The following is a 57,671-nucleotide window of genomic DNA, read 5'->3' as shown; positions in this document are numbered from 1 at the left end:
CACCTCGCGGGTCCGGTTGGAGGTGACCACGACCACGGGCGGCTCGGCGGCCTTGACGGTGCCGAGCTCGGGGATGGAGATCGTGAAGTCCGACAGCACCTCGAGCAGGAACGCCTCGAACTCGTCGTCGGCCCGGTCGATCTCATCCACCAGCAGCACGCTCGGCTGGGTCTCGATCGCCTTCAGCAGCGGGCGGGCGATGAGGAAGCGCCGGTCGTAGATCTCGCCTTCCAGCCTGTTCACGTCGGTGATGCCGGCGGCCTCGGCGGCCTTGAGGTGGAGCAGCTGACGGGCGAAGTCCCAGTCGTAGAGCGCCTGGGCGGCGTCGAGCCCCTCGTAGCACTGCAACCGGATCAGCGGCGCCTCGAGCAGCTCGGCCAGCGTCTTGGCCAGCTCGGTCTTGCCGACGCCCGCCTCGCCCTCCAGGAACAGCGGCCTGCCCATGCGCATCGCCAGGAACGCGGCCGTGGCCAGCCCCGGATCGGCAAGGTAGGCGTGCCGGTCGAGCAGCTCGATCAGCTTCTCCGGGGACTCGATGTCCGTTGCCTTGAATGTCCGCCGCAGCACGCTTTCAGGCTACGCGTGAAATTCACCCCGGGCATGGATCAAAGCCGCCAGTTCGGCCGTGGCCTTCCTGGCACGTGCCTTCTCCGAGCCCTGGATACCCATGGCGCCGATCGTCCTGCCGTCCGAGAAGTCGATCTTCGGCCACGGCTCGCCCTCGATGAGCGTCACGTCGATCACCTCGGGCCACGTGTAGCGGTGGGTGCGCAGGGCGTTGACCACCGTGATGCCCTCCGCGTCGGCCTCGACCCGCACCCGCCCAAGCAGGTGCAGGACGAAGGCCACCAGCAGCCCGAACACCACCAGCCCCACCCGGTCGGGCAGGCGGAACGGCTCGTCGATCAAGATCGCCATGACGATCGCGCCGATCACGATGACGGCGGCGAAGCCGTACGGGACGATCCTGCCCCGGCTCGGTCGCCAGGTGACGGGCAGGTCGGGAGGGCTCACAGACACGATCAATCAACCTATCGCAGGCTCCTGAGCAGCAGCGCCGTCTCCATCGCCGCCACGGCGGACTCGTAGCCCTTGTCCTCCTTGCTGCCCGGCAATCCCGAGCGGTCAAGCGCCTGATCCAGCGTGTCGCAGGTGAGCACGCCGTTGCCGACCGGGGTCTCCTCGTCCAGCGAGATCCTGGTCAGCCCCGATGTCACCGAGTCGCAGACGTAGTCGAAGTGGGCGGTCTCGCCGCGGATGACCGCGCCGAGCGCCACGACCGCGTCGCATCTGCGGGCCAGCGCCTGCGCCACCACCGGGATCTCCAGCGACCCGGCGACCCTGACCACGGTCGCCGCCGCCCCGCTGTCGTCGCAGGCCTGTACGGCTCGCGCCGTCAGCTGGTCGGTGATCTTGGCGTGCCAGCTGGCCGCCACGATCCCGACCGTGAGACCCGCGCCCTCCAGGGGCGCGGCGACCGGCCGGCCCTCTCCGCTCATGACGCCTCCGAGATGTGGTGACCGAGCCGGTCCCGCTTGGCCTGCAGATACCGCTCGTTGTGGGGGTTGACGGCGACGGGCATGGGCTCGCGGCCGAGCACCTTGATGCCGTAGCCGTCCATGCCGCGCAGCTTGGCCGGGTTGTTGGTGAGCACCCGCACCGACTTCACGCCCAGGTCTGCCAGCATCTGGGCGGCGTTGGAGAACTCGCGGGCGTCCACCGGCAGGCCCAGCTCCAGGTTGGCGTCGACGGTGTCGTGGCCGTTGTCCTGCAGGCTGTAGGCCTTCAGCTTGGCCAGCAGGCCGATGCCTCTGCCCTCGTGGCCGCGCAGGTAGACCACCACGCCGCGGCCCTCCTCCGCGATGGCGGCCATCGCGTTGTCCAGCTGGACGCCGCAGTCGCAGCGCAGCGAGCCGAACACGTCTCCCGTCAGGCACTCGGAGTGGGCGCGCACCAGCACGCCCTCGCCGTCGCCGATGTCGCCGAGCACCAGCGCGATGTGCTCGCCGCCGTCCAGCGCGCTGGCGAACCCGTAGGCGCGCCACTGGCCGTGGGCGTTGGGCACGCGGGTCTCGGCCACGCGGGTGACCATGGACTCCGTCCTGCGGCGGTGCTCGACCAGCTGCTCGATCGAGATCAGGGCCAGGCCGTGCTCGTCGGCGAAGTCGCGCAGCTGCGGCAGGCGGGCCATCGAGCCGTCCTCGTTGACCACCTCGGCCAGCACGCCCGCCGGGGTGAGCCCGGCCAGGCGGGCCAGGTCCACCGCCGCCTCGGTGTGGCCGCGCCGTGCGAGGACACCTCCCTCGTGGTAGCGCAGCGGGAAGATGTGGCCCGGCCGTACCAGCTCGTTGGGCTCGGTGGCGGAGTCGGCCAGCGCGCGGATGGTCTTGGCCCGGTCGGCGGCCGAGATGCCCGTGGTGACGCCGTCGCGGGCGTCGACGCTGATCGTGTAGGCGGTGCGCATGCGCTCGCGGTTCTGGGTGACCATGAGCGGCAGGCCCAGGCGGTCGAGCTCCTTGCCCTCCATGGGCACGCAGATCACGCCGCTGGTGTACCTGATCGTGAACGTGAGCAGCTCGGGGGTCGCCTTCGAGGCGGCGAAGATGATGTCGCCCTCGTTCTCCCTGTTCTCGTCGTCGACGACCACGACAGGCTTGCCGTTCTTGATGTCGCTTACGGCCCGCTCGATGGGGTCAAACATGGACCACCTCCGGACGTCGGGACTGCTTGAGCCAGTTGGCGAAGCCGACCAGTGCCAGGACGAAGAAGACGACGTAGACCGAGCCGTTGAAGTAGATGCCGCCGCGGAACGCGACCGGCACGCCGACCAGGTCCACGAGGATCCAGATGATCCAGAACTCCACCAGCGCCTTGCTCATCGCCCAGGTCGCCACCGCGCCGCCGACGAAGATGTAGGCGTCGGCCGCGATCAGGAAGTACTTCTCAGGAGGCTGCGAGTACTCGCCCCACGACCAGCCCGTCACGTAGAACAAGACCCAGAAGACAGCGGTGCCCGCGACGATGGCGGCCAGCATTCCGAGCCGCTCGCGGGTGGTCCCCCGGCGGACGACCAGCCCGCCCTCGTCGCGGATGCCGCGCTGCCACTTCCAGAAGCCGTAGACCGCCAGGAGCGCCATCATCGCGTTCTTCAGCACGCTGCCCGTGGCCGGGATCGTGGCATACGCCAACATCAGGAGCACGGCGGCGATGAACTGGATCGGCCAGTTCCAGATCGACTTGCGCATGGCCAGCACCACCGGGATCAGGGCGGCGATGCTCCCCACCAGGTCGGTCCAGAGCACATGCACGCCGAAGACGTTGAATCCGGCCTCTGCCCAGTTCATGCCTGTACCACCAGTCTCTCGACATACTTCGCGATCACGTCTACCTCGATGTTCACCCGGTCGCCGACCCGGCGTTCGGCCATCGTGGTCAGCTTCAGCGTGGTGGGGATGAGGCTCACGCCGAAGCTTTCATCGTCAACCGTCGTCACCGTGAGACTGATTCCGTCGATCGCGATCGATCCCTTCTCCGCCACGTACCTGCTCAGCTCGGGGCTCAGGGAGAAGCGGAGGTCGTCCCAGTTCTCGCCCGGGTCCCTGGACAGCAGTACGGCGGTGCCGTCCACGTGGCCCTGGACGATGTGACCGTCCAGGCGCTGGTTCACCCTGACCGAGCGCTCCAGGTTGACCCGCGAGCCCTCCTCGAGGTCGCCCAGGGAGCTGCGGTCGAGGCTCTCCTTGATGACGTCGACGGTGAACACGTCGCCGTCCACCTCGACCACGGTGAGACAGACGCCGTTGACCGCGATCGAGTCGCCGTGCTTGGCGTCCTCGGTGACGATCGGGCCTCTCAGTCTCAGGAGCGCCGCGCCGCCTTTGGGCTCGATGGAGACCACCTCGCCGCGTTCCTCGATGATTCCCGTGAACATCACTGCTCCCTGCTGGGTGTTGGGGGTGCCGCGGGCCTGGCCGTCAGCCGCAGGTCCGGGCCGATCTGTGAGATGTCGTCAAAAGTCAGGCGGTGCAGGTGCGCGATCGTGCGCACGCCCGCGTCGCCGAGCGCCGCTGCGCCGCCGCCGAGCAGTGCCGGGGCCAGGTAGGCCACGACCCGGTCGACCAGGCCCGCGGCCAGGAACGCTCCCGCCAGCGTGGGGCCGCCCTCCAGGAACACGCTCACCACGTCGCGCCTGGCCAGTTCCTTGAGTACGGCGTGCGGGTCGTGGCGCGGCAGCCGTACGACGTCGGCCTCCAGGTCCGTGACGGCGTCATCCGCGACGACCACCAGCGTCGGGGCCGCGCCGTCAAGCACCCGCGCCCCCCGCGGCGTCCTACCATCGGAATCCACCACCACCCGCAACGGAACCCTCCGCCTGGGCACGCCGCCCCGCTGCGCGGCTCGCGACTCCGTTCCTGGCTGCGGACCCGTTCCCTCAGGGGCATCCGTGGGGGTTGATGGGATGCGGGCGGTCAGGTGGGGGTCGTCGGCGAGGATCGTGCCGATGCCGGCCATGATCGCGTCGGACGCGGCCCGCAGGCGGTGGACGTCCGCCCTGGCCTCCGGGGAGGTGATCCACTTGCTGGTGCCGTCCTCGGCGGCGGACCTGCCGTCAAGCGTGGCGGCGAACTTCCAGGTCACGTGGGGTCTTCCGAGGCGGACGTAGGTCAGCCACTCGACGTTGACCCGCTCGGCCTCCTCGGCCAGCAGCCCCGTCTCCACGGTCACGCCGTGCGCCCGCAGCCGGGCGCCTCCCCCGGCGGCCGCCGGGTTGGGGTCGGCCACGGCCACCACGACCCGGGTCACACCGGCCTCGAGAAGCGCGCGGCTGCACGGGCCCGTCCTGCCGGTGTGGTCGCAGGGTTCAAGCGTCACGTACGCGGTGCCGCCACGGGCCCGCTCTCCCGCCTGGGCCAGCGCCACGATCTCGGCGTGCGGACCCCCGGCGTAGGCATGGAAGCCCTCGCCGGCCAGGGCGCCTTGCTTGTCGGTGATCACGCAGCCCACGACGGGGTTCGGGCTGGTGGTGCCGCATCCGCGGGCGGCCAGCTCCACGGCGCGGCGCATGTGCGCGACGTCGTCGCCGGGCTGGGTCGGGTACTCCACCCCGGACCTCCTACTCGCCAGTAGCTCATAGCCACGGCGGGCCCCGGGGGGACGTGATGCGTCATGCACCACAATGGCGCCCGGCTTTGGACACCGGACGCCCGCGCGCTGCCTCCCATCCGGACTTTAACCGTCGGTCCCGGAATTTCACCGGGTCAACCGGCCGATGGCATCGGCCGGGTCGCGGACTGTAACCGCCGGTTCGGACTTTCACCGACCCCGGAGCACGCTAGCTCTTTTCTACCTACAGTCTGCCATGCCCGTTTCGCAAGGCGCGACCACCCCCCACGCTACCAACCAAGCGCTCGCTCAACAATCCCCTTCCCCCAGGCCACCCCATCCAAGGGGGACGGCGAAGCCTGGCGCCAACGTGCCGCGCACGGTCAAGACCGCGACACCGCGACCCCAGCGCCGCGTCGGCGGGAAGGGGGATAGCGAAGCCCGCGCCCCGGTGCAGCGGGGAGTCACGACCACGGCCCTGCGGCCCGGGCGCCGGGTCGGCGAGGAGACGTATGGCGGACGTCGGCGCCCCCGTGCGGCGGGGAGCGGTGGGCGCGGTATCCGGGTGACGGGCGGCGTTGCGGCGGGCACTGTCACCGACTCGCCAGAAGCGCCGGTCACGGGCCCTCAGCCGAAGTACGGCGAGCGGCCGGTGGCGACGGCCTGCCGTACAAGAAGTGCGGGCGGCCGATACCCGCGGCCGGCCGTACAGAAGAGCAGGCGACCGATATCCACGGCCGATCGTACGAGAAGTGTGAGCAGCCGGCTCGCGCGAGCCGCCATGCGAGAAGCCCGAGAGGTCTGCACACGCGGCCTGACATAGGAGAAGGGCGGGCGGCGACTCTCATGGCCGGCCGGGTGAGAAGGGCGGGGAGGTGAGGGTCCCCGCCCTTGGGTCAGGAGGTGCACAGGGCGTAGGCGACGACCTGGATGGGGGATTTGGAGGGGTTTTCGGCGAAGACGATCCAGCCCTGGAAGGGGCCGCCGTTGCGGTCGGAGTTGTCCAGGCCGGGGAAGGAGGCGCGGACCGACCCGTTGACGGCGGCGCCGAAGCCGCCTCCGGTGGCCGTCTCGCCGGACTCGCACTTGACTCTGATGGTGTTGGCGTCGTTGGGCTGGAGGGTCGAGTCGACCTTGCGCATCACGACCTTGCCCCCACCCCCCGAGCCCGCGGGCCCGGCAGGACCCTGCGCGCCGCGAGGGCCGCGCTCGCCCTGCGGACCACGCGCGCCCTCGGCGCCCTGGGAGCCTTGGGGACCACGCGCGCCCTCGGCGCCCTGAGGACCTTGGGGACCTTCACGGTTCCAGTCGAGGCGGCGCTCGCCCTTCTTGCACTTGGTCGAGGCGGAGACCACGCGCACGCTACCGCCGGACGACACGCACGCGGTGATCACCCCGGAGGAGGACCCGGCCGCGTACGCCACCGCCCCGGTAGCCGACAGCACGACAACGGCACCGCCCACGGCGAGCAGTCGCTTGGTGACGATCATTCTCATGCCGCCGATGCTCACCCACGATGATCGCCCCCACATGAGTACGCCCTACTCAACTTCCCCGCCCCAACACCACGCGCCCGGGGAACCGTGACGCTCGGGTCACGCAGTACCGGGGCTGCGAGCACCTGTACGCCGCGCCGGGGTCGGCGAGGTGGGGTGCGGTGGTTGGCCGGCGCTGTGTACGGCGGGCAAGGGGGGCCGTGGTGCCCGGGTAACGGGTGTCGTGGCGGTGGGGAAGGGGGCTCGACTCGCCGGGAGCGCCGGTCACAGGTCCTGAGCCGAAGTACGGCGGGCGGCCGGTGGCGGCGGCTCGCCGTACAGAAGAGGCCGCGGCGGCGGCTCGCCGTACAGAAGAAGCCGCGGCGGCGGCTCGCCGTACGGAAGGGGGTTAGGCGGCGCGGTGGCGGATGTTGAGGACTTTGGGGGCGTAGCGGACGGGGGCGAGGCCTGTGTGGAGGGCGCGGAGGGTGGCGGTGGCCCAGAGGTCGCCGACCGGGGTGGCGGGCAGGCCGTAGAGGCGGCGCGCCCAGCGCGGCAGGGACGCGAAGGCCAGCAGCGCGATGGCCGGGACGACCGGTTTGAGGGGTATGAGGTAGAGCGGCAGGGGCACGTTGAGCGACTGCCGCAGCGGGTGCGCGGCCTCGGGGACGAAGCGCAGGCCGGGGCGTTGCGCCTCGATGTAGTCGCGCAGCTCGGCCACGCTGCCGGGAACGTCGGAGGCCCGCAGCCCGACGACTTCGGCCGCGCGCCGCCATTCCAGGACGAACTGGTCGGCCTCCGAGTCGGATAGCCGCAACCCGGCCCGCCGGGCGACCGAAAGGTAGGAGTCCACCTCCCCCACGTGGACCCAGCGCAGCGCGTCGGGATCGTCGAGGCGGAAGGTCTCGCCGGTGTCGGGGTCGTACCCGGTCAGCATCGAGTGGATCTTACGGACCCGGCGCCCCGCGCGTTCGACCTCCGCCCGCGTGCCGTAGGTGCGGACCCGGACGAACTCCGTGGTGCGCATGAAGCGGGCCCAGGCCTCGTTGGGGTCCATGAGCGCGGAGTTCTGCAGCACGCCGCGCATCGCGCGTGGGTGCAGCCCCTGCATGAGGAGGGCTCGAAATCCGCCGATGAGGAGGATCGGCTCGCCCATCACCCGCCAGGTCACCGATTCGGGGCCGAAGAGGCCATCGTCCCTCATAAGTGATCGGTTACCCCGTTTGCCGGGTGTTCATGTCACGAGGCCGTCTCGTTTATGCCCCGATTCCGTGATTTACCCGGTCATACCCGACGGCATAGTGACACCGCCCGGTAGATCGGGTCAACGCATGTGAAGGCACAGGCGGATCGATATTGCACAACGAATTAGTGAAAGCACCCCAGACCATTGCTTCAGACAGGAGCAAACTGCGAATGTGCCATCAGGATTTGCGCTCGCTGCTTGGGGGCCCCGTTAGATGACGACACCGACGTCCACAGCACCCGCGATCGACGCGACGTCCGTGACCGAAACCCCGGAAGCGGTCGGCCGCTCCCCGGGACAGCTCATGTGGCTGCGGTTCCGCCGCGACCGTACGGGCGTCCTCTCGGCCATCGTCGTGATCTTCTTCTTCCTGGTCGCGATCTTCGCGCCCGTTATTTCCGCTATATACGGAAAGAACCCATATGCCCTTTATGGACAGGACAATCCTGGTCTCTTGAACGACGCCGGGAACCCGATCCTACCGAACGGCGGGATCAGCTCGGAGTTCTGGTTCGGCATCGAACCCGGCCTGGGCCGCGACGTATTCACGCAGCTCGTCTATGGTATCCGGACCTCGCTGGCGATCTCCGTGGCGGCCACGATCCTCACCACCGCCATCGGCATCGTGATCGGCATCGTGGCAGGCTACGCGGGTGGCAGGACCGACTACCTGGTCGGCCGGATCATCGACCTGACGCTGGCGTTCCCCCAGGTGATCTTCATCATCGCGTTCACCCCGGTCCTGACCAGCTTGTTCGTCAGTCCGGACGAGAACGCCCCGGTGCTGTTCCAGGCGGTCACGCTCACCATCATGCTGACCGTCTTCGGCTGGGCCGGGCTGGCCAGGCTCCTGCGCGGCCAGGTGCTGTCCATGCGGGAACGCGAGTTCGTCGAGGCCGCCAGGGTCACCGGCGCCTCCCCCGCGCGGATCGTGTTCAAGGAACTGCTGCCCAACCTGTGGACGCCGATCATCATCCAGTCGAGCCTGCTGCTGCCGGCGCTGGTGACGACCGAGACCGCGCTGTCGTTCCTGGGCGTGGGGATGGGCGAGGAGATCCCGGACTGGGGACGCATGTTCCTTCGGGCGACAGAGATCTACCGGGACGACATCACCTACCTGATCTTCCCGGGCGTCGCCCTGCTGGTGTTCGTGATCGCCTTCAACCTGCTCGGCGACTCGATCCGCGATGCCTTCGACCCCAAGATCAAGCGCTAGAGGAGAGAAATGAGACACCGCAAACGGTCGGCATTCGCGGTTCTGGCCGCGGCCTCGCTGGCGTTGGTGGGCGCCTGCGCGCCGGGTAACCAGGGTGCCCAACCGACTGGCCAGGCCAGCACGGGTGCCTCGGCCAAGCCGTCAGCCCAGGCGTACACCCCGCCGAAGATCACGCTTGGCACGGCCGACGACTCCAAGGGCCCCGCCATTCCGCCCGACGGCGTGCAGAAGGGCGGCACGGTCACGATGATCGATCGTGACGACTTCGCGCACCTCGACCCGGCCCAGGTCTACGTCAACACCGAGGCCAACTTCGGCCTGCTGATCAACCGCGGCCTGACCGGCTACAAGCGGGTCGCCAAGGGCGACTACAAGCTGGTCGGCGACCTGGCCACGGACCCGGGCACGGTGAGCGACGGCGGCAAGACCTGGAAGTTCACCCTGAAGGACGGGGTGAAGTGGCAGGACGGCTCCCCGATCACCTCCGCCGACGTCAAGTGGACGATGGAGCGGATGTTCGCCCCGTTCATCACCTTCGGCCCCAGCTACGTCCAGCAGTGGCTCACCAACGAGAACTACCGCAAGGCGTACCCCGGCCCGTACGGCGGCAAGGAACTCAGCAACATCGAGACCCCCGACGACAAGACCATCGTCTTCAAGTTCAACACCGCGCACGCCGACGCCAACTACGCCTTCGCCATGGCGGGCTACAGCATCGTGCCCAAGGCCAAGGACACCAAGGAGAAGTACGACAAGGAGCCGGTGGCGTCCGGGCCGTACATCATCAAGTCGCACGTGGTGGACAAGTCGATCGAGCTGGCGCGCAACCCGCAGTGGGACCCCGCGACCGACCCGATCCGCGGCGCCTACCCCGACACGTGGAAGATGGAGTTCGGCCAGGAGGCCCTCCAGATCACCGACCGGCTCATCGCCGACGCGGGCCCCGACCAGACGGCGTTCTCCTTCTACGCCAGGACGCCTCCGGAGCGCCTGCAGCAGGTGATCACCGACGACAGCCTGACCGACCGCAGGATGCAGAGCCCGTCGCCGTACGGTGACTACTACTACTTCAACCTCGACCGGGTGAAGGACCAGAAGGTTCGCCAGGCGATCAACTACGCGTGGCCGTCGAAGCAGATCCAGCAGACCCTGGGCGGCCCGCAGGCCGTATCGCTTCCGACGACGATCCTCAACGAGAACACCACCGTGGGCTACCAGTCCTACGACCTGTTCGAGAAGGCGTCCAAGCCCGACGGCGACATCGACAAGGCCAAGCAGCTGCTGGCCCAGTCGAGCAACCCGACGCCGACCATCGTCTACGCCTACAACCAGACGCCGACCCAGGAGAAGGTCACCCTGGTGATCAAGAACGCCCTGGAGAAGACCGGCATCAAGGTCGTGACGAAGCCGCTGGACAGGAAGACGTACTACGACTCGATCAGCCAGACGAAGAACCAGTTCGACCTGTACTGGGGCGGCTGGGGCGCCGACTGGCCGTCGGGCTCGACGGTCATGCCGGTCATCTTCGGCCCGATCTCCGACGGCGGGCAGAACATGTCCCACCTCAATGACCCGGGCGTCAAGACGGAGATGCAGAAGATCACCGAGATGTCGGACATCGACGCGGCCAACGCGGCCTGGATGGAGCTGGACAAGAAGATCCAGGAGACCATCACTCCGCTGGTCGTCGCCGAGAACGACATCATGACCCTCCTGCACGGCTCCAAGGTGGGCGGTGCGGAGATCGACCCGCAGCAGTGGATCGTCTCCCCCAACACCATCTTCGTCAAGCAGTAGCACGCCGCTCCGGGCGCCTGACCGGCGCCCGGAGCATCCCATGGAGACCTCGTGCTTCGATTCCTCACCCGCCGCACACTCGGCGCGCTGGTCACCCTGGTGGTCGTCGCCGCGGTGACCTTCTTCCTGTTCTTCGCCATCCCCGCCGACCCCGCCCGGCTGGCCTGCGGCAAGGTCTGCCCGCCTGAGACGCTGGCGCTGGCCCGTCACAACCTGGGCCTCGACCAGCCGCTCATGACGCAGTTCGTCTCGTGGCTGGCCGGCATCGTCGTCGGCCGCGACTATCCCGGCCTGGGGCACTGCCCGGCCCCCTGCCTCGGATACTCCTTCGTCAACCGGGCGCCGGTGTTCGACACGATCCTCGACCGGATGCCCGCCACGATCTCGCTCACCATCGGCGCGGCGGTGATCTTCCTGATCTTCGGCGTGGGAACCGGCATCATCGCCGCCCTGCGGCAGGGCAAGCCCCTGGACAAGATCGCCAGCGTGTCCTCGCTGGTCGGCGCCTCGGTGCAGATCTTCTTCGTCGGCACCCTGGCCCTGTACTTCTTCGTTTACCAGAACCACATCTTCGCCCAGCCGAAGTACGTGCCGATCACCGATGATCCCGTCGGCTGGTTCGCCGGACTGCTGCTGCCCTGGATCGTGCTGGCGATCATCTTCACCGCGAACTACACCAGGATGACCCGCTCCACCATGGTCGAGAACCTCAGCGAGGACTACGTCCGCACCGCCAGGGCCAAGGGCATGCCGGCGCGCACCGTCATCCTGCGCTTCGCGCTGCGCGGCACCCTCACGCCGATCATCACCATCTTCGGCGTCGACCTGGGAACGCTGATCGGCGGCGCCATCATCACCGAGACGACGTTCGGCATCCAGGGCATCGGACGCCTGTCGGTGCGCGCGGTCACCTACTCCGACCTGCCGATGCTGATGGCCACCGTGGTCCTGGCGGCGGCCGCGATCGTGGTGATGAACGTCATCGTCGACGCCCTGTACGCCGTCATCGACCCACGCGTGAGGCTGAGCTGATGTTCCTCGAGGTCAACGATCTCACCGTCGACTTCCACACCGAGGACGGCGTCGTCCACGCGGTGGACGGCCTGTCGTTCGAGGTCGAGCGGGGAACCACGCTCGGCATCGTGGGCGAGTCCGGCTCGGGCAAGTCGGTAACGAACCTGGCCATCCTCGGCCTGCACAACAGGGAGACCGCGCAGATCTCCGGCAGCATCAGGCACGACGGCCAGGAGCTCCTCGGCGCGCCGCGCACCACGATGGAGCGGCTGCGCGGCAACCAGATCGCGATGATCTTCCAGGACCCGCTGACCTCGCTGTCGCCGTACCACACCGTGGGCGCGCAGATCGCCGAGGTCTACCGCAAGCACAAGGGCGTGTCGAAGTCGACCGCCCGCGACAGGGCCATCGAGATGCTGGACCGGGTCGGCATCCCGCAGCCGAAGATCCGCGTGGACGACTACCCGCACCAGTTCTCCGGCGGCATGCGGCAGCGCGCGATGATCGCGATGGCGCTGGTGTGCGACCCGGGCCTGCTGATCGCCGACGAGCCCACCACGGCCCTGGACGTCACCGTGCAGGCGCAGATCCTCGACCTGCTACGCGACCTGCAGGAGCAGACGGGCACGGCGATCATCCTGATCACGCACGACCTGGGCGTGGTGGCCAACACCGCGCACAACGTGCTGGTCATGTACGCGGGACGGGCGGTGGAACGCGGCACGATGCGCGAGGTGCTGCGCGAGCCCCGCCACCCCTACACCTGGGGGCTGCTCGCCTCGATGCCGAGCCTGCGCCGCACGGTCGACCTGCCGCTCGAGCCGGTCCGCGGGACACCGCCCAGCCTGATCAACGTCCCGCCCGGCTGCCCGTTCCACCCGCGCTGCGACTACATGCACCTGGCGGGGCCCGAGCTGTGCAAGGGTGAGCGGCCAGAGCTCTCCCCGCACCGCGGCCACGGCGACGCGTGCTACCTGTCGCTGAAGCAGAAGACGGACAGCCGCCCAGGAAAGGAAGGCAAGTGACGGAGAAGCTGCTCGAGCTGTCCGGCCTGGTGAAGCACTTCCCGGTCAGAGGTGGCTTCCTGTTCAAGCACCAGGTCGGCGCGGTCCACGCGGTGGACGGCATCGACCTGACCGTGCACGAGGGCGAGACGCTCGGCCTGGTGGGCGAGTCGGGCTGCGGCAAGTCGACCACGGGCCGGGTGGCCGCCCGCCTGCTCGAGCCGACCGGCGGCAAGGTCCTCTACCAGGGCCGGGACATCAGCCACGCGAGCCGCCGCGATCTCAAGCCGATCAGGCCCGAGATCCAGATGGTCTTCCAGGACCCGTACTCCTCGCTCAACCCGCGGCAGACGGTCGGCTCGATCATCCGCGGCCCGATGGACATCAACGACATCAACCCGCCCGGCGGCCGCGAGGCCCGCGCCAGGGAGCTGCTGGAGATCGTCGGGCTCAACCCGGAGCACTACAACCGCTTCCCGCACGAGTTCTCCGGCGGCCAGCGCCAGCGCATCGGCGTCGCCCGCGCCCTGGCACTGCAGCCCAAGCTGATCGTCGCGGACGAGCCGGTCTCGGCGCTCGACGTCTCCATCCAGGCGCAGGTCATCAACCTGCTGCAGCAACTGCAGCGGGACATGGGCATCGCGTTCCTGTTCATCGCCCACGACCTGGCGGTGGTGCGGCACTTCTCGCAGCGCGTCGCCGTCATGTACCTCGGCAAGATCGTCGAGATCGGCGACAGGGACTCTCTGTACGAGCGGCCGCGCCACCCCTACACGCACGCGCTGCTGTCGGCCGTGCCGGACGCCGACATCGAAGCCCCGGCCCGCGAGCGCATCCGCCTGGCGGGCGACGTGCCCTCACCGATCAACCCGCCCTCGGGCTGCCGCTTCCGCACGCGCTGCTGGAAGGCCCAGGACAAGTGCGCCACGGAGGAACCGCCCCTCATCCAGCTCACGGGCAACCACGACGGCCACCTCACCGCCTGCCACTTCCCCGAAGACCCCACCACCCAAGGCACCGACGTGGTCCTCGACCCGGCCCTCCAGGCCTGACCAGCACTTTCCCTCGTACGGCGAGCACCGGTGGTGGCGGCTTGCCGTACAGGACAGGACAAGCCGCTCGACGACGTGAAGAAGAGGGCTACCGGGTGGCTTTGGCGCGGAGGTTGTCGATGGCGGCGGCCGGGTCGGGGGTGTCGTAGACGGCGCTGCCGGCGACGAAGACGTCGGCGCCCGCGTCGGCGCAGCGTTCGATCGTTTCGGCGGTGACGCCGCCGTCGACCTGGAGCCAGATGTCGCCGCCGTGGCGGTCGACGAGGTGCCGGGCGCGGCGGATCTTGGGCAGGACGAGGTCGAGGAACTTCTGCCCGCCGAAGCCCGGCTCGACCGTCATGAGCAGCAGCATGTCCACCTCGCTCAGCAGCCCCTCGTAGGGCTCGATGGCCGTGCCGGGGTTGAGGGCGAGGCCGGCGCGGGCGCCGAGCGAGCGGAGCTGGCGCAGCGTCCTGATCGGGGCTTTGGCGGCTTCGGCGTGGATGGTCACGCTGCCGGCGCCGGCCTCGGCGTAGGCGGGCGCCCACCGGTCGGGATCCTCGATCATGAGGTGGCAGTCGAGCGGCGTCGAGGTCGCCTTGCGCAGGGACTCGACGACGGGCAGCCCGAGGGTGAGGTTGGGGACGAAGTGGTTGTCCATGACATCCACGTGCAGCCAGTCGGCGTTCGGCACGGCGGCGGCCTCATCGGCGAGCCGGGCGAAGTCGGCGGACAGGATGCTGGGCGAGATCTGTACGGCCATGATGCAGCGAGTCTATTGAACGGCCCGGCGAGGCATGAGACCGAGCCTGATGAACGCCACGGGGGCGCCCGCCTGCACCCACAGTGCGATCACCGCATACCTGGCGAACAGCAGCAGGTCACTGGTGATATGCCGCGTGACGTACCACAGCAGCCCCGCCACGGCCGATCCGACCAGCCAGCGCGCCACACGCAGCCGCACCGGCCCGCCCGCGTCGAACCAGCCGAGCCGGTTCATCAGCGACGCCCCGGCCAGCGTCCCGAAGAGCCCGCCGGCCATCGCCACCACGGTCGCCGAGCCATGGAACAACGCCGCCAGGCCGATCAACGCCCCCGGCAGGACGGCCGACGCCACGAGCTGCGCCCACAACGGCCGCCGCAGCCACCACGCCGTCGCGGGCTCCTCCAGCTTGACCACCAGCAGCAGTACGGCCAGCCCGCATGCGAACCCGGCGACCACGTCCGACACGAAGTGCACGCCCAGATACACCCGCGACAGCCCGACGAGGAACGTCAGCACCCCGAACGCCCACCACGCCCCCCGCCGGCTCGCGATGCGCGCGACCTGGCCCCACGAGGCGGCGGCCACCTGAGCGTGGCCTGACGGCAGGCCGTACGTGTTCTCCAGCGCCAGCGGCCGGACCCCCGGGTCGATCCAGTACGGCCGAGGCTGGTGGAAGGCCAGCTTGAGTATCGCGTTCGTGCCGGCGGCGGCCAGCACGGTCAGCCCAAGCCTGAGCCCGAGCCGCGGGCTGACGCACCAGTACACGGCGGGCAGCACCAGCAGGAAGAACGAGTCGGTGCCGAAGGCCGACAGGGCCTGCATCACGGGCAGGAACACGCCGGGCAGCCCCTGGAGCCACCGGATGGGGCCGAGCTCGGCCTGGTGCAGGCCCTCCAGTAAGTCCACCCGGCCATCGTGCCCTATCCGGGCCCGCCAACCAAGCTAGCGCTTGCGCAGGAGAGCGAGGAACATGGCGTCGGTGCCGTGCCTGTGCGGCCAGAACTGGGCGTGCGGGCCCTCGCCGAGGTCGTCGACCTCGGGCAGGTACTCGCGGGCGTCCAGTTGCTCCACGTCTCCCCGGTGCCGCAGCGCGTCGCCGACCACGACCTGGGTCTCCGCCAGGTGCGGCGAGCACGTGACGTAGGCCGCCACCCCGCCGGGGCGCAGCGCGTCCAGCGCGGTGCCCAGCAGGCGGCGCTGCAGCACGCCCAGCTCGGCCACGCTCGCGGGATCCCTGCGCCAGCGCGCCTCGGGCCTGCGCCGCAGCGCCCCCAGCCCGGTGCAGGGCGCGTCGAGCATGACCCGCTCGAACGTGCCCGGCCGCCAGGCGGGCTCGGTGCCGTCGGCGGTGATCACCACGGCCTCGCGGGTGGTCTCCCAGACCAGGCGCGCCCGGTGGTACTGCACGTCGGAGGCGAGCAGCTGGTCGCCGCCAGGGAAGCCCTGTTCGGGGTCGCCGTAAGCGGCGATGGCGTCCAGCAGCCCGGCCTTGCCGCCGGGGCCCGCGCACATGTCGAGCCAGGGCGCGCCCGACCCCTTGATCGGGACCCTGGCCAGCGCGAGCGTGACGAGCTGGCTGGCCTCGTCCTGCACCGCGGCCCGGTAGTCGGCCACGGCCCTGATCTGGCCGGGGTCGCCCTCGGGCAGGTAGGCGGCGTAGGGCGAGTACCGTCCCCGTTCTGCGCCCGCGTCCTCCAGCTCCTCGACGGTGCTGCGGCCAGGCCGGGCGACCAGCGTCACCAGCGGGCGGGTGTTGTCGGCGTCGAGCAGCTCGGCGGTCTCCTCCTCGTCGCCGCCCAGCGCGTCGCGGAAAGCGTCCACGATCCAGCGCGGATGGCTGTGGGCGATCGAGAGGCGGCCGGTCGGGTCGCTGGGCGCCACGATCGGGATCCACTCGTCCAGCGAGCGGGCCGCGATCTTGCGCAGCACGGCGTTGACGAACTTGGCCGCTCCGTGCCCGATGCGCAGCCGTACCAGGTCGACGGTGGTGCCGACGGCGGCGTGCGGCGGGACGCGCATCCGCAGCAGCTGGTGCGCGCCGAGCCGCAGCGCGTCGCGCACGTCGGGGTCGGGCGCCCGGTCGGTGCAGACTTCGATGATCGCGTCGTATGTGCCGAGCCCGCGCAGCGTCCCGTAGGCCAGCTCGGTGGCCAGCGCCGCGTCGCGCCCGCGCAGCCGCCGGTCGCGCAGCAGCCGCGGCATCAGCAGGTTGGCGAAGGCGTCCCGCTCGTCGACGGCCCGGACCACGTCGTAGGCGGCGTTCCGCGCCTCGTCACGCCGCGGCCCCGGCCGCCCGGAACGACCGCCACCGCCCTGACCGCCGGTACGGCCGCCACCGCCACCGGCCTGACCGCCGGAACGGCCTCGCCTCTCGCCCGCGCCACGACCACTGTCGCCGGTACGGCTCACGCCGTCATGTCCCTGGCTCACGCGAACCGATCTTCGTCGCCGGGGCGCACCCCGCGTGCCCACTCCACGGCGCTCATCAGCCGCTTGCCCTGCGGCTGCACGTCGCTCAGCTCGACCGGCCCGGTGGCGGTGCCCACGAGCACGGACGTCTTGGTGGCCGCGATCTGCCCCGGACGCAGCGACGCGTCGGAGGCCGACCGTACGGGGCCGAGCTTGAGCCGCTGACCGCGGAACTCGGTCCACGCGCCCGGGTTGGGGGTGCAGGCGCGCACGAGGCGGTCGACGCGCATCGCGGGCGCGCTCCAGTCGACCCTGGCGTCCTCCACGGTGATCTTGGGCGCGATGGTGACGCCGTCGCCCGGCTGGGGCCGGGCCTCGAGCGTGCCGTCCTCGATGCCGTCGAGCGTGGCCGCGAGCAGCTCGGCGCCCGACACCGACAGGCGTTCGAGCAGCGTGCCGCTGGTGTCGCCGGGCTTGATCTGCTCGGTGACGACCCCGTAGACGGGGCCCGCGTCGAGCTCCTTGACGATCTGGAACGTGGACGCGCCGGTGATCTCGTCGCCGTGCAGGATGGCGTGCTGGACGGGCGCGGCGCCGCGCCAGGCGGGCAGGATCGAGAAGTGCAGGTTGACCCAGCCCACGCGCGGCACGTCGAGCGCCGACTGCGGCAGCAACGCGCCGTAGGCCACCACCGGGCAGACGTCGGGCTCCAGCTCCCGCAGCCGGTCGAGGAACGCGAGATCGCCCACCTTGGCCGGGCGCAGGATCTCGATGCCCGACTCCTCGGCCAGCTCGGCGACCGGCGAGGGGTGGACCTTGCGCCCGCGGCCCGACTGCGCGTCGGGGCGGGTGACGACGGCGACCACGTCGTGGCGCGGCGAGTCGATGAGCGTGCGCAGCGACGGCAGCGCGGTGTCGGGCGTGCCCGCGAAGACCAGGCGCATGGCTAGAGCGCCTTCCCGCCGGTGACGTGCGGGGAGTACTTGACGGTGGGGGCGGCCAGGCCGCTCCACTCCGCCTCGCGGATGGCCTTCATGGCCAGCTTGCGCTGCTTGGGATCCATCCGGTCGATGAACAGGATGCCGTCGAGGTGGTCGGTCTCGTGCTGGAAGCAGCGCGCCATCAGGTCGGTGCCCTCGAGCACGACCGGCTCACCGTGCATGTTGAAACCCTTGGCCACCGCCCCGATCGAGCGCGGCGTGGGGAACGACAGGCCGGGGAAGGACAGGCAGCCCTCCTCGCCCTCCTCGTCCAGGTCGCTGGACAGGTCGAGGTCGGGGTTGATCACGTGGCCGAGCTGGTCGTCGACGTAGTAGGTGAACACGCGCAGGCCGACGCCGATCTGCGGGGCCGCCAGGCCCGCGCCGGGCGCGTCCATCATCGTGTCGGTCAGGTCTTTGACCAGCTTGCGGAGCTCCTTGTCGAAGTCGACGACGGGGGCCGCCGGGGTGCGCAGCACCGGGTCTCCGAACAGCCGGATCGGCTGGATGGCCAAGGGTCACTCCGTTCGTACGGGCATGGGGATCACCTCAGTTTAGTGGAGCCCCGGGCCTCGTCCGGGCCTGGCGCGAGGTGGGCCAGCGAGCGGGCCTTCATCGCGGCCTTGCGCGCCGCCTTGACCACGGCCTCGTCGTCGTGCGCGGTGGCCAGCATGTCGAGCACGGCGATCGTGTCGGGGTGGCCGACGCCCGGCATCTCGGCCACCAGCTTGATCAGGTCCTCGCCGGGCTCGTGCGGGTCCATCCTGGCCGCGCCCTGGCCGGACATGTGCAGCAGCGCCGCCAGGGAGTCGACCGCGATCCAGGTGTGGTCGTCGGGGCTGAGCGCGGGCGCCTGCAGGTCGCGGATGTGCAGCCAGGAGGCGGCGTAGCGGCGCATCAGCGGCAGGTCCAGCGCCTGGCGCAGGGGTGACTCCGCCTCGGGGCCCAGCTCCTCCAGGACGGCGCCCACGGCGCCGCGCTGGCCCGCCGTACCGGAAGCGGCGATCTGGATGAGGTCGGCGGCTGCCTGCTCGGGCGGGCGGCGCTCCAGCCAGCCCGCGACGGCGCTCTGCGTGGCGGTGCCCTTGACCAGCTCCTCCACCAGCTGCTCGGCGGTCAGGTCGGCGAAGACCTCCACCTCGGCCGCGGTCGGCGCGTCGTGGCCCTCGCGCAGCAGGTCGCGCCGGACGGCCCAGACACCCAGCGGGGTGAGCGCGGTACGGCCGGCGGCGGTCTGCGCGACCAGGCCGCAGTACGTCAGCAGGGACAGCGCCTCGAGCAGCTCGGAGGGGAGCGTGGCGGCCAGGCGGCGCATCGTGGCCTGGCCCGGGTTGCAGGCCACCTCGTGCGACTGAAGCAGGCCGCGCGCCAGGTTGGCGATGGCGACACCGGAACGCACCGAGTAGACCGTGGCCAGCATCTCGGCAAGATGGCCGTCGACCACGGCGGAGCCCGTCAGGCCGGTGTCGGCGCGGTCGAGCACGTCCATGACGACGCCGTCCCAGAACTCCAGCGTGGCCTCGACGGTGAGCTGGGGGGACAGCGGGCCGCGCGAGGCGGTGCCGCGCTGGATGCGCAGCAGCCCGGTGTTGACGGCGACGATCCAGACCAGGCGCAGCCGGGACGGGATCACGCCGAGCTCCTTGGCCGCCGCGGCGGCGTCGGGCTCGGGCAGGAATCCCTCGCTCGTCACGGCGCGGGATCCGGTCCACGTGGCGAGCCGGATCGCGTCGGCCACCAGGGGCACCGCGGGCACCTGGCGGGCCAGCTCGGCGTCGGGGGCGAGGAGCACGGGGGGGAACGTCAGCGCCTCCCGGTCCACCGGGACCCGGACGGGCACCTCGGCCTGCTCATCGATCAGCTTGCGCAGCTCGGCGAGGTCGAAGACGTTGTTGGCCACCCACGAAAACTTACTGCACACCAGTCACAGGAATGTACTCATCCGATGGCACGGGAGCGTGCTTTGAACGCCGCCTTGCGGGCCGCCTTGGCTACCGTACCGTCAGGAACGGAGCGTCCGAGCAGCTCGAGAACCTCGACCACGTCGGGATGGTCGACCCGCCACATCTCCTCGATCAGGTGGGCGGGCGGGCCGGAGGCGGATATGTTCTCGGCGAACACCTCCGGGTCCTCCTCGGCCCCCGGCATGGCCAGCGCGAGCATGTCCACGCTGACCCACAGCAGCTCCTCCTGGGTCAGCTGCGGGGCGCGCAGGCCCCTGGCGGTGAGCCAGTGGATGGCGTGCGGGCGCAGCTCCTGGTCCTCCAGGCCGGCGCGGACCTGGTCCTCCGCCTCGGAGCCGAGCCGGTCGACGATGGTGATCGCGATGCCGCGCGCCACGGCCGGCGCGCCAGAGGCGGCCGCCAGCAGCTCGGCCGCCGCCGCGCCGGGGTCGCGAATGGCCAGCCAGCGGCCGATGTCGTCCTCGGCCACCTCGGTGGGCACGCCCTCGAGCAGCCCCTCGATGAGCCCGGTGGCGTCGGCCTCGGCCAGGTCGCCCGCCTCGGGCGCCTCCAGGCCGAGCGCCAGGTAGTGCTCGCGCATGCCCCACACGCCCAGCGGGGTCAGCCCGACCGTGTCCTCGTCGAGGTCGACCAGGCCGCACCAGGCCAGCCTGCCGGCGACGACTTCGCCGTCCACCTCGTCCTCGGCCAGCTGGTCCAGGTAGTCGCCGACGACCGACACGGGGACGCGCACCTGGAGCCGGTAGAGCATGTCGAGGACGTCGTAGAGCTCGTCGTCCAGCTCCGGCGAGCCGGTGATCGCGCCGTCCGTGTCGTGCTCGACCAGGAAGCTCACCGTGCGGGCCCACCTGTCGAGCGGGTCGCCGCCCTCGGGCAGGCCGCTGAGCGCCCCCGGTTCCGCCAGGAGCGGAACGATCCCGAGCGCCGCCACCAGCTCCTCGCGCGGCGCCAGCCGTACGGCGGGCAAAGGCGTGCAGCCGGGGCAGTCGCACGGCGCCTCGCCCAGGTCGGGCACCTCGCCCGAGGGGATGGCGACCGACTGCTCGAGCGACTCCGGCCCGATGGAGCTGAACAGGCTCTTGGCCATGCCGAAGTTCGCCTCGTCGGCCAGCGCGGCGGGCATCCGCACCTCGATGTCGGCCAGCCGCTCGCGCATCGCCGCCGCGGTCGCCTCGTCCACGCTCCCGGTCTCCTGCAGGAAATCGACCAGGGTGCGGGCCGCGGCGACGGTCTCGGGCGCGCTCTCCGGCGGCGCGATCACCTTGCGCGGATAGATGGACAGCAGCAGCTCGTCGAAGGTCTCCGGAGTGAAGTCGCCCAGCTCGTCGACGTTGAGGTAGTCGCTGGCGTAGTCGCAGAGCAGGCGGACTTCGTCCGCGTCGACCTCGACGTCCCGCGCCCTCCCCCAAGCGCGCAGGTCGTCGATGGCCCGGTTCACCCATTCGATCGACACAGGGAGACGCTAACGGCTGACCACCAGATGAGCGAATCGGGGATAACGTCTAAATCAGGTCGAGAGGGTCCACACTGACCCTCACGACATCTGGCGTCTTTCTGGCCGCACGCACCCCGGTGGCCCCTTTGAGTGCGGACGCCAGCGCCGCCCCGCCGCCGCGCGCCACGCGGATCATGGCACGTTCCTGGCCGGACTCGTCGACGGGCACCGGGCCGAGCACCTGCGCTGCCGGGGGCAGGCGCAGCTCGTCCAGCATCTGCCTGACCGCGCTCGCGGCGCCGGTCAGCGTCGCCATTCTGACGGCGGGCGGGAACCCCAGCTCGGCGCGGTCGGCCAGCTCGCGTTCCGCGTGGGTGATCGGGTCCCAGCGCAGCAGGGCCTGCACCGCCGGGAGCGTCGCATCGGCCAGCACCACCAGCTCGGCGGCCGGCCTGAGCAGGGCCGCCGCGTTCATCCAGCGCCGCACGGCCTCCTCGGCCGCGCGCAGGTCGGCCCTGCCGAGCAGCGCCCACCCGTCGAGCAGTACGGCCGCCGCGTAGCCTCCCTCGGCCACCGGCTCGGCCCCCGGCGTGGCCACCACGAGCGCCTTGGCGTCGCTCACCGCGGCCAGCACGCCGTCGCGGCCCGACGTGCGGACGTTCACCGACGGGAATGCCCTGCCCAGTTCCTCGGCCGTACGGCGGGCCCCCACGACCACGGCCCGCAGCCTGGGGCTGCCGCAGTTCTCGCAGCGCCAGTACGCCGCGATCCTGCCGCACCACCGGCAGTACGGCACGGCGTGCCCGCTCCGCAGCGCCAGCGGCCCGTGGCACATCCCCGCGTTTTCCTCCAGGCGCAGCGCGCCTCCCGTCTGCTGCGCCGTACGGGTCGGCGGCTGGATGCAGCGGGCGGGGGCGCGGCAGTGCTGGCAGGCCAGCGCGGGCAGGTAGCCGCGCCGCGGCACCTGGACGAGCACCGGCCCCTTCTCGAGCCCGAGCCGCAGCGCCCGCCAGGCGATGCTGGGCAGCCGGGCGGCGCGGGCGGCCTGGTCCTTGGCCAGCTCGGCGTCCTCCCCCGCGGGCTTGACGCGCGGCGCGGCGGCCCTGATCGCCTGCCTGGCGGCCACCAGGGGCCTGGCCCAGCCGGAGGCGATGAGCTGGGTGGCCTCCGCGGTCCTGGCGTAGCCGCCGACGAGCATGCCGGCGCCGGTCAGGTGGGCCCGCAGCGCCAGCACCTCGCGGGCGTGCGGGTAGGGGGCCAGCCGCTCGGCGTGCAGGTCGTCACCGTCGTCCCAGATGGCCGCCAGCCCGAGCTCCGCGACCGGGGCGAACGCGGCCGCCCGCGTGCCGACCACGGCCCTGACCTGCCCTCTGAGCACCCGCAACCACCGCCGGTACCGCTCCGCGGGTCCCAGATCGGCGGTGAGCGCCACATGCCTGCCCGGCCCCAGCACCCGGGCGAACTCGGCATCGGCCAGCGCCACGTCCTTCCCGTCGGGCACCACGACCACGGCCCCCCGCCCACCGTCCAACGTGGCCCGCACGGCCTCCGCCACCGGCCTGGCCCACCCGCGCGCCCCCGGCAACGCCGACCACACAGCCCGAGGCTGCCGCCCTTCCTCCAACGCCTCCAAAAACGACCCCCCATTGGGATACTCCCCCCAAGCCACCCCCACAGGCCCACGCTCCACACCACCCCCCCTCAAGGACTCGCCAATCCCCCCAGCCGGGGCGCCAGAACCACTGCCCATCCCCGCCTCGCGAGCGCCTGCCCCCTGCCCACCCGCGCCCGAGCCCTGCCCCACAGCGCCCGCACCCTGACCAGCCGCCTCCACGACCTGCCCCACAGCACCCGGACCTTGCCCAGCCACGTCCACGACCTGACCCGCAGCGCCCCTCCCCGGCCCGTCGGCGTCCACGATCTGCCCGGCGCTGTCCCCGGTCTCCTCCGCGCCCACACTGCCCGCCCCGGCGACGCCCCCAGCGGGCACACCAGGGACCACAACGGGCCCCACAGACTCCGAAGCAGAGGCGTCCAACTCCACACCACCCGAGCCCTGCCCGGCGGTGCCCGTGGTCTCCTCGGTGCCAGTGCTTACGACCCCGGCGGCGTGAGGTGCGTTCGGGATGGGGGTGGTGGGTTCGGCTTCGGTTTTGGCGTGGCGGGGTGGGATGGCCAGCCGTAGGACGTCGGCGAACGTGCCGGCGTAGCGATCGGCCACCGCGCGGACGAGCGCGGCGATCTCCGGCGTCAGGACCCGCTCGGGCGAGACCACCCGCTCGAGCGCCGCCAGCCGCCCCGCGTGCTCGCTCTCCTCGACGCGCTCCAGCAGGAACCCGTCCACGAGCTTCCCCGCGAAGCGCACCCTGACCCGCACCCCCGGCTGCGCGGCCGCGTCCATCGAGGCGGGCACCAGGTAGTCGAAGGCCCGATCGAGGTGCGGAAGCGGATTGTCGACCGCGACCCTGGCCACGGGACGCTCCTCCGCGGGCACCGGAGCCCCCTTCCCCACCGGCTCCCCAGAAGCGGGCCGCACAGCGGAAAGCGGAAGAAGCGCATCGTCGGACTCGGGCACGCCATAGGTCTACCAGACCCGGCCCCCACGAACGCCCGCGCTGCGCCGTACACCCACACCCCCCGAACACCGCAGGTGAGCCCCCTCCACCGAACACCTGTCAACCCAAGACCCCGCAGACGACCTCCTCGAAACCCTCGCCGCGCAGCACCCTCCGCGACCCGAGACCCACAGATGAACTCTCGAAAGCCCTCACCGCGCGCTACGCCCCGCTGCCTCATCGAAAAGCTCCCCTCCGAGCCGTACACCCCGCAACCTGAGACCCCACAGGTGACCCTCCTCGAAAGCTCCCGCCGCGCCGTACGCCCAGCAATCGGGGACGCTCTTACCGACCCATCACGGCGCAGGGGATCCGATGAAGTCCCCGGGGCGAGAAGTTCCTAGGCGTGGTCGCGTGCCAAGGCGGGACGGGTCGAGAGGGCGAACTCGCGCACGCTTCGCGGCATCCGGAAGACGGTACGGCCGGCCTCGTACTCCCGTGCGACCAGGAAACGCCGGACCAGCCCGGCGAGCACCGAGCCGACACCCGCCCCGGGCAGATCGTGCCCGGAGCAGATCTGCTCGGCATCGTCCAACTCGAAAGCGCCGGGAAGGACTGCCAGCCGCCCCCAGACCAGCCGCTCCTCGTGCGAGCACATCTCAAGACTCCACCCGATCGCGTCCCACACCGTGGACCGTCGCCCCGCCAGGCCCGCACTCCTGTCCTTCTGACCGCCCGGCCCCTGCCCCTCCAGGCTCCTGCCCCACTGCCCGCCCAGCCCGTCCCCCTGCCGGCCATCACTCGCACCCCGGTGACCGCCCGCGCCGTGCCCCTCCAAGCCCCCACGCGGAGTCGCCTGACCGCCCAAGCCGTGGCCCCGACCCCTGGCGACCGTACCGCCCGGCTCATCCCTCTCCTGGCTCCCACGCATGGTCGTCTGACCGCCCGCGCCGTACCCCTCCAGGCCCCGGCGCATGTCAGTAGGACCTCCCAGACCGGCTCCCTCCGGACCCCCACGCGGGGCCATCTGGCCTCCCAGACCCGCCTCCTCCGGACCTCCACGCGGAGCCGTCTGGCCGCCCAGGCCGTGGCCCTCAAGGCGGCCTCTCCGGGCCGGAGGACTGCCTGGCGCTTGTCCAGGAGTCCGGGGAGGGTGGCCGGGCAGGTGGTGGCGGGACAGGGTGCGCAGGAGGTGCTCTACGGGGTGGTCGGGGAGCCGGGCTGCGGCCAGTTCGAGGGCCAGGGGGATGCCTTCGAGGCGGCGGCAGAGGTCGGCGATCGCGGGTGCGTTGGCGTCGGTGAGGGTGAAGGCGGTGGCGGTCCGGTCGAGCAGGAGGGCGACCGACTCGACGGTGGCCATCTCCCTGGGGCCGCAGCCGGTGTGCGGGACCGCGAGGGGTCTGATGACGACCGTGTGCTCGCCGGGCACGCGCAGGGTCTGCCTGCCGGTCGCCAGGACGTGCAGGCCTGGCGCGGCGGGCAGCAGTCGCCGTAGCAGCTGTGAGCAGGGTTCGGCGGTGTGGTCGCAGTCGTCCATGACGAGCAGGGCGCGCCGGTCGGCCAGGTACTCGGTCAGGTCGCCGTGGCAGCCGACGGCCCGGGCGACGGCCTGCTCCAGCGATACGAAGCCGGTCACGCAGGAAAGGTCCACGACGTGGACGCCGTCGGCGAAGGCGCGCCGCATGAGCTGGGCGGAGCGTACGGCGACCCGTGTCTTGCCACAGCCCGCCAGGCCCGTGACGGTGACCAGGCGGCTGCGCTGGAGCATCCGGCGGACGTCACCGACCTCCTGGCGGCGACCCACGAAGCTGGTCGACCACCGCATGTTTCCCGCCTTCTCCGACATTCTCGGAGGACACGCTATAGGGATCTTGCTCAGAAATACACGAATGCCGCACTCCACGCATGGAATGCAGCATCGACCACCCAAGGTCCGTACGCCAAAGCCTCAAACCGCAGGGCGTGGCGTCCCGACGGGCACGACCGAGGTGACGCAGAAGCGACACGCCGACGCCGCAGGGGCATGGCGTCCCGACAGGCACGACGGGGTGACTGGAAAGCCGCAGGCGGGCATCCCAACGCGTACGGCGGAAAAGGGCACGCGGACGCCGCGGGTGCGGCGTCCGCGTGGTGGGTTGCTAGAGGCCGGCGGCGGTGCGGAGGGCCTCGGCGCGGTCGGTCGACTCCCAGGAGAAGCCCTCGCGGCCGAAGTGGCCGTAGGCGGCGGTCTCGGAGTAGATCGGGCGCAGCAGGTCGAGGTCGCGGATGATCGCGGCCGGGCGCAGGTCGAAGACCTGGAGTACGGCCTGCTGGATCTTCTCGACCTCGACCTTCTCGGTGCCGAAGCACTCGACGAACAGGCCGACCGGCTGGGCCTTGCCGATGGCGTAGGCGACCTGGACCTCGCAGCGGTCGGCCAGGCCGGCGGCCACGACGTTCTTGGCCACCCAACGCATGGCGTAGGCCGCCGAGCGGTCCACCTTGGACGGGTCCTTGCCGGAGAAGGCACCGCCACCGTGGCGGGCCATACCGCCGTAGGTGTCGATGATGATCTTGCGGCCGGTCAGGCCGGCGTCGCCCATCGGGCCGCCGATCTCGAAGCGGCCGGTCGGGTTGACCAGCAGCCGGTAGCCCTCGGTCTGGATGTCGAGGCCCGCGAGCACGGGGTCGACCACGTGCTCCTTGATGTCGGGCGTCAGCATCTCCTTCAGGTCGATCTCCGCGGCGTGCTGCGTGGAGACGACCACGGTGTCGAGGCGGACGGGCTTGTCGCCGTCGTACTCGATGGTGACCTGGGTCTTGCCGTCGGGGCGCAGGTAGGGCACGGTGCCGTTCTTGCGGACCTCGGCCAGGCGCTGGGCCAGGCGGTGGGCCAGCGTGATCGGCAGCGGCATCAGCTCGGGCGTCTCGCGGCAGGCGTAGCCGAACATCAGGCCCTGGTCACCGGCGCCCTGGCGGTCGAGCTCGTCGACGACGCCCTGCTCGCGGTGCTCGTAGGCGTCGTCGACGCCCTGGGCGATGTCGGGCGACTGCGCGCCGATGGACACCGACACGCCGCACGAGGCGCCGTCGAAGCCCTTGTGGGAGGCGTCGTAGCCGATCTCGAGGATCTTCTCGCGGATGACGCCGGGGATGTCGACGTAGGTCTCGGTCGTCACTTCGCCCGCGACGTGGACCTGGCCGGTAGTGATCAGCGTCTCGACGGCGACCCGGCTCTTGGGGTCATCCTTGAGCATGGTGTCGAGAATCGCGTCACTGATCTGGTCGGCGATCTTGTCCGGGTGGCCTTCGGTGACCGACTCGGAGGTGAACAGGCGACGTGACAACTCAGTGGCTCCTCATGCAGCGGCTGCTGACGGATGTGCGACCTTGAGATCCCAAGGTCTCGCCGAAGTCTAGCCCTACCGGCCCCCAGGTCGCGAAACCACACGTCGGTTAGAGCTCAGGAAGTGGATCCGGTGGGAGTGTCTCCGGCGCGAAGACCTCCGCGTCGGCGGCGGACACGACGGCCGCGTACTCGTCGTCGAACTCGAAGGTCATCGGGCCCAGCTCGATGACGGGTCCAGGGGCCTGGATGATCGGTCCGAGCCGGGTCTCGCGCGGGTACGTGGCGTAGACCGAGATCGGGCGATCGCTTCTCAGCATCCTGGTGGCCAGCACCGAGATGGCCGTGTCGGTGACCACGATGAGGAAGTTGGCCGTTCCCGGCGGCCCGGCGGAAGCCGCGGGAAAGACGTAACGGATATCACCCTGGTGACCGACGAACGTTCTGCAACGCTCCCTGACTGCGGAACTCACCGGCATTCCGTCCCCCTTCGTCGCTAAGTATCCGCAGGTGACGGAAATGCCGCAAGAAGTGATCACGATTCAATGGGCGCGCTCCTCCGCGTGGCCCGCTCTACAGGCCGAACCCGGCAATCACCCACCCGCCGCCGTGTTCCCCGCGTCGATACGGACCATGACAGTCGCACCCCGCAAACCTCGACCGCCCCCGCTGTCGTGGTGAACCCCTCGGAGCGCTTCATCACCCGAGGCGGGCGGCCACCAGATCCCACACCCTGTCCGCCAGATCCTCCTTCGGACCCCGCGGCACCTCGACCGGCTCTCCCCCGGCGACCAGCACGGTCGCGGCGTTGTCCGGCTTGCCGAAGGCCAGGTCGGCGCCGACCTGGTTGACGACGAGCAGGTCGCATCCCTTGCGGGCGAGCTTGGCCTGCCCGTTGGCCAGCACGTCGTCGGTCTCGGCGGCGAACCCCACGATCACCCGCGGGGTCGCCGCGCCCGCGGCGCGGCGGCGCTCCCCCAGCTCGGCCAAGATGTCCGGATTTTTCACCAGATGGATGGGGTCGGGCTCCGCGTCCGTCTTCTTGATCTTGCGGTCGTGGGTCTCGGCGGGCCGGAAGTCGGCCACGGCGGCGGCCATGACGACCGCGTCGGCGTCCGCGGAGGCGGCCAGCACCGCGTCACGCAGTTCCCTGGCGGTCTCCACGCGCACGATCTTCACCCCGGCGGGGTCGGGCAGCGCGACGTTCGCGGCGATCAGGACGACCTCGGCTCCCCTGGCGACAGCCGTACGGGCAAGGGCGTATCCCTGCAGGCCCGAGGAGCGGTTGCCGAGGTAGCGGACCGGGTCGAGCGGCTCGCGGGTGCCTCCCGCGGAGACGACGACGGTACGGCCGGCCAGGTCGCGGGGCGTGCCGCGCAGCACGCGCCGACAGATCTGGAAGATCTCCTCAGGCTCGGGCAGCCGGCCGGGGCCCGTGTCGGTGCCGGTGAGGCGGCCGACGGCGGGCTCGATGACGAGCGCGCCGCGCTCGCGCAGCGTGGCGACGTTGGCGCGGGTGGCCGGGTGCTCCCACATCTCGGTGTGCATGGCCGGGGCGAACACGACCGGGCACCTGGCGGTGAGCAGCGTGTTGGTCAGCAGGTCTCCGGCCAGCCCGTGGGCAGCCTTGGCCAGCACGTCGGCGGTGGCGGGCGCGACCACGACAAGGTCGGCCTCCTGGCCGATGCGGACGTGCGGGACCTCGTGAACGTTCTCGAAGACCTCGGTGGTGACCGGGTTGTGCGAAAGTGCGGCCCAGGTGGGCTCGCCGACGAAGCGCAGGGCGTCACGGGTGGGAACGACCCGCACCTCATGACCTGACTCGGTGAGGAGGCGCAGGAGCTCGCAGGCCTTGTAGGCCGCGATTCCCCCGCTGACGCCCAGAACGACGTTCATCTAGCGGGTCAGACCGCGCCTTCGATGGGCTCGGCGTTGAGCAGGCCCTCGGAGACCTCGCGCAGCGCGATGGACAGCGGCTTCTCCTGGGCGTGCGTCTCGACCAGGGGACCGACGTACTCCAGCAGGCCCTCGCCGAGCTGGGAGTAGTAGGCGTTGATCTGGCGCGCCCGCTTCGCACCCATGATCACCAGGGAGTACTTGCTGTCGACGATGTCGAGCAGCGAGTCGATCGACGGGTTGGTGATGCCCTCGGCAGCCGGGGCAATGCCTGCCACGATGGTCAGACCTCTCGGTTGGTGGTTGTCGTGACCCCCTGAGGGTCAGTCATCAAGGCTATCAGCCGGCGGCACACTTCTTTGACACTCGTGTTCACCAGCGTGATGTCGAATTCCTTCTCGGCCGCCAACTCGACCCTGCCGGCCTCCAGCCGCCGGGCGATCACGTCCTCCGGCTCGGTGCCGCGGCCGCGCAGGCGCTTCTCCAGCTCCTGCCAGCTCGGCGGGGCGAGGAAGACCAGCATCGCCTCCGGCATGCTGCGCCGTACCTGGCGGGCGCCCTCGAGATCGATCTCCAGGACGGTGGGGACTCCCGTGCCGAGCTTCCGCAGCACGGGCTCGCGCGGCGTGCCGTACTTGTTGCCGGCGAACTCCGCCCACTCGAGCAGCTCACCCGACTCGGCGAGCCGGTCGAACTCCTCGACGTCTACGAAGTAGTAGTGGACCCCGTCGACCTCACCGGGACGGGGACGCCTGGTGGTCACCGAGACCGACAGCCACACCTCAGGGTGCGCCCGCCGGAGCTCGGCAACGACCGTGGACTTGCCGACGCCCGACGGCCCCGACAGGACCGTCAGCCGCCTCTCGCTCGAAGGCAGGAAGCCGACTCTCACTCCCGATCCGACCGCCTCGTGGGCCCTTTCATCGTCGGACCAGGACTTCTGCGTCAACTTCCTACCCCCGTTGAACCTGCGCTCGTGTGTGCAACCGAGATTAGCTCTCGTCGCCACCGAATTCGCGCTGGAGGGAGGCCCTCTGGTTCTGACCGAGACCCCGCACGCGGCGGGACTCGGCAATGGCGAGCCGCTCCATGAGCTGCTTGGCGCGGACCTTGCCCACGCCGGGGAGCGATTCCAACAGGGCCGACACCTTCATCTTGCCGATGACGTCATCGGTCTGCCCATCCTTGAGCACCTCAGCCAGAGAAACCGCGCCATGCTTGAGCCGGTTCTTGACCTCGGCACGCTCTTTACGGGCCTTGGCAGCCTTCTCCAGGGCTGCGGCGCGCTGCTCAGGGGTCAGGGGAGGAAGAGCCACGCCGGGTCACCTCGAATTTCTGTCGATGTACTCGGACGAGAGGGGAAACTAGCTGGTCATCGCCACCTAAGCAACGTCAAGAGCAGTTTCTCTCGCCACAAAATCCACTTCATCACTCTGCGTGTCCGTAAAACTACATTGTGCTGATCAAATCGCTCCCACTTCCCGCTTCCCCGGTCTACGCGAGACTTCCTCACAATCCCCCACCCCAAAACCCGAAACCCCCACCCGCAAGGGCCCGAAACCCGTACTGTGTGGGGCCAGCAGGCCTCACTTCCCGTACGGCAGGCCGCCCCCACCGCACGTCACCGAGAACCCGCCCGGCAGGCCCCGCCTCCGAACCCGCCGCGGCGATCTCCAGCCCCTCCTGCCACCCGTCTCCCACCATGCCCTCATCCCCTCGCTCCGGAGCGCACCGCCCGTTCGCCACGCGACCGCACCCGGCCTCCCCGCCACGCCCACGCCCCTTCACCTCTGGAGCGCACCGCCCGTCGCCGTCCGCACCACGCCTTCACCGCGACCGCACCGCGCCTCTTCGCCGCCTGGCCGTGCCGATCTCCAGCCACTCCCGCCACCCGACCCCCACCGGGTCTCCCACCATGCCCTCCTCTCCCAGACCCCCGCCCTACCGCGCCACGCTTTCACCGCGACCGCACCGCGCGTCGTTCCATCGCGCGGCACCCTGCCCAGGCCCGTCCGTGCGGGGCCTCACCCGGCGCTGGGACTCCCCATCGCACCCGCGTGGCGCTCCTTCCCTCTCCACCGGCCGAGCGGGCCGCGCGTAGTGCTGGCCACCCCGACGCCTCTGGAGCCGGCCTCCACCTGCCGTCCCGGGCTCCTGGCGCACGCCGGCCGGAGTCTCAGCGGTCGTGCGTCTGGGCCTGGCCGTCGGGGTTCCCGCCCTGGGGCGGGAACCCCGACCTGGGGCGCCGCGTGGCGGGTGGATGCGCGGCTTGCCGTACAAGGTGCCTGGCGTGCCGTACAAGATGCCTGGCGTGCCGTACGAGGTGCTTGGCGTGGCTGACGAGGTGTGCTGGGGGCGAACACGAGGGTGAGGGGCTGGGGTGTCTCCTAGGTTGGGCGGGGTGAGCATGGTTCGGGTCAACGGCGTCGGGCTGGCGTACGACGAGGCGGGGAGCGGGCCGGCGGTGGTGCTGGTGCACGCGGGGATCGCCGATCGGCGGATGTGGGACGCGCAGGTCGAGGCTCTGTCGGCGGATCACCGGGTGATCCGGTACGACTGGCGGGGGTACGGCGAGTCGGAGGACGCCGAGGGCGAGTTCGCGCATTACGAGGACCTCTTGGGGTTGCTCGATGCGCTGGAGGTCGAGCGGGCGGCGCTGGTCGGGTGCTCGATGGGCGGGTCGTGGGCGGTCGAGGCGGCGCTGGCGGATCCGGCGCGGGTGTCGGGGCTCGTCCTGGTGTGCTCAGGTCTGTCGGGGCATCCCTGGCCGGAGGCGATGATCGCTCAGGCTCGGGAACGGGTCCACACTTCGATCCCCGCCGACCGGCTGCGCGCCTACCGGGCCGGGGTGGCGACGGTGGATCCCGCCGATCTCGAGGCTTTCGCCACGGCCCACGCGCTCTGGCAGGTCGCCGGGCCCGACCGGGTTCGTGACGACCTCGATCCCGCGGTGTGGGAGCGGGTCATGGAGATGATGCGCCAGGTCTTCCTTCGCTCCTGGACGGGGACGCGGGCCACGGAACGTTCTTTGGACGCCAAGAGCCGCCTCGGCGAGATCCAGGTGCCGACCCTCGTCATCAACGGCCTCAGCGACGTCCCGTGGATCCAGGAGGTGTCCGACATCCTCACCCAGGGCATCCAGAACGCCTCCAGAATCGATCTCCCGGACACAGGCCACCTCCCGCCCCTGCAGCGCCCCGAAGAGGTCACCAAGGCCCTCCAGCCCTTCCTAGCCGCCCTCCCGGCTTAATCCCGCTCCCCCGGGACGCCTCACCTGGGAATCCCCCGCTCCCCGGGGACGCCTCGCCAGGCCCGCACGATCGCCGGGAATCCCTCGGGGACGCCTCCCCGTGCACGCTGACCCGACACCCTCAAGGCCCACCCAAACGCGCCGGAGCGCGGCGCCCTCGTGCCCGGGCGCGCCAGGGTGGCCATCCCGCCGTACACGGGCGCCGACCCACGCCGTACGACACCTCGCCGCCCCGGCGCCCGGGAAGGGGCGCTGAGGCGCGGCTACGAGGCCCGCTGGTCAGGCGCCTCGAAGAGCCGCGAACGCGTGACGCCTGCGAGTCCGGCGACGTGCGGCTCTGGGAAGCCCGCGGGGTTGCGGGGCGCCAGGCAGGCCGCTGGGGTTCGGCATGCATGCGCCCGGGCGCGCCAGGGGTGGCCGCTCGCCGTACAAGGGCGCCGAGCTTCGCCACACACCATCCCGCCGACCCGGCGCCTCGAAGACCCGCAGACGCGCGACTCCGGCGAGACCTGGCAACGTGCGGCGTCGGCGAGACCCCGAGTTGCGGGCGTCAGAGGCTCGCCGCGTGCGGGCGTCGGAGTCCTGCCGGGTGTGAGCGGCCGGCGGGTGCGGTGTCGCTTGGGGCGGCGAGGTCGGGGCTCGCCGTACGGGGGGCGCGGGGCATTGGCGTGCGGCGCACCCTCGGGGTGGGTCAGGTGGTGCGGCGGAGGGCGGAGGCTATGGCGGCGGCTGCGGCGCCGGGGTCGGGGGAAGCGGTGATGGGGCGGCCGATGACCAGGAGGTCGGCGCCGTCGGCGAGAGCGCGTTCCGGGGTGGCGACGCGCGCCTGGTCCTGCGTGTCGGCGCCGGGTGGGCGGACGCCGGGGGTGATGAGGGTGATGGCGGGGCCGACTTCGGCGCGGACCGCGGCGACCTCGTGGGGCGAGCAGACCAGCGCCGTGGCGCCCGCCTCGACGGCCATCGAGGACAGGCGGCGGACGGCTTCGTCGGCGGGGCCGATGAGGCCGATGCGGTCGAGGTCCGACTCCGACAGCGACGTGAGCACCGTCACCGCCGCGATCTTGGTGTGCGGCGCCGAGTCGACGGCCGCCTTGATCATCGCGGGCCCGCCCGCCGCGTGCACGGTGAGGATGGCGGGGCGGAGGCGCGCGACGGCGCGGGCGGCGCCGGCCACGGTGTTGGGGATGTCGTGCAGCTTGAGGTCCAGGAAGACCTGGACGCCGCTGGCCCCACGGACGGAGGCGATGACATCGGGGCCGTAGCGCAGGTAGAGCTCCAGGCCGACCTTGACCGTGCTGACGTGCGGGGTGACCAGCCCGGCCCAGCGGGCGGCCGTCTCCAGGTCGGGCGCGTCCAGTGCGACGGCGATCGGTGCGGGCGTGCTCAAAGGGAACTCTCCTCGTGCAGGTGCCGGGTGCTACTGCCCGGTGATCGGTGGGCCAGGCCGACGGCGTCGGCCAGGCGCTGGAAGCCGCGAGCCTGCAGCAGCTCCTCGAGCTCGCGCTCGATGCGCAGGCACGCGTAGGGGTCGTGGAACAGCGCGGTCCCGACGCCGACGGCGCACGCCCCGGCCAGCACCAGCTGGAAGGCGTCGCGGCCGCTGAGCACGCCGCCGACGCCGACGATCGGCGTGCCCGGCAGCGCGGCGTGCACCTGCCACACGCACCGTACGGCGAGCGGCAGGATCGCCGGTCCCGACAACCCTCCGGTGACGGCGGCCAGGGCCGGGCGCAGCGCCTCGGTGTCGATCGCCATGCCCAGCGGATTATTGATCATGGACAGCGCGTCGGCGCCGGATTCCACGCAGGCGCGCGCGACGGCGACGATGTCGGCCACGTCGGGGGCGAGCTTGGCGATCACGGGCACGTCGTAGCGCATGATGGCGCGGACCGAGGCGATGACCTCGGCCGCGGCGCTGCCGTCGCGGGCGAAGACGCGGCCGCGGTCCTCGATGTTGGGGCAGGACAGGTTCACCTCGAGCGCGGTCACGCCGGGCGCGTCGGCGAGCCTGCGGGCCAGCGCCGAGTACTCGGCGACGGTGCCGCCGCCGATGGACACGACGGTCCTGATGCCGCGCTGCGCGAGCCAGGGCAGCTCGCGTTCGAGGAAGGCGTCGATGCCGGGCCCCTGGAGCCCGACGGCGTTGAGCAGCCCGGACGGCGTCTCGGTCATGCGGGGCGTGGGCCTGCCGGCCCGTGGCGCCATCGTGATCGAGCGGGTGACGAGCGCGCCGAGGCGGTGCAGGTCGAAGAACTGGGCCAGCTCCCGCCCCGACCCTGCGCACCCGGCGGCCGTCATCACGGGATTGGCCAGCTCCACATGCGCCAGAAATGTCCGCATATCTACGGACATGCGAGACACCCCCTAGCCATTGCGCGCCCCGCCCCCGGGCGCGCCGAGAGCGTCGAACGGGATCGTTCCGACGTCCTCGAAGCGGACCCGCTCCCCACGGAAGACCGGGCCCTCGGCGCAGGCCCTGACCATCCTGGTGACGCCGTCGTCGCCGATCACGGGCAGCACGCACGTCATGCAGATGCCGATCCCGCAGGCCATCGACTCCTCGACGGCCACCTGCACCGGGATGTCGAACTCGACCGCCACCGCGGTGACGGCGCGCAGCGTCTCCATCGGCCCCGCGGCGTAGACGGCGTCGGCGCGGGTGTCGGCGATCACCGAAGGCAGCGCGTCGGTGACCTTGCCGCGCAGCCCGAGCGAGCCGTCCTCGGTGGTCAGCGTGGTCGTGGCGGCCATCCTGCGTGCCCGCATCGCGCCGAACACCCGGTCGGCCGAGGCGCCGCCGAGCACGAAGTCGATCCGGCAGCTACGTTCCATGAGCGCGTCGGCCACCGGGAAGAGGACCGCCGAGCCGTACTCGGAGCCGACCAGGACGCAGTGGGCGGGGTCGCGCGGCAGCGGGAACGGCCTGCCCAGCGGCCCGACGAGGTCGAGCGTGTCGCGGGCACGCCGTTCGGCCAGCCATTGCGTGCCGGGGCCGCGCACGGTGAAGACGAGCTCCACCGTGCCGCCGTAGTCGGGTTTGACGTCGTGCACGGACAGGGCGCGGCGGGTCACCATCGAGGTGTTGGCTCCGCCGACCGCGACGGACACGAAGTGGCCGGGCCGGTGGCGCTCGGCGATGCCGGGCGCCACCACGGTGAGCGCATGGTAGGCGTCGACACGGCGCGTGGTCAGCACCGTGCCGGTCACCTGCACCGGAGTCCCGGCCGTTTTACCTCACCGTCCTAGTGCGCGTGCGTGCTCCTGGAGGGACCGTACGCCCACATCGCCCCGTCCGATGGCCTGGATGCCCGCCGCGGCGGCGGCCAGCCCCGAGACCGTGGTGATGCACGGGATGCCGCGCAGCACCGCGGCGGTGCGGATGTCGTAGCCGTCCAGGCGCGGCCCGGACTGCCCGGGGCTGCCGAACGGGGTGTTGACGATGAGGTCGACCTCGCCGTCCAAGATGCGCTGGACGATCGTCGGTTCACCTCCCGGCCCCACGCCCTCACTCTGCTTTCGCACGATCTTGGCATGGACACCGTTGCGGCGCAGCACCTCGGCGGTGCCCTCGGTGGCGAGAATCTCGAATCCGAGGTCCGCGAGCGCCTTCACCGGGAAGATCATCGCCCGCTTGTCGCGGTTGGCCACCGACACGAACGCCCGGCCCTTGACCGGCAGCTCGCCGTAGGCGCCCGCCTGAGACTTGGCGTAGGCGATGCCGAAGAACTCGTCGATGCCCATGACCTCGCCGGTCGAGCGCATCTCCGGCCCCAGCACGGTGTCGACGCCCCGGAACCGGTTGAAGGGCAGCACGGCCTCCTTGACCGCGATGGAGGCCTCCAGAGGCAGCGTCCCGCCGTCGCCCTCGGCCGGGAGCATGCCCTCCTCCCGCAGGGAGGCGATCGAGGCTCCCAGCATCACCCGGGCCGCCGCCTTGGCCAGCGGCACCGCCGTCGCCTTCGACACGAAGGGCACGGTACGGCTGGCGCGCGGGTTGGCCTCGAGCACGTACAGCACGCCCGCCGACATGGCGTACTGGACGTTGAGCAGCCCGCGGACGCCGACGCCGCGGGCGATGCCCTCGGTGGCGGCGCGGATGCGCTTGATGTCGTGGCTGCCGAGCGTGATGGGCGGCAGCGCGCAGGCCGAGTCGCCGGAGTGGATCCCGGCCTCCTCGATGTGCTCCATCACGCCGCCGAGGTAGAGCTCCTCGCCGTCGAAGAGCGCGTCCACGTCGATCTCGATGGCCTCGTCGAGGAACTTGTCGACCAGGACCGGATGTCCGCCCTCCTGGGCCGACATGTAGGTCGAGAGCGTCTCGTCGTCGTAGACGATGGCCATCCCCGCGCCGCCCAGCACGTAGGACGGCCGGACGAGGACCGGGTAGCCGATCTCCTCGGCCACCTGCAGCGCCTCGGCCACGGTGGTGGCGGTGCCGTGCTTGGGCGCGGGCAGCCCGGCCTCGGCCAGCACCCGCCCGAAGGCGCCGCGCTCCTCGGCCAGGTGGATCGACTCGGGCGAGGTGCCCACCACAGGGACCCCGGCGTCCTTCAGCGCCTGGGCCAGCCCGAGGGGCGTCTGGCCGCCCAGCTGCACGATCACTCCGGCCACCGGGCCGGTCTGCTGCTCGGCGTGGACGACCTCGAGCACGTCCTCCAGCGTGAGCGGCTCGAAGTAGAGCCGGTCGGAGGTGTCGTAGTCGGTCGAGACCGTCTCCGGGTTGCAGTTGACCATGACGGTCTCGAAGCCCGCCCTGGACAGCTCGAAGGAGGCGTGCACGCAGGCGTAGTCGAACTCGATGCCCTGCCCGATCCTGTTCGGCCCGCTGCCCAGGATGATCACCTTCTGGCGGGAGCCGTACGGGACCTCGTTCTCCTCGTCGTAGGTGGAGTAGAGGTAGGGCGTCCTGGCGGCGAACTCGGCCGCGCAGGTGTCGACGGTGTTGTAGACCGGCCGCAGGCCCAGGGCGTGGCGCAGGTCGCGCACGCGCGACTCGTCCTGCCCGCGGATCTCGGCGATCTGCGCGTCGGAGAAGCCGTGCTGCTTGGCGCGCTCGAGCACCTCGAGCGTCAGCTCGCGGACCGCGCCCAGCGCGAGCGCCTCCTCGTGCAGCAGGAGCAGCTGGTCGATGAACCACGGGTCGACGTTGGTCGCCTCGAACAGCTCCTCGGCCGTCGCGCCCGCCCTGATGGCCTGCTGCATGGTGCGCAGCCGCCCGTCATGGGGCGTACGGCAGGCCGCTAGGAGCTCCAGCTTGTCCTCCGGGAGCCCGGCCCAGCTGAAGGACGACCTCTTCTTCTCCAGGGACCGCAGCGCCTTCTGCAGGGCCTCGGGGAAGGAGCGGCCGATGGCCATGGCCTCGCCCACGGACTTCATGTGCGTGGTGAGCGTCTGGTCGGCGCCGCGGAACTTCTCGAAGGCGAAGCGCGGCACCTTGACCACGATGTAGTCGAGCGTCGGCTCGAAGGAGGCCGGGGTCTCCTTGGTGATGTCGTTGGGGATCTCGTCGAGCGTGTAGCCGATGGCCAGCTTGGCGGCGATCTTCGCGATCGGGAAGCCGGTGGCCTTGGAGGCCAGCGCCGACGAGCGCGACACGCGCGGGTTCATCTCGATGACGATCATGCGGCCGGTGCTCGGGTCGACCGCGAACTGGATGTTGCAGCCGCCGGTGTCGACGCCGACCTCGCGGATGACCGCGATGGCCACGTCGCGCATGTTCTGGTACTCGCGGTCGGTCAGGGTCAGCGCGGGTGCGACGGTGACGCTGTCGCCGGTGTGCACGCCCATCGGGTCGATGTTCTCGATGGAGCACACGATCACGACGTTGTCGTGCTTGTCACGCATGACCTCGAGCTCGTACTCCTTCCACCCGAGGATGGACTCCTCCAGGAGCACCTCGGTGGTCGGCGAGGCGTCGAGGCCCGCCCCGGCGATGCGCCGCAGGTCGTCCTCGGTGTAGGCGAAACCGGAGCCGAGGCCGCCCATGGTGAAGCTGGGCCGGACCACCAGCGGGTAGCCGAGCTCGCCTGCGGCCCGCAGGACCTCGTCCATGGAGTGGCAGATCGCGCTGCGGGCGGAGTCGGCGTTGAGGCCGTGCTCGCGCGCGACCTTGGCCACGATCTCCTTGAAGCGCTCCCGGTTCTCCCCCGCCTGGATCGCGTCGAAGTCGGCGCCGATCAGCTCGACGCCGTAGCGCTCGAGCGCGCCCGACTCGTGCAGCGCGACGGCCGTGTTGAGCGCGGTCTGGCCGCCCAGCGTGGGCAGCAGCGCGTCGGGCCGCTCCTTGGCGATGATCTTCTCCACGAAGTCGGGCGTGATCGGCTCGACATAGGTGGCGTCGGCGAACTCCGGGTCCGTCATGATCGTCGCCGGGTTGCTGTTGACCAGGATCACCCGGAAGCCCTCGGCCCTGAGCACGCGGCAGGCCTGGGTGCCGGAGTAGTCGAACTCGCACGCCTGGCCGATCACGATGGGGCCCGAGCCGATCACCAGGACCGACTGGATGTCCTCACGCTTGGGCACTGGACATAACCTCGCAGAACTCGTCGAAGACCCGGGTGAATGAGCACAGCGCGGCTTCCAGACTCATGATGCCGCCCCCATCACTGAGCAGAACTCGTCGAAGAGGTAAGCGGCATCGTGAGGACCGGCTGCGGCCTCTGGGTGGTACTGGACGCTGAACGCAGGCCGGTCGATCAAACGCAACCCTTCGACGCAGCCGTCGTTCAGGTTGACGTGGCTGACCTCGCCGGGCCCGTACGGCGTGTCGAAGGCCGGCGGAGCCTCGACCGCGAAGCCGTGGTTGTGCGCCGAGATCTCCACCTTCCCGGTCCGCACGTCCTTGACCGGCTGGTTCACGCCCCGGTGACCGTAGCGGAGCTTGTAGGTGGAAAGGCCGAGCGCCCGCCCGAACAGCTGGTTGCCGAAGCAGATCCCGAAGAACGGGATGCCCGCCTCCAGCACCTGGCGCAGCGCCGTGACGTCGGCGGTGGCCGGGTCGCCCGGCCCGTTGGAGTAGAACACCCCGTCGGGCCGGACGGCCATGATGTCCTCGAAGGTGGCGTCGGCGGGCAGCACGTGCACCTCGCAGCCGCGCTCGGCCATCCGGTGCGGCGTCATGCCCTTGATGCCGAGGTCCACGGCCGCGACCGTGAACCTCTTCTCGCCGATCGCCTGGACCACGTACGGCTCGGCGGTGGCGACCTCCTTGGCCAGGTCGGCCCCGGCCATCTGGGGCGCCTGCCGTACGCGTTCGACGAGCTCCTCGACCGGCGCGGAGGGGGCGGTGAAGATGCCCGCGCGCATCGCGCCGCGCTCGCGCAGGTGGCGGGTGAGCGCGCGGGTGCCCTTCAGCGCGATGCCGACGACGCCCTGCTGCTTCAGGTAGTCGTCGAGCGAGGCGGTCGCCCGCCAGTTGGACACGATGCGGGACGGCTCGCGCACGACGTACCCGGCGACCCAGACCCTGGACGACTCCGGGTCCTCGTCGTTGACGCCGGTGTTGCCGATGTGCGGGGCCGTCATCGCGACGATCTGGCGATGGTAGGACGGGTCGGTGAGGGTCTCCTGGTAGCCGGTCATGCCGGTGTTGAAGACCATCTCGCCGAACGTCTCACCCTCGGCGCCGTAGGGGGTTCCGTGGAAGACCCTGCCGTCCTCCAGGACCAGCACCGCGTGTGTCAAGACAGCTTCCCTTCCAGAACCGTCGGCTTGCCGCGCAGGAAGGTGGCCACCACCCGGCCGGGCAGGGTCATCCCCTCGTACGGCGTGTTCCTGCTCTTGGACGCGAACGCGGCCGGGTCGACCTCGGTGCGCGCGGACGGGTCGTAGAGCACGATGTTGGCAGGAGCGCCCACCTCGAGCGGCTGCCCGTGCCCGTTGAGGCGGCCGATCCTGGCGGGCTCGATGGACATGCGCTCCGCCACGCCCGCCCAGTCGAGCAGGCCGGTGTCGACCATGGCTTCCTGCACCACGCTCAGCGCGGTCTCCAGGCCGACCATGCCCATGGCCGCGGCCAGCCACTCGGTCTCCTTGTCCTCGACCGGGTGCGGCGCGTGGTCGGTGGCCACCACGTCGATCGTGCCGTCGGCCAGGGCCTGGCGCAGCGCCTCGACGTCGGCGCGGGTGCGCAGCGGCGGGTTGACCTTGTAGATCGGGTTGTAGGCGCCGACCGGCGAGTCCTCGACGAGGTCGTCGGTGAGCAGCAGGTGGTGCGGGGTCACCTCGGCGGTGACGTTCCAGCCCTTGGACTTGGCCCAGCGGATGATCTCCACCGAGCCGGCCGTGGACACGTGGCACACGTGCAGGCGGGAGCCGACGTGCGCGGCAAGCAGGCAGTCGCGGGCGATGACCGCCTCCTCGGCGACGGCCGGCCAGCCGGTCAGGCCGAGCCTGCCGGAGATCACGCCCTCGTTCATCTGGGCGCCCTGGGTGAGGCGGGGCTCCTGGGCGTGCTGGGCCACGACGCCGTCGAAGGCCTTGACGTACTCCAGCGCCCGCCGCATCAGCACCGCGTCGTCGACGCACTTGCCGTCGTCGGAGAAGACGCGGACGCGGGCGGCGGAGTCGGCCATCGCACCGAGCTCGGCCAGCTGCTTGCCCTCCAGGCCGACGGTCACGGCGCCGACGGGCTGCACGTCGCAGTAGCCGCCCTCCTGGCCGAGCCGGTAGACCTGCTCGACCACGCCGGCGGTGTCGGCGACGGGCGAGGTGTTGGCCATGGCGTGCACGGCGGTGTACCCGCCGCGGGCGGCCGACTGCGTGCCGGTCAGCACGGTCTCGGCGTCCTCGCGGCCCGGCTCGCGCAGATGCGTGTGCAGGTCGACCAGGCCGGGCAGCGCGATCGCGCCCTTGCCGTCGACGACCTGTACGGCTCCCGCCGCCGCGGACCCGGCGGGGGTGATCGCGCCGATCACGCCGTCTTCGATGTGGATGTCGACGGGCTCGCCGCCCAGGATGCGTACGTTGCGGATGATCACGCGCTCTCTCCCCCAAGGAGCAGGTACAGGACGGCCATGCGGATGGTCACGCCGTTGGTGACCTGCTCGACGATGGTCGAGCGCGGAGAGTCGGCCACCTCGGCGGCGATCTCCATGCCCCGGTTCATCGGACCGGGGTGCATCACGATGGCGTCGTCCGGCATCTTGGCGAAGCGGTCGCGGTCGAGCCCGTAGCGGCGGGAGTACTCGCGCTCGCTGGGGAAGTAGGCGGCGTTCATGCGCTCCTTCTGCACCCGGAGCATCATGACCACGTCGGACTTGGGCAGCACCGCGTCCAGGTCGTAGGAGACCTGGCAGGGCCAGGTGTCGATCGAGACGGGCAGCAGGGTCGGCGGGGCGACCAGCGTCACGTCGGCGCCCAGCGTGTGCAGCAGCAGCACGTTGGAGCGGGCGACGCGGCTGTGCAGGACGTCGCCGACGATGGTGATCTTGCGGCCTTCGAGCGAGCCGAGGCGGCGGCGCATGGAGAAGGCGTCGAGCAGCGCCTGCGTGGGGTGCTCGTGCGTGCCGTCGCCGGCGTTGACGACGCTGCCGCGCACCCAGTTGGCCAGGCGGTGCGGCGCGCCGGAGGCGCCGTGGCGGATGACGACCGCGTCGGCGCCCATGGCCTCCAGGGTCAGCGCGGTGTCCTTGAGCGACTCGCCCTTGGAGACGCTCGAGCCCTTGGCGGAGAAGTTGATGACGTCGGCCGACAGGCGCTTGGCCGCGGCCTCGAAGCTGATGCGGGTGCGGGTGGAGTCCTCGAAGAAGAGGTTGACCACCGTGCGGCCCCGCAGCGTGGGCAGCTTCTTGATGGATCGTTCCGAGACCGCCGCCAGCTCTTCGGCGGTGTCGAGGATGAGCAGGGCGTCGTCCTTGCTGAGGTCGCCCGCCGAGATGAGATGCCTGTTCACTTGATCAGCTCCACTGCGTCGCGCCCGTCGGTCTCCTGCAGGAAGACCTTGACCTTCTCGCTCTTGGCGGTCGGCAGGTTCTTGCCGACGTAGTCGGCGCGGATGGGCAGCTCGCGGTGCCCCCTGTCGACCAGCGTGGCCAGTTGCACGGAGGTCGGGCGGCCCAGGTCGTTGAGCGCGTCCAGCGCGGCGCGCACGGTGCGGCCGGAGTAGAGGACGTCGTCGACCAGGACCACGGTCTTGCCGTCGATGCCGTCGGGCGGCAGCTCGGTGTGGCCGAGCGGGCGGGCGGGCTTGAGGCGCAGGTCGTCCCGGTACATCGTGATGTCGATCGAGCCGACGGGGATCTTCACGCCTTCGAACTGCTCGATCCGGTCACCCAGGCGGCGTGCCAGCGTGGCGCCGCGGGTAGGAATACCGAGGAGGACGACGCCGTCGGCGCCCTTGGTGCGCTCGAGGATCTCGTGCGCGATGCGCGTCAGTGCGCGATGGATGTCCGGGCCTTCGAGGACGGCCCTGGAGTCGGACATGAGGTATCTCACCACCTTTCCCGCCTCACGGGACGGGTCTTAAAGGGCTGTGGTCGGGACACACAGTACCAGGCGCTACCAGCCAGAACGCGGAGGGGTACGGCGGGGCGCTACGGTGTGGTGCACACGTTGTAGTCGGGGGGTTACCGTGGGCGCACAACTTCGTCAGATCCGCCAGAGGATCCGATCGGTCAGGTCCACCGCGAAAATCACGCGCGCCCAGGAGCTCATCGCGTCCTCGCGGGTGGGCAAGGCCAGGGACAGGGCCGCGGAGGCCGAGCCGTACAGCAGGGAGATCTCCAAGACGGTCACGCTGCTGCTCAGCCACCGGATGCGGATGAACCACGCGCTGCTGAACGTGCGGCCCGACGCCTCGCGGGTGGCGGTGTTGCTGGTCACCAGCGACCGGGGCTTCTGCGGCGGCTACAACCACAACGTGGTCCGGCAGGGCCAGGCCCTGGGCGCGCTGCTGCGCGAGCAGAACAAGGAGCCGACGCTCTACGTGGTCGGCACCAAGGGCGTGGACTGGTGCCGCTTCCGCGGCCGGCCCGTGGCCGGGGAGTGGACGGGCGTCAGCGGCCAGCCGGACTACGCCACGGCGGCCGAGATCGGGCAGACGCTCATCGACGCCTTCGACACGCCGACCCGCGAGGGTGGCGTGGGCGAGGTGCACGTGATCTACACCGAGTTCGTGACGATGCTGACGCAGCGCACGACGGTGCACAGGATCCTGCCGCTGATGGTGGTGGAGGAGCTGTCCGAGGAACAGGGCGACGAGGAGGGCGCGGCGCCGAAGGCGCCCTACGAGTTCGACCCGACGCCCGAGGCCGTGCTCGACGCGATGCTGCGCAAGTACGTGCGGTCGCGGATCTGGTACATGCTGCTCTCGTCCGCGGCCTCGGAGTGGGCGGCCCGCCGTACGGCCATGACGTCGGCGACGGACAACGCCCACGAGCTGATCGAGACCCTGACCAGGCAGGCCAACGAGGCGCGGCAGGCGGACATCACCACCGAGATCAACGAGATCGTGGGCGGCGTGGAGGCGCTCAAGCATCACTGAGGATTTGGCAAAACACGACAAAAAGGTATAAAACCTCCCTCAAGTCTCTCGAGGGAGGTTCATCATGGCGTTGTCCGCACGCGAGAAGTCCGCCCTGGCCGCGATCGCGCGCCAGATCACCTCCGAGGATCCCGCGCTGGCCCGCGATCTGTCCGAGCACGGCAGCGGTGCCGTGACGGCCGAGCGCATCCCGTCAGGCCGGGAAAACTGGCCGATCCTGCTCATCGCGCTGTGTCTTGCCGTGTTCGCCCTCACTCTGCTCATGTCCGGGTCATCCGGCACCGTCTCGCACCCCGCTATCAGGTAATTTCCGGACAAGCTTCGTGTCAACGCCCCCTGTGATGGGCACCTCACCGACTGTCGTCAGCATGCGGTTCGGGGGGAGCAGACATGGGGGGACCACGGCCGCCTGAGGGCGGCGTGACGACCGCGGCGCCGACCGAGACCGTACCCGCCAAAGGCGGCCTGGGGCTGGGCGCCGCCATCGCCCTGGTCATCGGGAACGTCGTCGGCACCGGGATCTTCCTGCTGCCCGCCTCGCTGGCCGCGTTCGGCTGGGTGAGCCTGATCTCCATGGGCCTGGTCACCATCGGGGCGATCGCGATGGCGGTCGTCTTCGGCAGGCTCGGGGCGCGTGTGCCGGCGGCCGGCGGCCCCTACGCCTACGCGCGCGACGCCTTCGGCGAGTTCGCCGGCTTCTGGAACGCCTGGTCGTTCTGGCTGACCGCGTGGATCGGCAACGCCGCCATCGCCGTGGCCTGGGTGGGTTACGTGCAGTACTTCGCCAAGCAGGTCTTCGGCCTGGACTGGGGCGGCACCGGCACGGCCATCATCATCGGCCTCGTCGGGATCTGGATCCCGGCGCTGGTCAACCTCGCGGGCGCCAGGAACATGGCGTCCTTCCAGATCGTCACCACGATTCTGAAGTTCGTGCCGCTGCTGTTCGTGGCCGTCGTCGGGCTGTTCTTCATCGAATGGGCCAACTTCGGCGCCTTCAACGCCACCGGCGGGAACGTGATCGGGGCCATCTCCCTGGCCGGAGCCGTGGCGCTGTTCATCTACTCGGGCGTCGAGAGCGTCGCGATCGCCGCGGAGAAGATCAAGGACCCGGCTCGCAACATCGGCAAGGCGAGCGTCATCGGCGTGCTGGCCTGCGCGGTCCTGTACATGCTGAGCACCATCGCGGTCATGGGCACCGTGCCGCACGACCAACTGGTCAAGTCGAACGCGCCGTTCGCCGACGCGCTCAACCACATGTTCGGCGGCACGATCTGGGGCGTCATCATGGCCGCCTGCGCCATCGCCTCCGGCATCGGCGCGCTCAACGGCTGGACCATGCTGGTGGCCGAGATGCCGATGGCCGCGGCCAAGGACGGCATGTTCCCCACGGCCTTCGGCCGCATCTCCGGCCGTGGCGTGCCCGCCGCGGGCATCCTGGTCGGCACCGTCCTGACCTCGGTGATGCTGCTGCTGGGGTACGCCTCGGAGAACGCGTTCAACACGATCGTGCTGCTCGCCTCGTTCACCACCGTCATCCCGTACTTCTTCTCCGCGGCGGCCCAGATCTTCTGGCTGGTCACCGAGGGGCGCAAGGTCCAGGTGAAACGCCTGGCCCGCGACATGACCATCGCCACGATCGCGCTGCTGTTCGCGTTCTGGATGGCCTACGGCTCGGGGGCCGAGGCCGTGCTCGGCGGCACGCTGATGCTGCTCGTCGGGGTCCCTGTCTACATCTGGGTGAAATCACGGCGCAACGAATTCGGGCCGCGAGAGCTTCAAAGGGGATAATGAGCAATGACTTTTCACGTCGATTCCGAGGTGGGCAGGCTCCACCAGGTGATGCTGCACAAGCCCGAGCTGGCGCTCAAGCGGCTCACCCCCACCAACAAGGACGAGTTCCTCTTCGACGACGTCCTGTGGGTCCAGCGGGCCCTGGAGGAACACGAGGAGTGGCAGCAGGTGCTGCGCGATCGCGGCATCAAGGTGTACATGCTGGCCGACCTGCTCCGCGAGACCCTCGACATCCCCGATGCGCGCAAGCACGTGCTGGAGCACGTGATCGACGAGCGCTTCATGGGTCCGCTGGCCACCGACGCCATCCGCAACGCGCTGGACGCCATGCCCTCGGCCAAGCTGCAGCAGTTCCTGACCGGCGGCATCACCAAGGCCGAGATCATGGAGTACGGCGTCGACCCCAAGAGCGTGGCCTACCACGCGCTCGACCCGGAGGACTTCATCCTGCCTCCGCTGCCCAACCACCTGTTCACCCGCGACACCTCGTGCTGGATCTACAACGGTGTCTCGATCAACGCGATGCGCAAGAAGGCACGGCAGGCCGAGACGGTGAACCTGGAGGCCGTCTACCGCTACCACCCGACGTTCGCCTCGGGGTTCGGCAAGCCGGAAACGGGCGGGTTCAATGTCTGGATGCCCGGCACCGCGGTCGCGCCGGCCACGATGGAGGGCGGCGACGTGCTGGTCATCGGCCGCGGCGCCGTACTGATCGGCATGAGCGAGCGCACCCAGCCGCAGGCCGTCGAGATGCTCGCGCAGAACCTGTTCAGGTCCGGCGGCGCCAAGAAGATCGTGGCGCTCAACATGCCCAAGGCCCGGGCGTTCATGCACCTGGACACGGTCATGACCAACGTGGACGTGGGCGTGTTCACCAAGTACGCCGGGCTGGGGATGCTGCCGTCGTACACGATCGAGCCCGGTGACACCGAGAAGGAGCTCAAGGTCACCGACCACCCGGCCGAGGACATGCACAAGGCCATCGCCAAGGCGCTCGACCTGGACGACATCAAGGTCCTGACCGCCACGCAGGACGTGTTCGCCGCCGAACGGGAGCAGTGGGACGACGGGTGCAACGTGCTGGCCATCGAGCCGGGCGTGGTCGTCGCCTACGAGCGCAACACCACGACCAACAACTTCCTGCGCGACAACGGCATCGAGGTCATCACGATCAGGGGCAGCGAGCTGGGCAGGGGCCGCGGCGGGCCGCGCTGCATGAGCTGCCCGCTCGAGCGCGCCGGCATCTAGCGACATTCCATCGGGGGAAATCGTCATGGCGTTCAACCTGCGCAACCGCAGCTTCCTGAAGGAGCTGGACTTCACGCCGGCGGAGTTCGGCTACCTGCTGCGGCTGTCGGCCGATCTGAAGGCGGCCAAGTACGCCGGGATCGAGCAGCAGCGGCTCACGGGCAAGAACATCGCGCTCATCTTCGAGAAGACCTCGACGCGCACCCGGTGCGCGTTCGAGGTCGCCGCGCACGACCAGGGCGCGCACGTGACCTACCTCGACCCGTCCGGGTCGCAGATCGGGCACAAGGAGTCGTTCAAGGACACCGCGCGGGTGCTCGGGCGGATGTTCGACGGGATCGAGTACCGCGGCAGCAAGCAGGCCAACGTCGAGGAGCTGGCGCAGTACTCGGGGGTGCCCGTGTGGAACGGGCTGACCGACGAGTGGCACCCCACGCAGATGCTGGCCGACATGCTCACCATGGAGGAGCACAGCGACAAGCCGCTGAACCAGGTCTCCTTCGCCTACCTCGGCGACGCGCGCAACAACATGGGCCACTCGCTGCTGGTCACCGGGGCCATGTTCGGCATGGACGTGCGCCTGGTCTCGCCCAAGAAGCTGCAGCCCGACGCGAAGATGGTGGTCAAGCCCGCCAAGGACCTGGCCAAGGAGACCGGCGCCACGATCACCATCACCGACGACCTGGCCAAGGGCGTCAAGGGCGTCGACTTCCTCTACACCGACGTGTGGGTCTCGATGGGCGAGCCCGCGTCGGTGTGGGACGAGCGGATCAAGCTGCTCCTGCCGTACCAGGTCAACGACAAGGTGATCAAGGCCACCGGCAACCCCCGGGTGAAGTTCATGCACTGCCTGCCCGCCTTCCACAACAGGGAGACCAAGGTGGGCGAGGAGATCTACGAGAAGACCGGGCTCGACGCGCTCGAGGTGACCGAGTCGGTCTTCGAGTCGTCCCGCTCGATCGTCTTCGACGAGGCAGAGAACCGCATGCACACGATCAAGGCCATCATGGTGGCCACCCTGGGGGACTGATCGCGATGCGCGTGATCGTCGCCCTGGGGGGCAATGCACTGCTCGAGCGCGGGCAGAAGCCGGACGCGGAGAACCAGATCGCCAACGTCGCCGTCGCGGTCAAGACGCTGGCCAAGCTGGCCGAGAAGCACGAGCTGATCATCACACACGGGAACGGTCCACAGGTCGGCGTGCTGGCGCTGGAGAGCACCAGCGACCAGAACCTGACCAAGCCGTACCCGCTGGACACCATCGGCGCCGAGACGCAGGGCATGATCGGCTACTGGATGCTGCAGTCGCTGCAGAACGCCCTGCCGGGCCGCCAGGTGACGGCCATGGTCACCCAGACGCTGGTCTCGGCCGTCGACCCCGCCTTCGACAACCCGACCAAGTTCGTCGGGCAGGTCTACGACCAGAGCGAGGCCGAGAAGCTGGCCGAGGAGTACGGCTGGACGGTCAAGCCCGACGGCCAGTACTGGCGCCGCGTGGTGCCCTCCCCCACTCCGCAGCGCGTGGTGGAGACCCGGCTGATCCGCAAGATGGTCCGTGACGGCGTCGTCGTGATCGCCGGGGGCGGCGGCGGCGTGCCCGTCATCCGCGACGCGCAGGGCCGCCTGGCCGGAGTGGAGGCCGTCATCGACAAGGACCTGACCGCCTCGATGCTGGCCGAGGCGCTGGAGTGCGACGCGTTCCTGATCCTGACCGACGTGCCGCGGGTCATGAGGGACTTCGGCACCCCGCAGCAGGCCGAGATCGCCCACACCACCCCGCACGAACTGCGCGCCATCGACTTCCCCGCCGGCTCCATGGGACCGAAGGTGGAAGCGGTGTGCCGGTTCGTGGAGACGACCGGCGACATGGCGGCCATCGGCAAGCTCGACCAGGCCGAACAGATCCTGGAGGGCTCGGCCGGCACGATCGTCACGCCCGGCGCGACCTGGCCACTGGCGAGCACCCTATGACGATGACGCAGCGGCTGTTCCGCACCAAGCCCGCCGTGCAGATCGTGGCCGAGGGCGGCCACGGCGTGGGCGGCGAACTGCGCCGCACGATGACGCTGTGGCAGCTCACGCTCTTCAGCGTGGGCGCCACGCTCGGCACCGGCATCTTCGTCATCCTCGGCCAGGCCGTGCCGAAGGCGGGGCCGGCGGTGGTGTTGTCGTTCGTGCTGGCCGCCATCACGGCGCTGTTCTCGGCGCTGTCCTACGCCGAGCTGGCCGGGACGATCCCGGTGTCCGGCTCGTCGTACTCCTACGCCTACGCCACGCTCGGCGAGCTCGTGGCGTGGGTGTGCGGGTGGTGCCTGATGCTGGAGTACGCCGTCTCGGTCGCGGCCGTGGCGGTCGGCTGGGGCGAGTACCTCAACTCGTTCCTGGAGGGCCTGTTCGGCTGGAAGCTGCCGGACGCGATCACCCACTCCCCCGGCGACAAGGGCGGCGTGATCAACCTCACCGCCATCCTCATCGTGGTGCTGGCGTGCTGGCTGCTGCTGCGCGGAGCGTCGGAGTCGGCCACGGCCAACGCGATCTTCGTCCTGATCAAGGTGGCGGTCCTGGCCTTCTTCTGCGTCGTTGCCTTCACCGCCTTCCAGGCGGGGAACTTCACGCCGTTCGCGCCGCTGGGCGTGGCCGGTATCACGGCGGCCGCCTCGCAGGTGTTCTTCTCCTACATCGGCTTCGACGCGGCCTCGACCGCGGGCGAGGAGGCCAAGAACCCCAAGCGGGACCTGCCTCTGGCCATCCTCTTCTCGCTGCTGATCGTGACGGTCATCTACGTCCTGGTCTCCGTGGCCGCGATCGGCGCGATGCCCTGGCAGGAGTTCAATCCGGAGACCACCGAGGCCAGCCTGTCGCTGATCGTGGTCAAGGCCACCGGCCAGGTCTGGCCTGGCCTGATCGTCTCCTTCGGCGCGGTGATCGCCATCGCCAGCGTGGTGCTCACGGTCATGTACGGCCAGACCCGCATCCTGTTCGCGATGTCCCGCGACGGGCTCATCCCGCGCATCTTCGAGAAGGTCAATCCGCGCCGCCAGGTGCCCGTCGCCAACACGCTCATCGTGACGGTCTTCATCTCGGTCCTGGCCGGGTTCATCCCGCTGGGCCAGCTGGCCGAGGCCACCAGCATCGGCACCCTGTTCGCCTTCTTCATCGTCAACATCGGCGTGATCGTGCTGCGCTACCGCAGCCCGGAGCTGCCGCGCACCTTCCGCGTGCCGCTCTTCCCCGTCTCGCCGATCCTGGGTGCGCTCCTCTGCCTGCTGGTCATGGGCGGGCTGGCCGGGGTCACCTGGGCCGCCTTCGGCGTGTGGATGCTGGTCGGCCTGATCTGCTACTTCCTGTACGGCTACCGCCACTCCCGGCTGCACACCGAGGTGACCCCATGAAGCTGACGAAGGTGCTCGCCGGGTTCATTCCGGAGCCGAGGGGCCGCGACGGGCTGGCCCTGGCCACCCTGCTGGCCAAGCAGGCCGAGGCGGAGCTGCTGGTGGCGACCGTACAGCCGCCGCCGTGGACGACGCCGGGGCCCGGCAGGGCCGACGAGACCGCGTGGGTGGCGTTCCTGCGCGAGGAGGCCGACGCGACGCTGGCACAGGCGCGCGAGCAGGTCGGCTCCGACGCGGCGACGTTCATCGCCCATTTCGAGAAGGGCAGCGGGCGCGGGCTGAGCGAGGTGGCCCGCAAGCAGGGCGCCGAGCTGGTCGTCATCGGCTCGGCGCCGCGCGGCGCGCGCGGGCGCATCTCGCTCGGCAGCACCGCCGACCAGCTGCTGCACTCCTCCCCCGTCCCCGTCGTGCTCGCCCCCAAGGGGTACGGCGAGGCCGCCCCCACCGCGTTCGAGCGCGTGACCTTCGCCTACCGGCGCGGCCCCTCGTGCGATGCCGGGGTCACCGAGGCGGCCAGGCTGGCGGCGGCGCTGGACGTGCCGCTGCGGCTGGTGACGATGGTGGTCAGCACCGGCAGGAGGGCCAAGATCCACGACGAGATGCTGCTGCGGGTGCGTGAGCAGGCCGCGGCGGACCTCAAGATGGCCGCGCGCGGGCACCGGCGCGTCCAGGTCGATGTGGAGGTTCTCGACGGGCGTAATGTGTCAGGCGCGCTGGCCGCCACCACGTGGCTGCCGGGCGAGCTGATCGTCTGCTCCTCCAGCACCTCGGGGCCGCTACGGCGGGTCTTCCTGGGCGACATCTCGATCAAGATCGTCCGCGCTGCTCCCGTGCCCGTGCTCATCCTCACCCGGGAGCCCGTAACCAAGCGGTGACATCAATCGCGCCTCTCGGCAAACTCTGACGAAGTACTGTTACTGGTGGGACAACAGGGGCGATTGCGGCTTTCTATCTCGGACCGGATTCGGCATCTTTTTTCCAATCAGCTTGACCTTAGGCTTCCACCCCTTTACCGTCACTGTGCGTAACCACTCCGCGCGGCGTTCTGGGGTAAACCCAGAGCCATGGCTACCGATGGTGCCGAGCTCGGCACCACACCCCCCGGTGGCTCGGGCAAACGCCGCAAGGGAGCACAATCTACTGAGAGCGATACATACGAGAGCCGGGGGGCCACAGGATGCCGTCTGAGTACGCAAAGTCGCTGGGTGCACGACTCCGCGCCATCCGCACCCAGCAGGGCCTGTCCCTGCACGGGGTCGAAGAGAAGTCGCGGGGTCGCTGGAAAGCCGTGGTCGTGGGTTCCTACGAGCGTGGCGACCGCGCGGTAACAGTGCAGAAGCTGGCCGAGCTGGCCGACTTCTACGGGGTTCCGGTTTCCGAGCTGCTGCCCGGGGGTGCGGCGCCCTCGCCGCTCGGCCCGACGCCGAAGCTTGTCATCGACCTGGAGCGCCTGGCGACTCTGCCCAAGGAGAAGGCGGGCGCGCTGGCTCGCTACGCGGCCACGATCCAGTCGCAGCGGGGTGACTACAACGGCAAGGTGCTGTCCATCCGGCAGGAGGACCTGCGCTCGCTTGCCGTCATCTATGACAAGTCGCCCAGTGAGCTGACGGAGGAACTCATCAGCTGGGGCGTGCTGGACGCCGAGGCGCGCCGGGCCGTGGAGTCGTTCTAGTTCTCCGCATCTGAAGGGGGCGCCGGCGGTGAGGGCGTCCCCTTCTTGATGGCCTCCTCCCACGAGCGCAGGTAGTCGGCGTAACCGGCCGCGAAATGGTCCAGCGCGTGCTCGCCGTGCTCCGACAGGGCTGTCAGGTCGTAGGTGACCTCTACCCTGCCCTCCGGCTTGAGCAGGACCGATACGGTGCCCGCGCGGGAGCCGGGAGTGAGGCGGGCGTAGGAGATCCGGCGGCCCGGCTCGCGCTCCAGCACCACCCAGGTCGTCAGCTCGCCGTGGGCGTCGGTCTCGAAGACCGTGCCCGGCTCCGAGTCGTCCTGGGTCTCATGCGGGAAGCGCGGCTTCCAGCCTGGCGCCCACGCCTCCTCGCCGCGCGGCGTGAACAGCGCGAACGCCTCATCCGGGGGCAGTGGCACGACGATCTCGCCCGTCAGGCGGTGGCGGGTGCTCATTTCTCCACCAGCTTGTGCGCGTCCTCGGCCGTCAGCGTGAGGCCATAGACGGCCTTCAGTTGCTCGATCTTCTCCATCGTGGACGCCGAGAAGGGCGCCTTGCCCTCGAAGGCGTGCAGCGCGATGCCCTCGACCAGGTCGCCGAGGGAGATGTCGAGGTACTCGGCCAGGCCCTTGAGGGTCTTGAGCAGGTTCCGTTCGATGCGGAGGCCGGTCTGGGCTCTCTCGATTGTTACCATGGTACCAAGGTAACACCTTTTTCGAACCAGTGGTGTGCGTAGGGCTCGTCGTTGAACGGCTCGACCTCGCGGAATCCGGCCGCCCTGTACAGGGCGATAGCCTCGGTCAGCGTGCGGTTGGTCTCCAGGCGGAGTGTGCGGGCGGCATGCCGTACGGCTTGCGCCTCGAGCTCGGCCAGCAGCCGGCGGCCCAGGCCCAGGCCGCGCACGGACGGGGAGACCCACATCCGCTTGACCTCGGCGACGCCGTCGTCGTGCAGCTTGAGCGCGCCGCACCCGACGGGCTCGTCGTGCAGCGTGGCCACCAGCAGCAGCCCCCTCGGCGGCGTCAGCTCCTCATCGTCGGCCGAGATGCTCAGCCCCGGGTCGAACCCGGCCTCGAACCGCCTGCCCAGCTCGGCGAAGTACTCGCGGACGCAGTGCCGGGCGTCGGGATGGCGCGGGTCGGTCACCGCCACCCGCACCATGGACGCCACCAGCAGCCGCTCCACCTCGCCCATCGCGACCACCAGCCGCTCGCGCTGCTCCCCGCTGAGCGGGCTCAGCATTCCCGCGGCCAGCTCGTCGGACCGCTTGTCCAGCTCCTCCCGCTCGGCCAGGCCCGCCCCGGTCAGCCGCGCCGTCCTCACCCTGCCATCTTCGCCGCCCGCCTCGACCCTGACCAGCCCCTGCGCTTCCAGGGCCCGTAGCAACCGGCTCAGATACCCCGAGTCGAGATCCAGCCGAGCCCGCAGCGCCCGCACCTCGCCACCCTCCGGGCCGATCTCCCAGAGCAGCCGCGCCTGGCCCATAGGCCGGCCACGTGCCAGAAACGCCTCATCCAACGCCCCCACCCGCTGCGCGACCACCCGATTGAACCGCCGAACCCGCTCCACCAAGGCCTCGTCCATTTCTCTGACTTTAGTCAGAGACTCATCCCCTGTCTCGGCACAAACCACCCAAAAGCTCGCCGATGGAAAGCCCAACGACCAACCACGAGCCGACAACCCAAACGACCACCAACCAAGGGCAGCATGTACGAGCAGACGAGCCACCACGAGGCAGGCGAGGCCAAGACCTGTCGCGCGACCGAGCGCGGGTAACCACGTCTACGAGCGAGGCCACCGACGAGCTACCTCCTGGGGAACACGCCAACGACCGACGCCACCGACCCACCAACCGCATCTGCCGCGCAACCGCGTAGCGCGTGTAGCCCGCGCAACCTGCACAACCGCGCAGCCCGCACAGCTCGCGCAACCGCGTAGCCGCGCAGCCCGCACAACCGCGTAGCCCCGTAGCTTGTGCAGCCCACGCAACCACGCAGCTCGGCGACAGCCGCATCCCGCTATCTCAGGAGATGGCGGGAATCGCCGCGAGACAGCGGCCATGATCGATAACGTGCCGAGATGAGTGAAGCGTTTCCTCGCCACGTGCTGTGCGTGCTCAGCTCCGGGCTGGGCCTTACGGAGATGGAACGGATCGCGGCCGACTTCGGCGGCTTCGTCCTCGACCGCGAGTACTCCGAGGCCGAACCCGACCCTCGGATGCCCGAAGCCTTCGAGGCCAGCATGGCCGCAGCCTCGTTCGACGAGGAAGACTGGACCGCCGTCGAGTCCCACGACACCGTCGCCTACTTCCTGTCCGCACCGATGATGCGAGAGCTGGCACTCGACACTTCCCGGCGCCTGCTGGCGGCGACAGCCACTCTCCTGCGTTCCGGCGCCACAGCGGCAAAGAACGAGAGCAGCGGCATCACACACGGCCGAACCCGCTGGCTCGAACTGGCCGACCAAGCAAAGCACGCCACGGACGAGGCCCTGGCCGCCGCACTCATCGCCGCCTGGGTAACCCGCCCGATCTACGACGGCCAGGTGCTCTACAGCTGCGGCATGCACCTACTCGGCGCCCCCGAGGTAGAAATCGAGGTCGGCAATACCCCTCCACCAAAGAACCAACTACCCGACCTGATCGCACACCTGGACACGCTGGCGATCTACCTCCTGACCGACCCACGCGCGCCAGAGATCGAGGATGGCGCCGGATTCCGCATGACCGAATCCGCCCCCCGCTGGCTACTACACACCGGCACCAGCACCCGCCACCCCGAGGACGACCTGTCCTTCAACCCATACGGCTACGTCAGACTGACCCACCCCAACTGACACTGACAGGAAGACGAACCCCCACAGGAGCGCGAGCCACCGCCCGACGGACCACGACGGGGCCTACACGCGTGCACACGCCGCAAAGGCAAGTGGCCGCGAAGGACGAGCAAGCAAGAGAGGATGACGACTCGAGCCGCCAGATGGACGCGAGCCAGCGCCACCAGGGCTCGTAGGTGGACAAGAGCGGGCAGCCGGTGCTCACCGGCCCATCCGGCCGTTGCGCGCCACTCCGACCGTGACGGCACGACCCCCGCCTCCCCCGGCGCCCCGGATCCGAGTCGGGACCAACGAGCTCGCAGGCAGGTGGGGCGAGAGTGGACGGCGGGCTCGGGGTGGGGCAAGACCGCGCAGCGAACCGCGTCACGAGGCGGGCGCGAGTCAGCGGCCAACAGACAGCGGCGAGGCCCGAATGCAGGCACGCGCCCAGGGATGGGCGGCGGCCGAAACGCACGACGGAGCGCGAGTCAGTGCCCGATGGCTCGTGGCGGGGCCCATACGCGGGCACGGCCGCGCGGCGCGAGTGACCGCGAAGGACGAGTAGGGGCAACGTGGGGGTCGGCTCGAGTCGCGGGGCAGGTGCGAGTCGGGACCACCGAGCTCGTGGCCGGCGCGAGAGTGGGCAGCGACCGAGCTCGTGGGCGGGCGGGTCGGGAGCGCGAGCGCCAGTCGGCACCCGAAGGGCCGAAGCGTGGTCGAATTCGCTGGCACACGCCTCCGCGGAGGACAAAGCGGGCAGGAGAGGGTGGCGACTCGAGTTACCGGGTGGGCGCAGGTCAGTGGCCGGAGCTCATGGGTGGGGCAAGAGCGGGCCGAGTCGCGAGGCGGATGCGAGTAGGCGCCCTGCAGACCGCGGCGGGGCCCGTACACGGCCCACGCCGCGAAGACGGGTGACCGCGAAGGATGAGTGGGGGCGAGGTGGGGGCGGCTCGAGTCGCCGGGTGGGCACGAGTCAGCGGCGGCTCGGGAGTGGGGCCGCAGAGGTGACGGCTCGAGTCGCCGGGTGGGCGCGGGTCAGTGGCTGCCGGGCTCGGGGGTTGGGTGAGAGCGGGCAGCGGGCTGAGTTGCGTGGCGGGGGGCGGGTCCGTGGGGGTTAGCCGGCTAGGGGGACGTCTACGGGGAGTTGGGGTTGGGTGGGGATGCCGAGGAGGGATTCGACTGTGGTTACGAAGGTTTCGGCGTCGGCCAGGAGTTCGTCGGCGTCGGCGCGGGAGATGCCGCGGACGACGCCCGCCTCGGCGGCCGCGCGCTTGGCGGCGCTCACCGAGAAGTAGGCAGCCCACTCCGCCAGCTGCGGCTCCGCCTCGGGCAGGAGCTCCCAGGCGCTGCGCAGGCGGCGACGGCGGCCCTCCATGGGGCGTGGCCGGGCGGCCAGGATCGCGGCGGCCGCTCGCAGGGCCGCCAGGTGTGCCGACACATATCGTGAAGCCGGGGTGCGAGCCGTCGTCGCCTCTGCCAGGCAGGAACGTGAATCCGCCAGGTGTGCCCGGACCGCGGGCGACAACCTGGGCCCTTGCGTGTCACTGAGCCGTGGGGACATCTTGCGCGCCTCCTTGAGGTTCCGGCGTTCCCGCCGGTGGAGCCAACATTCGCAGACGCCACCGACATTTCCGCCGAGCAGGCCGGACGAGGAACCTCCCCCCGTCCGAGCAGGCCGGACGAGGAGCTTCCCCTCTCCCCGTCCGGCCAGGACACGCCCACTCGTCTCCGCCGACGACGAGGACACGCCCTTCGCCCGTGGAGCCTGATCGCGGGCCTCGCTTGGGGGAAGCGAAACCCCGCGACCAGGTCCTTCGACCGCGATCCGCGAGTCTCACGGTCACTAGGTCGAACATAATTTCGATCACCTTCGGTGTCAACCACTTCCACGAACACAGGTTCGATCTTTCGACCTCTCGAGGTACGGCACGCCTCCCGTTCCCCAGCTCACCGGCCCTCCACGGAACACCCGCCCTCGACGACACGCCGCCCCACCCCGGGCGCGTCGCCCACCCAGCCACCACCCCACCGAGCCGCCGATGCGCCACCAAAAAACCAGACACAGATACCCCCGACACCGACACCGACACCGACACCGACACCGACACCGAGGCACGGTCCCACGGGACGCGAACGTGGGACATGGACGCGCGAGAGCCCGCCCGCACAGCCCAGGACGAGGCGGCCAGCGGGCTCCAGCACGAGACAGCTGGCGCGCGGCCGGAGCCGGCAAGGGTGCGAGGGGCGGGGACCCGCTGGTGGGCCCGGCGCAGACGGGGCCGGGGGAAGAGCGGCGCGCGAAGAAGACGGGCGACGCGGACGGAAGGCGGGCGGCCAGGCAGCAGACGAAGCTCGAAGCAAGGGGCGACGAGCGGAGAGAGCGCGCGAGGCGGACAGCATGTCGAAGACAAGCGGCCGAGAGGGGGATGACGCACGGCCTTCGCGTGCGAGGAAGCGAAGTGCGGCCAGGGGCGGGCGCGGCCGCGCAGCAGAGGAGCCGAAGGGGCGGGGGCCAGAGAGGGCGCGACAGGCGAACGCGGGGCGGACAGCAGGCCAGAGACGGCGGCCGGGAGAGGGGATGACGCGTGGATGGAGGGGCGAGCGAGCCGGGAGTGGGGCCGGAGGTGGGCGCCCGGGCAGACGGAGCCGAGGCGCGGGGCGGCGGGAGGAGCGCGCGGAAGGAGGGCCCTTACGGGTATCAATGGGGTGGCCGATCCGGCCGGGAACGCCCATACCGGCATGACGATCTCCTGACTCTCGCTAGGCTCCCCCTTATGCGTGGCCAGGAACCCGGGTCTGAGCACGAGCG

The 57,671-nt window shown here is 70.4% G+C and carries 52 protein-coding genes and 1 riboswitch (1 of these 53 running past the window's edge); of the genes, 16 read left to right on the top strand and 36 right to left on the bottom strand.

The features are described from left to right. The 9 genes from KIK09_RS55420 to KIK09_RS55380 all read right to left on the bottom strand — a co-directional run. On the bottom strand, window positions 1–567 hold the 5' portion of the coding sequence (locus KIK09_RS55420) for an AAA family ATPase (RefSeq protein WP_372455839.1). 324 nt of this gene lie to the left of the window's left edge; 567 of the gene's 891 nt are visible here — the first part of the coding sequence; its start codon is at window positions 565–567; its stop codon lies beyond the left edge, outside the window. 9 nt (window positions 568–576) lie between these two features. After that, window positions 577–1,020, bottom strand: a complete 444-nt coding sequence (locus KIK09_RS55415; RefSeq protein WP_308164862.1) for a PH domain-containing protein — start codon at window positions 1,018–1,020, stop codon at window positions 577–579. Between the two features lie 11 nt (window positions 1,021–1,031). Continuing rightward, entirely contained in the window at window positions 1,032–1,499 is a 468-nt protein-coding gene (ribH, locus tag KIK09_RS55410) for a 6,7-dimethyl-8-ribityllumazine synthase (RefSeq protein WP_214327628.1), read from the bottom strand. Beyond that, complete coding sequence (locus KIK09_RS55405) at window positions 1,496–2,701, bottom strand: bifunctional 3,4-dihydroxy-2-butanone-4-phosphate synthase/GTP cyclohydrolase II (protein WP_214327627.1); 1,206 nt, start codon at window positions 2,699–2,701, stop codon at window positions 1,496–1,498. The genes ribH and KIK09_RS55405 overlap by 4 nt, the downstream gene beginning before the upstream one ends. After that, the gene (gene pnuC / locus KIK09_RS55400; protein WP_214327626.1) at window positions 2,694–3,344 is read right to left on the bottom strand and encodes a nicotinamide riboside transporter PnuC; all 651 of its coding nucleotides are present in this window, start codon (window positions 3,342–3,344) and stop codon (window positions 2,694–2,696) included. The genes KIK09_RS55405 and pnuC overlap by 8 nt, the downstream gene beginning before the upstream one ends. Next, window positions 3,341–3,931 (bottom strand): riboflavin synthase, encoded by a 591-nt coding sequence (locus KIK09_RS55395; protein ID WP_214327625.1) that lies wholly within the window; start codon window positions 3,929–3,931, stop codon window positions 3,341–3,343. The genes pnuC and KIK09_RS55395 overlap by 4 nt, the downstream gene beginning before the upstream one ends. After that, window positions 3,931–5,103 carry a bifunctional diaminohydroxyphosphoribosylaminopyrimidine deaminase/5-amino-6-(5-phosphoribosylamino)uracil reductase RibD gene (gene ribD / locus KIK09_RS55390; RefSeq protein ID WP_308164861.1) on the bottom strand — a complete coding sequence of 391 codons (1,173 nt, stop codon included), beginning with the start codon at window positions 5,101–5,103 and terminating at the stop codon, window positions 3,931–3,933. Before ribD ends, KIK09_RS55395 begins: the two co-directional genes overlap by 1 nt. Before the next feature lie 101 nt (window positions 5,104–5,204). Further along, a riboswitch (FMN riboswitch) is annotated at window positions 5,205–5,335 on the bottom strand. A gap of 664 nt (window positions 5,336–5,999) precedes the next feature. Continuing rightward, window positions 6,000–6,599 (bottom strand): collagen-like protein, encoded by a 600-nt coding sequence (locus KIK09_RS59800; RefSeq protein WP_214327624.1) that lies wholly within the window; start codon window positions 6,597–6,599, stop codon window positions 6,000–6,002. Window positions 6,600–6,987: 388 nt separating this feature from the next. Beyond that, on the bottom strand, window positions 6,988–7,782 hold the full coding sequence (locus tag KIK09_RS55380; RefSeq protein WP_214327623.1) for an oxygenase MpaB family protein: 795 nt from the start codon (window positions 7,780–7,782) through the stop codon (window positions 6,988–6,990). Between the two features lie 256 nt (window positions 7,783–8,038). On the opposite strand from KIK09_RS55380, the gene KIK09_RS55375 reads away from it, so the two are divergent. The 5 genes from KIK09_RS55375 to KIK09_RS55355 are packed head-to-tail and all read left to right on the top strand — an operon-like array spanning window position 8,039 to window position 13,907. Next, on the top strand, window positions 8,039–9,040 hold the full coding sequence (locus KIK09_RS55375) for an ABC transporter permease (RefSeq protein WP_214327622.1): 1,002 nt from the start codon (window positions 8,039–8,041) through the stop codon (window positions 9,038–9,040). A 9-nt stretch (window positions 9,041–9,049) separates the two neighbouring features. Next, window positions 9,050–10,837 (top strand): ABC transporter substrate-binding protein, encoded by a 1,788-nt coding sequence (locus KIK09_RS55370; protein ID WP_214327621.1) that lies wholly within the window; start codon window positions 9,050–9,052, stop codon window positions 10,835–10,837. A gap of 51 nt (window positions 10,838–10,888) precedes the next feature. After that, window positions 10,889–11,869 (top strand): ABC transporter permease, encoded by a 981-nt coding sequence (locus KIK09_RS55365; RefSeq protein WP_214327620.1) that lies wholly within the window; start codon window positions 10,889–10,891, stop codon window positions 11,867–11,869. Next, window positions 11,869–12,876, top strand: a complete 1,008-nt coding sequence (locus tag KIK09_RS55360; protein ID WP_214327619.1) for an ABC transporter ATP-binding protein — start codon at window positions 11,869–11,871, stop codon at window positions 12,874–12,876. The genes KIK09_RS55365 and KIK09_RS55360 overlap by 1 nt, the downstream gene beginning before the upstream one ends. Continuing rightward, on the top strand, window positions 12,873–13,907 hold the full coding sequence (locus KIK09_RS55355; RefSeq protein WP_214327618.1) for an ABC transporter ATP-binding protein: 1,035 nt from the start codon (window positions 12,873–12,875) through the stop codon (window positions 13,905–13,907). Before KIK09_RS55360 ends, KIK09_RS55355 begins: the two co-directional genes overlap by 4 nt. A gap of 88 nt (window positions 13,908–13,995) precedes the next feature. Here the strand turns inward: KIK09_RS55355 and rpe are convergent, their stop codons facing one another. From rpe to mihF, 15 genes are all read right to left on the bottom strand, one after another. Further along, the gene (rpe, locus tag KIK09_RS55350; protein ID WP_214327617.1) at window positions 13,996–14,649 is read right to left on the bottom strand and encodes a ribulose-phosphate 3-epimerase; all 654 of its coding nucleotides are present in this window, start codon (window positions 14,647–14,649) and stop codon (window positions 13,996–13,998) included. A gap of 12 nt (window positions 14,650–14,661) precedes the next feature. Next, window positions 14,662–15,558, bottom strand: coding sequence for a phosphatase PAP2 family protein (locus KIK09_RS55345; RefSeq protein ID WP_214327616.1), 897 nt, complete (start codon window positions 15,556–15,558; stop codon window positions 14,662–14,664). A gap of 36 nt (window positions 15,559–15,594) precedes the next feature. After that, complete coding sequence (locus tag KIK09_RS55340; RefSeq protein ID WP_308164860.1) at window positions 15,595–17,082, bottom strand: RsmB/NOP family class I SAM-dependent RNA methyltransferase; 1,488 nt, start codon at window positions 17,080–17,082, stop codon at window positions 15,595–15,597. Then, a complete protein-coding gene (fmt, locus tag KIK09_RS55335; protein WP_214327615.1) occupies window positions 17,079–18,005 on the bottom strand; it encodes a methionyl-tRNA formyltransferase in 927 nt (308 codons plus the stop codon). Before fmt ends, KIK09_RS55340 begins: the two co-directional genes overlap by 4 nt. Window positions 18,006–18,007: 2 nt before the next feature. Next, window positions 18,008–18,556, bottom strand: coding sequence for a peptide deformylase (def, locus tag KIK09_RS55330; RefSeq protein WP_214327614.1), 549 nt, complete (start codon window positions 18,554–18,556; stop codon window positions 18,008–18,010). A gap of 29 nt (window positions 18,557–18,585) precedes the next feature. Next, window positions 18,586–19,941 (bottom strand): hypothetical protein, encoded by a 1,356-nt coding sequence (locus KIK09_RS55325; protein WP_214327613.1) that lies wholly within the window; start codon window positions 19,939–19,941, stop codon window positions 18,586–18,588. 38 nt (window positions 19,942–19,979) lie between these two features. Next, window positions 19,980–21,458: a hypothetical protein gene (locus KIK09_RS55320; RefSeq protein ID WP_214327612.1), complete on the bottom strand. Its 1,479-nt coding sequence runs from the start codon at window positions 21,456–21,458 to the stop codon at window positions 19,980–19,982. 49 nt (window positions 21,459–21,507) lie between these two features. Beyond that, window positions 21,508–23,934 (bottom strand): primosomal protein N', encoded by a 2,427-nt coding sequence (locus tag KIK09_RS55315; protein WP_308164859.1) that lies wholly within the window; start codon window positions 23,932–23,934, stop codon window positions 21,508–21,510. 461 nt (window positions 23,935–24,395) lie between these two features. After that, on the bottom strand, window positions 24,396–25,820 hold the full coding sequence (locus tag KIK09_RS55310; protein WP_214327610.1) for an ATP-binding protein: 1,425 nt from the start codon (window positions 25,818–25,820) through the stop codon (window positions 24,396–24,398). A gap of 313 nt (window positions 25,821–26,133) precedes the next feature. Beyond that, complete coding sequence (metK, locus tag KIK09_RS55305) at window positions 26,134–27,321, bottom strand: methionine adenosyltransferase (RefSeq protein ID WP_214327609.1); 1,188 nt, start codon at window positions 27,319–27,321, stop codon at window positions 26,134–26,136. A 109-nt stretch (window positions 27,322–27,430) separates the two neighbouring features. Beyond that, entirely contained in the window at window positions 27,431–27,799 is a 369-nt protein-coding gene (locus tag KIK09_RS55300) for a hypothetical protein (RefSeq protein WP_214327608.1), read from the bottom strand. A gap of 220 nt (window positions 27,800–28,019) precedes the next feature. After that, the gene (coaBC, locus tag KIK09_RS55295; RefSeq protein WP_214327607.1) at window positions 28,020–29,216 is read right to left on the bottom strand and encodes a bifunctional phosphopantothenoylcysteine decarboxylase/phosphopantothenate--cysteine ligase CoaBC; all 1,197 of its coding nucleotides are present in this window, start codon (window positions 29,214–29,216) and stop codon (window positions 28,020–28,022) included. Window positions 29,217–29,224: 8 nt separating this feature from the next. Continuing rightward, window positions 29,225–29,494: a DNA-directed RNA polymerase subunit omega gene (rpoZ, locus tag KIK09_RS55290; RefSeq protein ID WP_214327606.1), complete on the bottom strand. Its 270-nt coding sequence runs from the start codon at window positions 29,492–29,494 to the stop codon at window positions 29,225–29,227. A 5-nt stretch (window positions 29,495–29,499) separates the two neighbouring features. After that, window positions 29,500–30,108 (bottom strand): guanylate kinase, encoded by a 609-nt coding sequence (gmk, locus tag KIK09_RS55285; RefSeq protein WP_214327605.1) that lies wholly within the window; start codon window positions 30,106–30,108, stop codon window positions 29,500–29,502. 100 nt (window positions 30,109–30,208) lie between these two features. Further along, a complete protein-coding gene (gene mihF, locus KIK09_RS55280; RefSeq protein ID WP_214327604.1) occupies window positions 30,209–30,532 on the bottom strand; it encodes an integration host factor, actinobacterial type in 324 nt (107 codons plus the stop codon). 1,091 nt (window positions 30,533–31,623) lie between these two features. Between mihF and KIK09_RS55275 the strand changes: the two genes are divergently transcribed. After that, entirely contained in the window at window positions 31,624–32,466 is an 843-nt protein-coding gene (locus KIK09_RS55275) for an alpha/beta fold hydrolase (protein WP_214327648.1), read from the top strand. A 691-nt stretch (window positions 32,467–33,157) separates the two neighbouring features. Here the strand turns inward: KIK09_RS55275 and pyrF are convergent. The 8 genes from pyrF to pyrR form a co-directional block, all read right to left on the bottom strand. After that, window positions 33,158–33,853: an orotidine-5'-phosphate decarboxylase gene (pyrF, locus tag KIK09_RS55270; protein WP_214327603.1), complete on the bottom strand. Its 696-nt coding sequence runs from the start codon at window positions 33,851–33,853 to the stop codon at window positions 33,158–33,160. Continuing rightward, window positions 33,850–34,818: a dihydroorotate dehydrogenase gene (locus tag KIK09_RS55265; RefSeq protein ID WP_214327602.1), complete on the bottom strand. Its 969-nt coding sequence runs from the start codon at window positions 34,816–34,818 to the stop codon at window positions 33,850–33,852. Before KIK09_RS55265 ends, pyrF begins: the two co-directional genes overlap by 4 nt. A 12-nt stretch (window positions 34,819–34,830) precedes the next feature. Further along, window positions 34,831–35,679, bottom strand: a complete 849-nt coding sequence (locus tag KIK09_RS55260; protein WP_214327601.1) for a dihydroorotate dehydrogenase electron transfer subunit — start codon at window positions 35,677–35,679, stop codon at window positions 34,831–34,833. A 21-nt stretch (window positions 35,680–35,700) separates the two neighbouring features. Further along, window positions 35,701–38,988: a carbamoyl-phosphate synthase large subunit gene (gene carB, locus KIK09_RS55255; RefSeq protein WP_214327600.1), complete on the bottom strand. Its 3,288-nt coding sequence runs from the start codon at window positions 38,986–38,988 to the stop codon at window positions 35,701–35,703. 63 nt (window positions 38,989–39,051) lie between these two features. Further along, window positions 39,052–40,149, bottom strand: coding sequence for a glutamine-hydrolyzing carbamoyl-phosphate synthase small subunit (gene carA / locus KIK09_RS55250; protein WP_214327599.1), 1,098 nt, complete (start codon window positions 40,147–40,149; stop codon window positions 39,052–39,054). Continuing rightward, complete coding sequence (locus KIK09_RS55245; protein ID WP_214327598.1) at window positions 40,146–41,444, bottom strand: dihydroorotase; 1,299 nt, start codon at window positions 41,442–41,444, stop codon at window positions 40,146–40,148. The genes carA and KIK09_RS55245 overlap by 4 nt, the downstream gene beginning before the upstream one ends. Continuing rightward, a complete protein-coding gene (locus tag KIK09_RS55240) occupies window positions 41,441–42,358 on the bottom strand; it encodes an aspartate carbamoyltransferase catalytic subunit (protein ID WP_214327597.1) in 918 nt (305 codons plus the stop codon). The genes KIK09_RS55245 and KIK09_RS55240 overlap by 4 nt, the downstream gene beginning before the upstream one ends. Beyond that, entirely contained in the window at window positions 42,355–42,888 is a 534-nt protein-coding gene (pyrR, locus tag KIK09_RS55235; protein ID WP_214327596.1) for a bifunctional pyr operon transcriptional regulator/uracil phosphoribosyltransferase PyrR, read from the bottom strand. The genes KIK09_RS55240 and pyrR overlap by 4 nt, the downstream gene beginning before the upstream one ends. Window positions 42,889–43,036: 148 nt before the next feature. Between pyrR and KIK09_RS55230 the strand changes: the two genes are divergently transcribed. The 9 genes from KIK09_RS55230 to bldD all read left to right on the top strand — a co-directional run bounded on the left by KIK09_RS55230 (window position 43,037) and on the right by bldD (window position 52,051). After that, the gene (locus tag KIK09_RS55230) at window positions 43,037–43,948 is read left to right on the top strand and encodes a F0F1 ATP synthase subunit gamma (protein WP_214327595.1); all 912 of its coding nucleotides are present in this window, start codon (window positions 43,037–43,039) and stop codon (window positions 43,946–43,948) included. Between the two features lie 64 nt (window positions 43,949–44,012). Then, window positions 44,013–44,255, top strand: coding sequence for a DUF3040 domain-containing protein (locus tag KIK09_RS55225; RefSeq protein ID WP_214327594.1), 243 nt, complete (start codon window positions 44,013–44,015; stop codon window positions 44,253–44,255). An 83-nt stretch (window positions 44,256–44,338) separates the two neighbouring features. After that, window positions 44,339–45,736: an amino acid permease gene (locus KIK09_RS55220; RefSeq protein WP_214327593.1), complete on the top strand. Its 1,398-nt coding sequence runs from the start codon at window positions 44,339–44,341 to the stop codon at window positions 45,734–45,736. 6 nt (window positions 45,737–45,742) lie between these two features. Next, the gene (locus KIK09_RS55215; protein WP_214327592.1) at window positions 45,743–46,987 is read left to right on the top strand and encodes an arginine deiminase; all 1,245 of its coding nucleotides are present in this window, start codon (window positions 45,743–45,745) and stop codon (window positions 46,985–46,987) included. 25 nt (window positions 46,988–47,012) lie between these two features. Then, window positions 47,013–48,017 carry an ornithine carbamoyltransferase gene (gene argF / locus KIK09_RS55210; protein ID WP_214327591.1) on the top strand — a complete coding sequence of 335 codons (1,005 nt, stop codon included), beginning with the start codon at window positions 47,013–47,015 and terminating at the stop codon, window positions 48,015–48,017. Window positions 48,018–48,022: 5 nt separating this feature from the next. Next, window positions 48,023–48,958 (top strand): carbamate kinase, encoded by a 936-nt coding sequence (arcC, locus tag KIK09_RS55205; RefSeq protein WP_214327590.1) that lies wholly within the window; start codon window positions 48,023–48,025, stop codon window positions 48,956–48,958. After that, window positions 48,955–50,379 (top strand): amino acid permease, encoded by a 1,425-nt coding sequence (locus KIK09_RS55200; RefSeq protein WP_214327589.1) that lies wholly within the window; start codon window positions 48,955–48,957, stop codon window positions 50,377–50,379. The genes arcC and KIK09_RS55200 overlap by 4 nt, the downstream gene beginning before the upstream one ends. After that, window positions 50,376–51,254, top strand: coding sequence for a universal stress protein (locus KIK09_RS55195; RefSeq protein WP_214327588.1), 879 nt, complete (start codon window positions 50,376–50,378; stop codon window positions 51,252–51,254). Before KIK09_RS55200 ends, KIK09_RS55195 begins: the two co-directional genes overlap by 4 nt. Before the next feature lie 302 nt (window positions 51,255–51,556). Then, a complete protein-coding gene (gene bldD, locus KIK09_RS55190; RefSeq protein WP_026214021.1) occupies window positions 51,557–52,051 on the top strand; it encodes a transcriptional regulator BldD in 495 nt (164 codons plus the stop codon). On the opposite strand, the gene KIK09_RS55185 is transcribed toward bldD, so the two are convergent. From KIK09_RS55185 to KIK09_RS55175, 3 genes are read right to left on the bottom strand one after another with little or no spacing between them, the layout of a single operon-like run. After that, window positions 52,048–52,503 (bottom strand): SRPBCC family protein, encoded by a 456-nt coding sequence (locus tag KIK09_RS55185; RefSeq protein WP_214327587.1) that lies wholly within the window; start codon window positions 52,501–52,503, stop codon window positions 52,048–52,050. The two genes, bldD and KIK09_RS55185, sit on opposite strands and share 4 nt — an antisense overlap. Then, a complete protein-coding gene (locus tag KIK09_RS55180; RefSeq protein WP_214327586.1) occupies window positions 52,500–52,742 on the bottom strand; it encodes a hypothetical protein in 243 nt (80 codons plus the stop codon). The genes KIK09_RS55185 and KIK09_RS55180 overlap by 4 nt, the downstream gene beginning before the upstream one ends. Continuing rightward, window positions 52,736–53,632: a bifunctional helix-turn-helix transcriptional regulator/GNAT family N-acetyltransferase gene (locus KIK09_RS55175; RefSeq protein ID WP_214327585.1), complete on the bottom strand. Its 897-nt coding sequence runs from the start codon at window positions 53,630–53,632 to the stop codon at window positions 52,736–52,738. Before KIK09_RS55175 ends, KIK09_RS55180 begins: the two co-directional genes overlap by 7 nt. Before the next feature lie 495 nt (window positions 53,633–54,127). On the opposite strand from KIK09_RS55175, the gene KIK09_RS55170 reads away from it, so the two are divergent. Then, window positions 54,128–54,883, top strand: a complete 756-nt coding sequence (locus tag KIK09_RS55170) for a hypothetical protein (RefSeq protein WP_214327584.1) — start codon at window positions 54,128–54,130, stop codon at window positions 54,881–54,883. Between the two features lie 1,093 nt (window positions 54,884–55,976). Here the strand turns inward: KIK09_RS55170 and KIK09_RS55165 are convergent. Continuing rightward, window positions 55,977–56,423: an SAV_6107 family HEPN domain-containing protein gene (locus KIK09_RS55165; protein ID WP_214327583.1), complete on the bottom strand. Its 447-nt coding sequence runs from the start codon at window positions 56,421–56,423 to the stop codon at window positions 55,977–55,979. Window positions 56,424–57,671 lie beyond the last annotated feature (1,248 nt).

This window comes from Nonomuraea sediminis (assembly GCF_018531495.1).
In the GTDB taxonomy this organism is placed as follows: domain Bacteria; phylum Actinomycetota; class Actinomycetes; order Streptosporangiales; family Streptosporangiaceae; genus Nonomuraea; species Nonomuraea sediminis.
The sequence above is the reverse complement of the archived record's forward strand: the minus strand, read 5'-3'. Positions and strand labels throughout refer to the sequence as shown.

Bases quoted from the DNA above. Each gene is read 5' to 3' on its own strand.
- pnuC (WP_214327626.1), bottom strand. From the start codon at position 3,344: ATGAACTGGGCAGAGGCCGGATTCAACGTCTTCGGCGTGCATGTGCTC.
- KIK09_RS55225 (WP_214327594.1), top strand. From the start codon at position 44,013: ATGGCGTTGTCCGCACGCGAGAAGTCCGCCCTGGCCGCGATCGCGCGC.
- bldD (WP_026214021.1), top strand. From the start codon at position 51,557: ATGCCGTCTGAGTACGCAAAGTCGCTGGGTGCACGACTCCGCGCCATC.
- KIK09_RS55265 (WP_214327602.1), bottom strand. From the start codon at position 34,818: ATGTCCGTAGATATGCGGACATTTCTGGCGCATGTGGAGCTGGCCAAT.
- KIK09_RS55200 (WP_214327589.1), top strand. From the start codon at position 48,955: ATGACGATGACGCAGCGGCTGTTCCGCACCAAGCCCGCCGTGCAGATC.
- argF (WP_214327591.1), top strand. From the start codon at position 47,013: ATGGCGTTCAACCTGCGCAACCGCAGCTTCCTGAAGGAGCTGGACTTC.
- KIK09_RS55395 (WP_214327625.1), bottom strand. From the start codon at position 3,931: ATGTTCACGGGAATCATCGAGGAACGCGGCGAGGTGGTCTCCATCGAG.
- KIK09_RS55275 (WP_214327648.1), top strand. From the start codon at position 31,624: ATGGTTCGGGTCAACGGCGTCGGGCTGGCGTACGACGAGGCGGGGAGC.
- KIK09_RS55380 (WP_214327623.1), bottom strand. From the start codon at position 7,782: ATGAGGGACGATGGCCTCTTCGGCCCCGAATCGGTGACCTGGCGGGTG.
- arcC (WP_214327590.1), top strand. From the start codon at position 48,023: ATGCGCGTGATCGTCGCCCTGGGGGGCAATGCACTGCTCGAGCGCGGG.
- ribH (WP_214327628.1), bottom strand. From the start codon at position 1,499: ATGAGCGGAGAGGGCCGGCCGGTCGCCGCGCCCCTGGAGGGCGCGGGT.
- pyrR (WP_214327596.1), bottom strand. From the start codon at position 42,888: ATGTCCGACTCCAGGGCCGTCCTCGAAGGCCCGGACATCCATCGCGCA.
- KIK09_RS55215 (WP_214327592.1), top strand. From the start codon at position 45,743: ATGACTTTTCACGTCGATTCCGAGGTGGGCAGGCTCCACCAGGTGATG.
- KIK09_RS55170 (WP_214327584.1), top strand. From the start codon at position 54,128: ATGAGTGAAGCGTTTCCTCGCCACGTGCTGTGCGTGCTCAGCTCCGGG.
- KIK09_RS59800 (WP_214327624.1), bottom strand. From the start codon at position 6,599: ATGAGAATGATCGTCACCAAGCGACTGCTCGCCGTGGGCGGTGCCGTT.
- KIK09_RS55300 (WP_214327608.1), bottom strand. From the start codon at position 27,799: ATGCCGGTGAGTTCCGCAGTCAGGGAGCGTTGCAGAACGTTCGTCGGT.
- KIK09_RS55185 (WP_214327587.1), bottom strand. From the start codon at position 52,503: ATGAGCACCCGCCACCGCCTGACGGGCGAGATCGTCGTGCCACTGCCC.
- KIK09_RS55405 (WP_214327627.1), bottom strand. From the start codon at position 2,701: ATGTTTGACCCCATCGAGCGGGCCGTAAGCGACATCAAGAACGGCAAG.
- KIK09_RS55375 (WP_214327622.1), top strand. From the start codon at position 8,039: ATGACGACACCGACGTCCACAGCACCCGCGATCGACGCGACGTCCGTG.
- KIK09_RS55370 (WP_214327621.1), top strand. From the start codon at position 9,050: ATGAGACACCGCAAACGGTCGGCATTCGCGGTTCTGGCCGCGGCCTCG.
- coaBC (WP_214327607.1), bottom strand. From the start codon at position 29,216: ATGAACGTCGTTCTGGGCGTCAGCGGGGGAATCGCGGCCTACAAGGCC.
- fmt (WP_214327615.1), bottom strand. From the start codon at position 18,005: ATGCGCCTGGTCTTCGCGGGCACGCCCGACACCGCGCTGCCGTCGCTG.
- KIK09_RS55195 (WP_214327588.1), top strand. From the start codon at position 50,376: ATGAAGCTGACGAAGGTGCTCGCCGGGTTCATTCCGGAGCCGAGGGGC.
- KIK09_RS55175 (WP_214327585.1), bottom strand. From the start codon at position 53,632: ATGGACGAGGCCTTGGTGGAGCGGGTTCGGCGGTTCAATCGGGTGGTC.
- rpe (WP_214327617.1), bottom strand. From the start codon at position 14,649: ATGGCCGTACAGATCTCGCCCAGCATCCTGTCCGCCGACTTCGCCCGG.
- KIK09_RS55165 (WP_214327583.1), bottom strand. From the start codon at position 56,423: ATGTCCCCACGGCTCAGTGACACGCAAGGGCCCAGGTTGTCGCCCGCG.
- KIK09_RS55360 (WP_214327619.1), top strand. From the start codon at position 11,869: ATGTTCCTCGAGGTCAACGATCTCACCGTCGACTTCCACACCGAGGAC.
- KIK09_RS55310 (WP_214327610.1), bottom strand. From the start codon at position 25,820: ATGCGGTGGTCGACCAGCTTCGTGGGTCGCCGCCAGGAGGTCGGTGAC.
- KIK09_RS55180 (WP_214327586.1), bottom strand. From the start codon at position 52,742: ATGGTAACAATCGAGAGAGCCCAGACCGGCCTCCGCATCGAACGGAAC.
- KIK09_RS55220 (WP_214327593.1), top strand. From the start codon at position 44,339: ATGGGGGGACCACGGCCGCCTGAGGGCGGCGTGACGACCGCGGCGCCG.